This is a genomic window from Sporolactobacillus terrae DSM 11697, from assembly GCF_000648615.1.
GTDB classification, from domain to species: domain Bacteria; phylum Bacillota; class Bacilli; order Bacillales; family Sporolactobacillaceae; genus Sporolactobacillus; species Sporolactobacillus terrae.
Genome location: NZ_JFZC01000015.1, coordinates 57,672 through 115,342, shown reverse-complemented (window position 1 = coordinate 115,342; position 57,671 = coordinate 57,672). Strand labels below are relative to the sequence as shown.

The 57,671-nt window shown below is 45.3% G+C and carries 59 protein-coding genes, 3 riboswitches and 1 other annotated feature (2 of these 63 cut by a window edge); of the genes, 40 read left to right on the top strand and 19 right to left on the bottom strand.

Annotated features, from left to right (window positions below; genetic code table 11):
• On the bottom strand, positions 1–117 hold the beginning of the coding sequence (locus AA84_RS0102665; RefSeq protein ID WP_201770038.1) for an ABC transporter permease. Its footprint begins 876 nt before the window's first position; 117 of the gene's 993 nt are visible here — the first part of the coding sequence; the start codon lies at positions 115–117; the stop codon falls past the left edge of the window.
• Between the two features lie 199 nt (positions 118–316).
• On the bottom strand, positions 317–1,354 hold the full coding sequence (locus tag AA84_RS0102660; protein WP_028975904.1) for an ABC transporter substrate-binding protein: 1,038 nt from the start codon (positions 1,352–1,354) through the stop codon (positions 317–319).
• A 684-nt stretch (positions 1,355–2,038) separates the two neighbouring features.
• Here AA84_RS0102660 and AA84_RS16950 point away from each other — a divergent pair.
• From AA84_RS16950 to AA84_RS18530, 9 genes are all read left to right on the top strand, one after another.
• Entirely contained in the window at positions 2,039–2,698 is a 660-nt protein-coding gene (locus tag AA84_RS16950; protein ID WP_201770037.1) for a hypothetical protein, read from the top strand.
• 159 nt (positions 2,699–2,857) lie between these two features.
• A riboswitch (SAM riboswitch) is annotated at positions 2,858–2,956 on the top strand.
• A 131-nt stretch (positions 2,957–3,087) separates the two neighbouring features.
• Positions 3,088–3,219 (top strand): hypothetical protein, encoded by a 132-nt coding sequence (locus AA84_RS19470; RefSeq protein ID WP_263282744.1) that lies wholly within the window; start codon positions 3,088–3,090, stop codon positions 3,217–3,219.
• Between the two features lie 52 nt (positions 3,220–3,271).
• Positions 3,272–4,429, top strand: coding sequence for a trans-sulfuration enzyme family protein (locus AA84_RS0102645; protein WP_028975903.1), 1,158 nt, complete (start codon positions 3,272–3,274; stop codon positions 4,427–4,429).
• Between the two features lie 7 nt (positions 4,430–4,436).
• Positions 4,437–4,853 carry a GNAT family N-acetyltransferase gene (locus AA84_RS0102640; RefSeq protein WP_028975902.1) on the top strand — a complete coding sequence of 139 codons (417 nt, stop codon included), beginning with the start codon at positions 4,437–4,439 and terminating at the stop codon, positions 4,851–4,853.
• An 11-nt stretch (positions 4,854–4,864) separates the two neighbouring features.
• Complete coding sequence (locus AA84_RS0102635) at positions 4,865–5,941, top strand: Ldh family oxidoreductase (protein WP_028975901.1); 1,077 nt, start codon at positions 4,865–4,867, stop codon at positions 5,939–5,941.
• A gap of 38 nt (positions 5,942–5,979) precedes the next feature.
• On the top strand, positions 5,980–7,290 hold the full coding sequence (locus tag AA84_RS0102630; protein WP_028975900.1) for an O-acetylhomoserine aminocarboxypropyltransferase/cysteine synthase family protein: 1,311 nt from the start codon (positions 5,980–5,982) through the stop codon (positions 7,288–7,290).
• A gap of 26 nt (positions 7,291–7,316) precedes the next feature.
• Positions 7,317–8,423: an iron-containing alcohol dehydrogenase family protein gene (locus AA84_RS0102625; protein ID WP_028975899.1), complete on the top strand. Its 1,107-nt coding sequence runs from the start codon at positions 7,317–7,319 to the stop codon at positions 8,421–8,423.
• An 18-nt stretch (positions 8,424–8,441) separates the two neighbouring features.
• Positions 8,442–9,620, top strand: a complete 1,179-nt coding sequence (locus tag AA84_RS0102620; RefSeq protein WP_028975898.1) for an amidohydrolase — start codon at positions 8,442–8,444, stop codon at positions 9,618–9,620.
• 66 nt (positions 9,621–9,686) lie between these two features.
• Positions 9,687–9,794: riboswitch (SAM riboswitch) on the top strand.
• An 88-nt stretch (positions 9,795–9,882) separates the two neighbouring features.
• Complete coding sequence (locus AA84_RS18530; protein ID WP_081788005.1) at positions 9,883–10,041, top strand: Fur-regulated basic protein FbpA; 159 nt, start codon at positions 9,883–9,885, stop codon at positions 10,039–10,041.
• A 39-nt stretch (positions 10,042–10,080) separates the two neighbouring features.
• Here the strand turns inward: AA84_RS18530 and AA84_RS18270 are convergent, their stop codons facing one another.
• On the bottom strand, positions 10,081–12,642 hold the full coding sequence (locus AA84_RS18270) for an EAL domain-containing protein (RefSeq protein ID WP_051577783.1): 2,562 nt from the start codon (positions 12,640–12,642) through the stop codon (positions 10,081–10,083).
• Positions 12,643–12,983: 341 nt separating this feature from the next.
• Between AA84_RS18270 and AA84_RS0102605 the strand changes: the two genes are divergently transcribed.
• The gene (locus AA84_RS0102605; protein WP_028975897.1) at positions 12,984–13,397 is read left to right on the top strand and encodes a CBS domain-containing protein; all 414 of its coding nucleotides are present in this window, start codon (positions 12,984–12,986) and stop codon (positions 13,395–13,397) included.
• Between the two features lie 82 nt (positions 13,398–13,479).
• Here AA84_RS0102605 and AA84_RS0102600 read toward each other — a convergent pair whose 3' ends face one another.
• From AA84_RS0102600 to AA84_RS0102590, 3 genes are read right to left on the bottom strand one after another with little or no spacing between them, the layout of a single operon-like run.
• The gene (locus AA84_RS0102600) at positions 13,480–14,397 is read right to left on the bottom strand and encodes a lysylphosphatidylglycerol synthase domain-containing protein (RefSeq protein WP_028975896.1); all 918 of its coding nucleotides are present in this window, start codon (positions 14,395–14,397) and stop codon (positions 13,480–13,482) included.
• A gap of 40 nt (positions 14,398–14,437) precedes the next feature.
• The gene (locus AA84_RS0102595) at positions 14,438–15,574 is read right to left on the bottom strand and encodes an MGDG synthase family glycosyltransferase (protein WP_028975895.1); all 1,137 of its coding nucleotides are present in this window, start codon (positions 15,572–15,574) and stop codon (positions 14,438–14,440) included.
• A gap of 14 nt (positions 15,575–15,588) precedes the next feature.
• Positions 15,589–16,107 carry a glycosyl-4,4'-diaponeurosporenoate acyltransferase CrtO family protein gene (locus AA84_RS0102590; protein WP_037562745.1) on the bottom strand — a complete coding sequence of 173 codons (519 nt, stop codon included), beginning with the start codon at positions 16,105–16,107 and terminating at the stop codon, positions 15,589–15,591.
• Between the two features lie 450 nt (positions 16,108–16,557).
• Between AA84_RS0102590 and AA84_RS18905 the strand changes: the two genes are divergently transcribed.
• On the top strand, positions 16,558–16,716 hold the full coding sequence (locus tag AA84_RS18905; protein WP_160168686.1) for an NUDIX hydrolase: 159 nt from the start codon (positions 16,558–16,560) through the stop codon (positions 16,714–16,716).
• 99 nt (positions 16,717–16,815) lie between these two features.
• Here AA84_RS18905 and AA84_RS0102580 read toward each other — a convergent pair whose 3' ends face one another.
• Entirely contained in the window at positions 16,816–17,754 is a 939-nt protein-coding gene (locus AA84_RS0102580) for an aldo/keto reductase (RefSeq protein WP_028975893.1), read from the bottom strand.
• 223 nt (positions 17,755–17,977) lie between these two features.
• On the opposite strand from AA84_RS0102580, the gene AA84_RS0102575 reads away from it, so the two are divergent.
• The 14 genes from AA84_RS0102575 to AA84_RS0102510 all read left to right on the top strand — a co-directional run bounded on the left by AA84_RS0102575 (position 17,978) and on the right by AA84_RS0102510 (position 31,160).
• Positions 17,978–18,442, top strand: a complete 465-nt coding sequence (locus AA84_RS0102575) for an ASCH domain-containing protein (RefSeq protein ID WP_010024934.1) — start codon at positions 17,978–17,980, stop codon at positions 18,440–18,442.
• A gap of 55 nt (positions 18,443–18,497) precedes the next feature.
• Positions 18,498–19,010: a GNAT family N-acetyltransferase gene (locus tag AA84_RS0102570; RefSeq protein ID WP_028975892.1), complete on the top strand. Its 513-nt coding sequence runs from the start codon at positions 18,498–18,500 to the stop codon at positions 19,008–19,010.
• 315 nt (positions 19,011–19,325) lie between these two features.
• Positions 19,326–19,778, top strand: coding sequence for an HIT family protein (locus AA84_RS0102565; protein ID WP_010024932.1), 453 nt, complete (start codon positions 19,326–19,328; stop codon positions 19,776–19,778).
• A 677-nt stretch (positions 19,779–20,455) separates the two neighbouring features.
• On the top strand, positions 20,456–20,932 hold the full coding sequence (locus AA84_RS0102560) for a PTS sugar transporter subunit IIB (RefSeq protein WP_028975891.1): 477 nt from the start codon (positions 20,456–20,458) through the stop codon (positions 20,930–20,932).
• A 65-nt stretch (positions 20,933–20,997) separates the two neighbouring features.
• Entirely contained in the window at positions 20,998–21,801 is an 804-nt protein-coding gene (locus tag AA84_RS0102555; protein ID WP_028975890.1) for a PTS mannose/fructose/sorbose/N-acetylgalactosamine transporter subunit IIC, read from the top strand.
• Positions 21,794–22,609, top strand: a complete 816-nt coding sequence (locus tag AA84_RS0102550; protein WP_028975889.1) for a PTS system mannose/fructose/sorbose family transporter subunit IID — start codon at positions 21,794–21,796, stop codon at positions 22,607–22,609. Before AA84_RS0102555 ends, AA84_RS0102550 begins: the two co-directional genes overlap by 8 nt.
• A gap of 48 nt (positions 22,610–22,657) precedes the next feature.
• A complete protein-coding gene (locus AA84_RS0102545) occupies positions 22,658–23,080 on the top strand; it encodes a PTS sugar transporter subunit IIA (protein ID WP_028975888.1) in 423 nt (140 codons plus the stop codon).
• A complete protein-coding gene (locus AA84_RS0102540) occupies positions 23,073–24,770 on the top strand; it encodes a glycoside hydrolase family 13 protein (protein ID WP_037562740.1) in 1,698 nt (565 codons plus the stop codon). Before AA84_RS0102545 ends, AA84_RS0102540 begins: the two co-directional genes overlap by 8 nt.
• Before the next feature lie 128 nt (positions 24,771–24,898).
• Positions 24,899–25,657 (top strand): MurR/RpiR family transcriptional regulator, encoded by a 759-nt coding sequence (locus tag AA84_RS0102535; protein ID WP_028975886.1) that lies wholly within the window; start codon positions 24,899–24,901, stop codon positions 25,655–25,657.
• Between the two features lie 25 nt (positions 25,658–25,682).
• The gene (locus AA84_RS0102530; protein WP_328286222.1) at positions 25,683–26,135 is read left to right on the top strand and encodes a GNAT family N-acetyltransferase; all 453 of its coding nucleotides are present in this window, start codon (positions 25,683–25,685) and stop codon (positions 26,133–26,135) included.
• 207 nt (positions 26,136–26,342) lie between these two features.
• Positions 26,343–26,584 (top strand) — a binding site (T-box leader).
• A gap of 55 nt (positions 26,585–26,639) precedes the next feature.
• Positions 26,640–28,814, top strand: a complete 2,175-nt coding sequence (locus AA84_RS0102525; protein ID WP_236628055.1) for an anthranilate synthase component I — start codon at positions 26,640–26,642, stop codon at positions 28,812–28,814.
• 189 nt (positions 28,815–29,003) lie between these two features.
• Positions 29,004–29,939 carry an L-lactate dehydrogenase gene (locus tag AA84_RS0102520; protein WP_028975883.1) on the top strand — a complete coding sequence of 312 codons (936 nt, stop codon included), beginning with the start codon at positions 29,004–29,006 and terminating at the stop codon, positions 29,937–29,939.
• A 168-nt stretch (positions 29,940–30,107) separates the two neighbouring features.
• Positions 30,108–30,668: a maltose acetyltransferase domain-containing protein gene (locus AA84_RS0102515; protein ID WP_028975882.1), complete on the top strand. Its 561-nt coding sequence runs from the start codon at positions 30,108–30,110 to the stop codon at positions 30,666–30,668.
• A 243-nt stretch (positions 30,669–30,911) separates the two neighbouring features.
• Positions 30,912–31,160 (top strand): hypothetical protein, encoded by a 249-nt coding sequence (locus AA84_RS0102510; protein ID WP_028975881.1) that lies wholly within the window; start codon positions 30,912–30,914, stop codon positions 31,158–31,160.
• 144 nt (positions 31,161–31,304) lie between these two features.
• Here AA84_RS0102510 and AA84_RS0102505 read toward each other — a convergent pair whose 3' ends face one another.
• The 4 genes from AA84_RS0102505 to AA84_RS0102490 are packed head-to-tail and all read right to left on the bottom strand — an operon-like array spanning position 31,305 to position 35,176.
• Positions 31,305–32,360 (bottom strand): sulfate/molybdate ABC transporter ATP-binding protein, encoded by a 1,056-nt coding sequence (locus AA84_RS0102505; RefSeq protein ID WP_028975880.1) that lies wholly within the window; start codon positions 32,358–32,360, stop codon positions 31,305–31,307.
• Positions 32,361–32,398: 38 nt separating this feature from the next.
• Positions 32,399–33,265, bottom strand: a complete 867-nt coding sequence (cysW, locus tag AA84_RS0102500; protein WP_028975879.1) for a sulfate ABC transporter permease subunit CysW — start codon at positions 33,263–33,265, stop codon at positions 32,399–32,401.
• Positions 33,266–33,288: 23 nt separating this feature from the next.
• Positions 33,289–34,122 (bottom strand): sulfate ABC transporter permease subunit CysT, encoded by an 834-nt coding sequence (cysT, locus tag AA84_RS0102495; protein ID WP_028975878.1) that lies wholly within the window; start codon positions 34,120–34,122, stop codon positions 33,289–33,291.
• A 49-nt stretch (positions 34,123–34,171) separates the two neighbouring features.
• Complete coding sequence (locus AA84_RS0102490; protein ID WP_420542172.1) at positions 34,172–35,176, bottom strand: sulfate ABC transporter substrate-binding protein; 1,005 nt, start codon at positions 35,174–35,176, stop codon at positions 34,172–34,174.
• Between the two features lie 642 nt (positions 35,177–35,818).
• A riboswitch (SAM riboswitch) is annotated at positions 35,819–35,935 on the top strand.
• A gap of 228 nt (positions 35,936–36,163) precedes the next feature.
• Here AA84_RS0102490 and AA84_RS0102480 point away from each other — a divergent pair.
• From AA84_RS0102480 to AA84_RS0102445, 8 genes are all read left to right on the top strand, one after another.
• Complete coding sequence (locus tag AA84_RS0102480; protein WP_010025471.1) at positions 36,164–36,901, top strand: phosphoadenylyl-sulfate reductase; 738 nt, start codon at positions 36,164–36,166, stop codon at positions 36,899–36,901.
• 89 nt (positions 36,902–36,990) lie between these two features.
• A complete protein-coding gene (sat, locus tag AA84_RS0102475; protein ID WP_176557804.1) occupies positions 36,991–38,145 on the top strand; it encodes a sulfate adenylyltransferase in 1,155 nt (384 codons plus the stop codon).
• A gap of 16 nt (positions 38,146–38,161) precedes the next feature.
• On the top strand, positions 38,162–38,770 hold the full coding sequence (gene cysC / locus AA84_RS0102470) for an adenylyl-sulfate kinase (RefSeq protein WP_028975875.1): 609 nt from the start codon (positions 38,162–38,164) through the stop codon (positions 38,768–38,770).
• A 25-nt stretch (positions 38,771–38,795) separates the two neighbouring features.
• A complete protein-coding gene (locus AA84_RS0102465; protein WP_028975874.1) occupies positions 38,796–40,424 on the top strand; it encodes a nitrite/sulfite reductase in 1,629 nt (542 codons plus the stop codon).
• Between the two features lie 6 nt (positions 40,425–40,430).
• Positions 40,431–40,649, top strand: a complete 219-nt coding sequence (locus AA84_RS0102460) for a DUF3906 family protein (protein ID WP_010023396.1) — start codon at positions 40,431–40,433, stop codon at positions 40,647–40,649.
• A gap of 14 nt (positions 40,650–40,663) precedes the next feature.
• Complete coding sequence (gene cobA / locus AA84_RS0102455) at positions 40,664–41,440, top strand: uroporphyrinogen-III C-methyltransferase (protein ID WP_010023394.1); 777 nt, start codon at positions 40,664–40,666, stop codon at positions 41,438–41,440.
• Position 41,441: 1 nt separating this feature from the next.
• Positions 41,442–42,191: a sirohydrochlorin chelatase gene (locus AA84_RS0102450; protein WP_028975873.1), complete on the top strand. Its 750-nt coding sequence runs from the start codon at positions 41,442–41,444 to the stop codon at positions 42,189–42,191.
• Complete coding sequence (locus tag AA84_RS0102445) at positions 42,169–42,795, top strand: precorrin-2 dehydrogenase/sirohydrochlorin ferrochelatase family protein (RefSeq protein ID WP_028975872.1); 627 nt, start codon at positions 42,169–42,171, stop codon at positions 42,793–42,795. The genes AA84_RS0102450 and AA84_RS0102445 overlap by 23 nt, the downstream gene beginning before the upstream one ends.
• A gap of 221 nt (positions 42,796–43,016) precedes the next feature.
• On the opposite strand, the gene AA84_RS0102440 is transcribed toward AA84_RS0102445, so the two are convergent.
• On the bottom strand, positions 43,017–44,528 hold the full coding sequence (locus AA84_RS0102440; RefSeq protein ID WP_028975871.1) for an AMP-binding protein: 1,512 nt from the start codon (positions 44,526–44,528) through the stop codon (positions 43,017–43,019).
• Positions 44,529–44,962: 434 nt separating this feature from the next.
• Here AA84_RS0102440 and AA84_RS0102435 point away from each other — a divergent pair, with 434 nt between their 5' ends.
• On the top strand, positions 44,963–45,154 hold the full coding sequence (locus tag AA84_RS0102435; protein ID WP_028975870.1) for a hypothetical protein: 192 nt from the start codon (positions 44,963–44,965) through the stop codon (positions 45,152–45,154).
• Between the two features lie 99 nt (positions 45,155–45,253).
• Positions 45,254–45,847, top strand: a complete 594-nt coding sequence (locus AA84_RS0102430; RefSeq protein WP_028975869.1) for a C39 family peptidase — start codon at positions 45,254–45,256, stop codon at positions 45,845–45,847.
• 207 nt (positions 45,848–46,054) lie between these two features.
• Here the strand turns inward: AA84_RS0102430 and AA84_RS0102425 are convergent, their stop codons facing one another.
• The 6 genes from AA84_RS0102425 to AA84_RS0102405 all read right to left on the bottom strand — a co-directional run bounded on the left by AA84_RS0102425 (position 46,055) and on the right by AA84_RS0102405 (position 50,396).
• A complete protein-coding gene (locus AA84_RS0102425) occupies positions 46,055–46,909 on the bottom strand; it encodes a Cof-type HAD-IIB family hydrolase (protein WP_028975868.1) in 855 nt (284 codons plus the stop codon).
• Between the two features lie 42 nt (positions 46,910–46,951).
• A complete protein-coding gene (locus AA84_RS0102420; RefSeq protein ID WP_010023382.1) occupies positions 46,952–47,455 on the bottom strand; it encodes a PTS sugar transporter subunit IIA in 504 nt (167 codons plus the stop codon).
• Positions 47,456–47,564: 109 nt separating this feature from the next.
• Complete coding sequence (locus tag AA84_RS0102415; protein WP_028975867.1) at positions 47,565–48,062, bottom strand: hypothetical protein; 498 nt, start codon at positions 48,060–48,062, stop codon at positions 47,565–47,567.
• Positions 48,059–48,475 (bottom strand): SIS domain-containing protein, encoded by a 417-nt coding sequence (locus AA84_RS18265; protein ID WP_128166966.1) that lies wholly within the window; start codon positions 48,473–48,475, stop codon positions 48,059–48,061. Before AA84_RS18265 ends, AA84_RS0102415 begins: the two co-directional genes overlap by 4 nt.
• Entirely contained in the window at positions 48,430–48,843 is a 414-nt protein-coding gene (locus AA84_RS18260; RefSeq protein WP_051577780.1) for a MurR/RpiR family transcriptional regulator, read from the bottom strand. The genes AA84_RS18265 and AA84_RS18260 overlap by 46 nt, the downstream gene beginning before the upstream one ends.
• Positions 48,844–49,034: 191 nt before the next feature.
• A complete protein-coding gene (locus AA84_RS0102405) occupies positions 49,035–50,396 on the bottom strand; it encodes a 6-phospho-alpha-glucosidase (RefSeq protein WP_206612236.1) in 1,362 nt (453 codons plus the stop codon).
• Between the two features lie 495 nt (positions 50,397–50,891).
• Between AA84_RS0102405 and AA84_RS0102400 the strand changes: the two genes are divergently transcribed.
• Together AA84_RS0102400 and AA84_RS0102395 are read left to right on the top strand one after the other, a co-directional pair.
• Complete coding sequence (locus AA84_RS0102400) at positions 50,892–52,484, top strand: alpha-glucoside-specific PTS transporter subunit IIBC (RefSeq protein WP_028975865.1); 1,593 nt, start codon at positions 50,892–50,894, stop codon at positions 52,482–52,484.
• A 539-nt stretch (positions 52,485–53,023) separates the two neighbouring features.
• Positions 53,024–53,383 (top strand): DUF805 domain-containing protein, encoded by a 360-nt coding sequence (locus tag AA84_RS0102395; RefSeq protein WP_028975864.1) that lies wholly within the window; start codon positions 53,024–53,026, stop codon positions 53,381–53,383.
• 465 nt (positions 53,384–53,848) lie between these two features.
• Here the strand turns inward: AA84_RS0102395 and AA84_RS0102390 are convergent, their stop codons facing one another.
• Positions 53,849–54,424 (bottom strand): hypothetical protein, encoded by a 576-nt coding sequence (locus tag AA84_RS0102390; protein ID WP_028975863.1) that lies wholly within the window; start codon positions 54,422–54,424, stop codon positions 53,849–53,851.
• A 669-nt stretch (positions 54,425–55,093) separates the two neighbouring features.
• On the opposite strand from AA84_RS0102390, the gene ilvB reads away from it, so the two are divergent.
• The 3 genes in view from ilvB to ilvC are tightly spaced (at most 49 nt apart) and all read left to right on the top strand, a layout consistent with a single transcriptional unit that may run on beyond the window.
• Positions 55,094–56,800 carry a biosynthetic-type acetolactate synthase large subunit gene (gene ilvB / locus AA84_RS0102380; protein ID WP_028975862.1) on the top strand — a complete coding sequence of 569 codons (1,707 nt, stop codon included), beginning with the start codon at positions 55,094–55,096 and terminating at the stop codon, positions 56,798–56,800.
• Between the two features lie 4 nt (positions 56,801–56,804).
• A complete protein-coding gene (locus AA84_RS0102375; protein ID WP_028975861.1) occupies positions 56,805–57,065 on the top strand; it encodes an ACT domain-containing protein in 261 nt (86 codons plus the stop codon).
• A gap of 49 nt (positions 57,066–57,114) precedes the next feature.
• A protein-coding gene (gene ilvC, locus AA84_RS0102370; protein ID WP_028975860.1) for a ketol-acid reductoisomerase crosses the window boundary here: on the top strand, positions 57,115–57,671 show its 5' portion. The gene runs 478 nt beyond the window's last position; 557 of the gene's 1,035 nt are visible here — the first part of the coding sequence; it begins with the start codon at positions 57,115–57,117; its stop codon lies beyond the right edge, outside the window.

Below are 57,671 nucleotides of genomic sequence, written 5' to 3'. Positions count from 1 at the left end.
AATCACGATTTGAGCAATAAGCGTGATTGCAATGGCAATGCTTGCAAAGTACGCACGACCGATGTGGCGATCTTTTATTCGGGTTATTTTTTTGACGTAAATCGTATCCTTTTCCAAAAAAACTCCCCCTTTGTTTCAAGTACAGAAAGCATAGGGTTTTACCCCGTCTTCAAATGGATAGACCCGTGTCTTGGCCAAGCATCAGATGCCTGCCTGTCTGAGGAGGCTCGCGGTACGCCCGCGGCAAGCGAGCCGCTGAAGTGCCCGTCAGGCAAAAGATCGATGGCAAGGGACCTAGTTTTTCTCACAAATAGATTTAGTGTACACCTTTAATTTTCAAGAATGAGTGATCGGTAAGTGCTTGGGTATCAACATCTTTAGAGATGATGCCAATGTCCTGCAAACTATCGGCAGTTTGTTTGAATGCCTTCTTTGCACCGTCATAGGAGGGTTCCCATTGGTACGTTTCCAAAGCGGACAGATTCGTTTTTTCTTCACCGGCAATATATTTTTTCTCTGTTTGAATATGGACCGAATTCGATTGATTCTTTGCGATCCATTGTGCTGCTTCTTGTAACGCTAAAGTGAATTTACGTGCGATTTCCGGATGTTCTTTGGCAAGCTTGTTAGAAACGTAAGCAACGCAGCAATATTCATCCTTGAATGGTTCTGTGGTTGCAGAACTAGCCAGAGATTTGAAACCATAGTTTTTGATCGCAATTTGTGTATCCGGATCGCCGACGGCAATGGCATCGACCTGTCCTTTATTGAGGACGATTGGCAAGCTGGCAGAATCATAAGCGATAAACTGAACATCTGAGTTTTTCGTTTCAACATGCAATCCGTTGTAGGAAAGCACCCGTTTTGCAAAGGTAGCAGCACTGCCTGCCACGGTTCCGACACCAATTTTTTTACCTTTAAGATCCTTCACGGACTTAATCTTAGAATTCTTTCCCACTAAGATTTGCAGGCAGCCGGTATGCAGTCCAGTGGTGATTTTTAATTCGGCTCCATTTGTCAACGGTTGTACGATACTGGCGAGCAGCGAGTTCGTCGCATCGACTTTTCCTGCAGTCAGTGCTTCTGTACCGGATAGATCGCCAATTTTGACATTTTTATACTTGATGCCGTATTTCTTAAAGATCCCTTTTTCAATGGCGATTTGCTGTGGTGCTTCGCATAAGCCGGATGAATCTGCCAGTTTCAAAACATAATTGTCATCTTTTTTCGTAGCCGCACTTTTCTTATTTGTGATATGGCTAACCGAAAATACAGCGGCAATCAGCACAATAACGGCCACGCCAACGTAAAGCAGCCACTTTGTCAAGCGATTCGTTTTACTTTTCTTTGTCATGTTTTGTTTAGCCTCCCCTTAAAAAAATCACAGGTTGTGTCAAATTGCAGTGCAGCAGCTAAAGGAAATGCGGAGGAGTGTTTTTATAAAACTAAACATCCCTATATACTTGGAATTTACTTAAAAAGACGCTAATCATGTTGGAAACGAGGGGGCTGCCAACATGGTCGGACTTGCTGAGCGGATGTGGCGTTAATGAAGGCAATCAATAGTCTGCACTGCAACTGCGAACACGTTCTTCCGTTCCAATAGCTTCCCCATTCATGTAACATGCGCATAATCCATTCATTTTTTATTTGTAGTATACCAACCTCTTTTCTTGGAATAAAGGATAAAAAAATAGATAAGCAGTGATCAATTCGCAATGGACGTTGAAAGCGAACAGCAAGCAAGTCATCCTCCGACTTTTCCATCCGGCAACATGAGTGAAGTGCATTGACTCATTCTTTTCAACGTGTTGATGAGCATCCGATGATGATCGTGCTTAGTTGACGCCTAATTTAAACCATTAAAATTCACTTGTCAACCCCCACAAAAAATGAATTATCCTCCAGTCTCGTGGAAAAATGCTTGGCAACCGCCGAAAACTATGTTTTTATTTGGGTAATTGCAAAATTCCGGTTGCCCGTTGATCGCACCGGTATTTTATGCGATGACTCTGAATGCGAGGTGAACCTTATGCGTATGAAGCGACCACTTTATTATCAACTGTCGGAGTATGACTGCGGCATGGTGACGCTCCTGAATGCCATAAGCTATCTTTTTTCTCGGGAAGCGGTTCCGCCTGATGTCATTAAAGCCATTACAACGTATTCGCTTGATGCTTACAATACGGATGGCGAAGTGGGCAAACATGGAACGTCAAAGGCGGCAATGCGGTTTATTGCGGACTGGTTGAATCGTAACGGACCGATTAAGGGGCTGCCCATTTACGGTAACTATTATGTCGGTTCGCATGTACGTGTGAAAAAAGACAGTCCACTCATTGATGCGGTGCAGCAGGGTGGCGCAGTTATTTTAAGATTAAATTATGGTGGGGAACATTATGTGCTGGCAACGAAGGCAGATACGCAGCAAGACTATTTGTATCTGTTTGATCCTTATCTGGATGAAGCCTTAAAGGATACGAAGGGGATTGTCTTCGTAGACGACGCCCCCTTTGCCTATAATCGCAAGGTCCCTTTTAACTTTTTTGAAGCAAATGACGCGCATCATGTCTATGCCCTCGGTCCAGTGGAGAAACGGGAGGCGATTGTTTATTTTAACCGTGAACAGGGTTCAATCGCTCCGGTTTCATTCAACGATCGGCAAAACGTATCGAAGAAAGATGGCTGCGTCTGGTGAATGGTGTGACGCGGATAGAGAATCTGAAAAAAAACATTGACACATCATCGATTTTGAATTATATTACCCAGTAAACAGATGCGAATTATTTGCACGTGCTTTTTTGATATATGCATCGCAAAAGTCTGTTGCCTTTCCATTGAAAAGTGAATAGCAAACTTCTTATCAAGAGTGGCGGAGGGACTGGCCCAATGAAACCCGACAACCAGCACATGGTGTATGGTGTTAATTCCAGCAGTTTAGACTGAGAGATAAGAGAACCCGACGACGAATGTTTTCTTATCTTTCACTAAGGAAACATTTTTTTATTGCCTTTTAGGCGGTTCATCGTTGATTGGTTCATGCAGAAATCCACAGGCTCAAATCCGTGCTAGAGGAGGAATGTGATCATGGGTAGCGTGAGAAAGCAGTTCTTTTTTTTGATTCAGTCACTCATTTGGGATCCGGTTTATCTGCCATGGGAGTCCGAAGCGTTCTGCGGCGCCGTTGCAAGCAAGGATGAATGCCGAAAAAAGGTCTGATCATTTTATGATGTAGACGGCGCAAGATAATGCATCAAGGAGGAAGAGCAGGATGAAAATAGATTCATTGATTGTAAAGGGGATTGACGCCAAAGACAATCCAGACCACGCGGTTGTACCGCCAATCTATCTCGCAACCACTTATGTACAGGAGGATCTGCATAACTTTCAGTCCTATGCCTATGCCAGAGGCGGGAATCCGACACGGAATAATCTTGAACACTTGTTTTCAAAAATAGAACAAGCGGATTATGCCTATGCGTTTGCATCGGGCATGGCGGCCGTGTCGGCTGTGTTCAGTCTGCTTCATTCCGGTGACAAGGTGTTGCTGAACAATAATGTCTATGGTGGAACCTATCGCTATGCGAGCAACCTTTTCAAGGATCGGGGGATTAATTATGAACTGGTTCATGATTTTAACGATCTTACGGCAGCGGATTTGGATGATGATGTGGCAGCGCTCTATGTTGAGACACCGTCAAATCCATTGCTTCGCGTTGCAGATATTCAGCGTCTCGCAGCAGTCGCGCATCAGAAAGGCAAACTGCTTATTGTCGATAATACATTTCTAACCGCTTATTATCAGAATCCACTTGCTTTGGGCGCAGACGTCGTGCTCTATTCAGCCACAAAATACTTGAGTGGTCATGCGGACGTGCTTGCCGGACTGGTTGCGACTAATCAGGAATCCATTGCCGTGAAGCTGAAATTTTTACAAAATACGCTCGGCGGAATTCTGAGTCCGACCGATTCCTATGCGCTGATTCGCGGAATCAAGACGTTAAGCGTTCGTCTCGATCGTCAGGAAGAGAACACCGATCGGATCATCAAGTTTTTCAGCACTCATCCAGGTATTGAACACTTGTATTATCCAGGATCCTTTTCGCGTGAAGAAAAGGCCATTCAGGAGCGGCAAGCTTCGGGGCACGGATCGGTGATTTCCATTCGTCTTACTCCCGGGTATGATCAGGATCGGTTTGTTGACGCTTTATCGTTATTTGATCTAGCTGTCAGTTTAGGCGGTGTAGAGAGTTTGATTTGCCAGCCGGCGACGATGACGCATGAATCCTTTGATGCGGCTCTTCAGCAAAAAATAGGCATCACAAAGGGATTGCTTCGCCTAGCGATCGGCATTGAAAATGGCGAAGACCTGCTTGAGGATCTGACTCAGGCACTGGATAAAGCCAAGCAAAAAAAACATTTGGAGTGAGACATGGATGGAAATTCGCAAAATGATCCCTGACGATTATGAAAGGGCTTATGATCTATGGACGCGGGTTCAAGGGATGAACTTGGCGTCTCTGGACAACAGCTACGCAGGAATTGCCCGGATGATTCAAAGAAATCCGGAGACCTGTTTTGTTGCCGCCGATCACGACCGGATTATTGGTACGATTCTTGGCGGTACCGATGGAAGAAAAGGTTTTATCTACCACACGGCAGTTGATCCTAAAGAACAAGGTCAAGGCATCGGTACGGCCTTGATTGACCGAGTCTGTGCACAGTTTAAACGAGATGAGATTACAAAAATAGGTTTGTTTGTCGTCATTAATAATGAGGAGGGAAAACAATTTTGGAGACAAAAAGGTTGGAACTTCAGAGACGATATTGTATATCTTGATCGGGATCTGTGAGGGAACTGAAGATGAGTAAACGGTACGATTATCGCGGGATCCAGCAATGGGTAAAACGCATTTTTGAAGCTTATCAGTTTTCAGAACAAAGCAGCGCGGCCATTGCCCAATCCATCGTAGCAACTGATCTGTTCGGCATTGAATCACACGGCGTGCAGCGTCTGGCCATGTACGATCGGAAAATCCGTGCCGGTGACATCCGTGTCGGTGCAGTTGCGGAGGTTATTCGTGAATCACCGGTCAGCGCGGTGATTGATGGGCATGAGGGAATGGGGCAGCTTGTTGCCATTAAGGCCATGGAGCTGGCGATTAAGAAAGCGGAGCAGCGCGGCATCGGCATTGTCTCCGTTCGCCATTCCAATCATTATGGCATGGCCGGTTACTATGCCAAGCTGGCCAGTAAGAAAAAGATGTTCGGTATCTCGGCAACCAATTCGAATCCTTTTTTAATTCCGACCTATGCCATGCGTCCATTTCTCGGCAGTAATCCCATTGCTTTTGCACTGCCGGCTGCGCCGCATGATTTTCTTTATGATGCGGCGACAACGGTCGTATCGCTCGGAAAAATCGAGATTTACGCCAAACAGAAAAAAAGCATTCCTGGAGCATGGGCGGTCGACAACAAGAACCGAATCAGCCGCGATGCGCGTACGTTGCAGCGAAACTTATCGCATGTTCCTAAAATCGGCGGCATGCTTCCTGTGGGTGGGCAAGGAGAAGAAAACGGCGGGTACAAAGGCTTTGGTAATGCTTTGCTCGTAGAAATTTTGACGTCCATTCTTTCACAAGGCAATCTTTCCGCCGATCTCGGCGACGGAAGGACGAAAGGGATCAGCCATTTTTTTGCCGCAATTAATCTTCACTTGTTCGGGGATGCCAACAAGATTACAGACGCTTTATCGCAAATGCTTGAACGCATACGCAGACTGCCCCCTGAGCCGGGAAAGAAAATCTACATACATGGTGACAAAGAGGCTGACGCACTTGAAGATCGTGTGAAAAATGGTATTCCAATTGATCTTAAAACGCTCAATGAAATGACGGCTCTCTCAGATCGGTTGCATATTCCCTATCAGCAATACCTTTGAGCATGTGCAGGTGTTGAATTAGAAATGGAGGAAGATCAATGATGGAAGAATCAAGGCATCGTTTTGACACATTAAAAATACATGCAGGCTATGACCGCACGCAGCATAACAATGCATCGCAAGTTCCGATTTATCAAACGGTCGCCTTCGGATTTGGTGACACAGAACGTGCAGAACAGCTAGTTAATCTTAAAGAAAAAGGCTTCAGTTATTCGCGAATCGGTAATCCAACGACTGCTGTGTTGGAAAAAAGAATTGCCGAATTGGATGGTGGAAAAGAAGCGGTGGCAGTTGCATCAGGAATGGCTGCCGTTTCTTATGCGTTGCTTAATTTGGCTGAAGGCGGCGGCAGAATCATTACCGCTGCGAATATCTACGGATCGAGCTTTGACGAATTTCGCACGCTATTTCCTAAATTCGGCATTCAGTTTGACTTTATCGATGACATCAACGATTTGGCACAAGTAGAAGCGGCAATCAAAGCAGATACCAAGGCGATTTTTGCAGAAAGTGTCACAAATCCTGATACAATGGTAACAAACGTTAAAGCACTTGCGGAACGGGCACATCAGCATGGACTTCCGCTGGTCATCGACAATACTTTTCCGACCCCTTATCTATTTAACCCAATTCGTCACGGTGCCGATCTTGTCGTCTATTCTTCAACAAAAGGAATCAGCGGGCATGGTGAGGTGGTTTCGGGACTCATTGTTGATGCAGAGCAGTTTGATTACGGCAATGGGCGTTTCAAACAATTTGAAGAGAAGGATTATGTCCTGGGAGATGAAGAGGAACAGGTTGAACGAAGTTTTGTCGAAACATTCGGAGCGAAAGCATTCACAGCACGAATTCGTGTGAAGTACCTTCGGCTGCTTGGGGCAGCCTTGAGTCCGTTTGATGCCTACCTTGTGCTTTTAGGTATTGAAACGTTGTCGGAACGTCTCGCAAAACAAGTTGCCAGTACGGAGAAAATTGCTCGGCACCTGTCTAATCATCCACACGTGAAAGCGGTGCATTACTCAGGATTGCCGAATCATCCGCAGCATGAACTTGTTGCCCGTGATTTTCCCCGAGGCGTCGGTGCGATTTTCGCATTTGAAGTTGATGGCAGCGAAACCGAAGCAAAGAAAATTTTAAATGCGGTCAAGATCTTTAGTTATTTGCCCAATGTCGGCGACGCACGCTCGTTGATTGTGAATCCAGGCCGAACCACTCACCGTGAAATTCCCATAGCTGCTCGAGAAAAAAGCGGCCTGACTAACACATGGATTCGTCTGTCAATTGGTCTAGAAGATGCAGACGATCTCATTGCTGATCTGGATCAAGCATTGGCCAAAGCGTTTGACTAAGTCATCATTGAAGGAGAGAAAAATCCATGGATTTAGGTAAGATTGTCCGAGGCGGTCCGAGTCAATATCTCTGTTCAGAGGATGCGATCTGTCATCTCGATGAATTGACGGTTCCGTTTGCATCCGTTCATATTATTACAGGAAAAAAGTCGTTTACTGCTTTTCAAACGGTTTATCAGAAAGAGATTAAGTGGCCGGTCCATCATTACGATGGCACATCAAGCCATGAAGATATGGATCGGCTGACTCGTGAAATCGGGCAGGCAGATCTGATCATCGCAATCGGCGGTGGTCGCGTTCTAGATACTGCAAAAGGCGTCAATCACCGGCTGCGCGCGCAGTACATCTGCATTCCGACCGTTCTGGGTACGTGTTCCGCCTATACACCACTGGCCATCATCTACAATCAAAAGCATGAGCATGTCGGCCGCGATCATTTTCAAGAAACCGCCTATGCCGTGCTCGTCGATTTATCCTTACTCATTGATTCACCAAAGGATTATTATATTGCCGGGATTGGCGATACATTAGCCAAGTGGTATGAAGCAGAGGCGATTCGGAAAGATGAGAGTCAGCAAAACGATCCCTTTGTTTCACTTGGACTAAGTGCAGCTCTGCAGACAAAAAAGTTGCTGCTTCAGTATTCCGAAGAAGCGGTAACAAGCATGGAACGCCACCAAATCAGTCCGGCCTTCCGAATTATCTCTGATGTTATTGTCGGAATTTCCGGAACGGTCGGCAGTTTCGCCCGCGATTATGGGCGCGCTTCCGGTGCCCATGCGATTCATAATGCGATGATCAAGATCCAAGGCATGAGCCGCTACCAGCATGGCATCAAGGTCGCATATGGGTTGCTTGTCCTGCTTGCCACATTGGGACAGCATGCGGAAGTGCGCAAGCTGCTGCCTTTTTATAGGCGAGTTGGTCTCATTGACGCATTGGAGCAGTTCAGACTGAAGAATGTCAATGAGGCGAAGCAAATTCTGGCCAAAGAATGCGTGGAGACGGAGATTGGTTTCCGTTTTGTCTTCAAAACATTTGATGAAGCGTTTATTCTGAATGCATTAAATCAGGTGGAGACGCTTGCAAACGAAAGCAGCGATGCAACGCTTACGCCGCAGTCTCGATCATAAGGCAGATGAATAGAAAAGATGAGCCAAATTTTAGATGAAGAAACAACATATCTCACGCTTTTTAAAACATTGCATCAGCACCCGGAACGATCGCTGCACGAGCATGAAACAACCAATCTGATTAAAAAAAGGCTTCAGGACCTTTCCATTTCGCTAAGGGAGAGCCATCTTGAAACGGGAGTTTTCGCCGATATCTCAGGTGATCCGGACGGTCCGGCTATCGGACTTCGCGCGGATATTGATGCCTTGCCGATCCTTGAACAAACCGATCTGCCTTATAAGTCGCAAAATGACGGTGTCATGCATGCCTGTGGCCATGATTTTCATACAACCGCTTTGCTTTGGGCTGCCGATCTGTTAAAGCAAAATCAGCCGAAACTCCCGGGTACGGTTCGGTTGATTTTCCAGCCTGCTGAAGAAGCGGGACACGGAGGGCTTAAGGTGGTTAATGACGGTCAGCTCAAAGGACTTCGTGCGGTGATCGGCGTGCATAATAAACCGGATCTGCCGGTAGGAACGATTGGCATCAAATCCGGTCCGTTAATGGCTGCTTGCGATAAGTTTAAAGTTACATTTCATGGCATTGGCGGACATGCAGCGATTCCTGAACGCACGCGAGATGCGATCGTTGCTGCCTCATCGTTCATTCAAACGGTGCAATCGATTGTCAGCCGCAACATCACTCCGAAGCATGAAGCAGTGGTGAGTGTCACAAGTATTCACGGCGGCGATGTCTGGAATGTGCTGCCTGAAGCAGTTGAACTGTTGGGTACGGTACGCACTTTTTATGATGAGGACCGCGTGTTAATCATTGACCGATTTGAAGCAATTGCTGCTGGACTTCAACATGCGTACAATGTGCAGGTTCAGGTTGAGTGGGGGCAAGGCACGCCTTCAGTATTTAATAATGAAACAATAGCGAAGATCATTTACGATGCAAACAAAGCGGAGACTAACGTGGTTACCCCAGACTTATCGGTGGCCGGCGATGACTTCTCATGTTTCCAGCGTGAAGTTCCGGGCGTATTTGCCTTTATTGGTTCGAATGGACCGGAGGACTGGCATCATCCTGCGTTCCGTGTTGATCCTGCCGGAATTCAAACAGCAGCCACCTTCTACTACCGATCGGCTATCGCTGTTCTGCAAGCATTAAAAGATGAAGAAAGACCCGAACCGTCGCTGCCTGATGAACGTTAGCAAAGCATGCACATTGTAAACGACAGATCTGTGATCACCACCAAAAGAATAGCCATGATTCAGTCATGCTTATCCAGAGAGGCGGAGGGATTGGCCCTGCGAAGCCTCAGCAACCGACCCACACGTGGCACGGTGCTAATTCCACAAGCAGAATACGTTGCTTGAAGATAAGTCGAGGACACGATCGAATAAAAACCTGCTTCCTCCTCTTAGACGTGAAGGGAAAGCAGGTTTTAATTTTTTGTAAGGAGTGGTCAGCATCATGAATAGTGCGCTTCGAAAGACCGTTGAAAACAGGCGTGAACAATTAATTGAACGGTTGATTGCCCATCATGTCTACAAGAAAAATGGAAAGCATCTCTTTGAATTATCCTTATCAGAACTCGAACATGAATATAAACAGGTGCAGAAGCGCGCTTAAATTCATGGATTCACGCACCATGGCATGGTCGGCTTTTTCTTACCGTGAATCCTTTACGTTTGAGAAAAAGTCGAACTTGTCCGTCGTTACGAAATCAGGATTGGGAGTAGGCGAAGCGGTTTTGAGCATATGTGCCAAACGATTGAGCTGCTGCGAGAGGAGTGTCCGCTCCTTCTCACTCATGTTAAATACGAACCCGTACTGGAAAATCTCTGTTTTGAGTTCCTTCGCCCAAACGACTGAACCATAGAATGTAGCTGCCTTCCCAAGAATCGTTGTTTCTATTTTTAAGATCATTGAGGAATCAATCCCGAACCGTAAATCCGATAAGAAGCGCAATCCGCCCAGCCCGATATTTTCAATTAAAATACGCGATTGCCCGAGACGAACCGTTTGACCATGGAAATGATCTAATGTGACGGACGCTTTTAACGGCGATTTAAGGGCGACTCTAAAGAACTTACGCCTATTTTTATGAGGCTTTCTTTGAGCATGTCGGCTTATGTCGGCGGAACGGCCACGTTGTTTGCGCACAAATTTGGCAAACTGGTCGGCCGGTATGGGTCTAGAAAATAAATAACCTTGTACGACATCACATTTGATTTCTTTCAGCAACTGCAGCTGTTCTTGCGTTTCGACTCCTTCTGCGACTACGCGCATGTTCAAATGGTGAGCGAGATCGATGATTGATTGCGTAATAAACCGAGAGCTGTTATCGCCAGTTGCATTCAAGTCATCAATAAACGATTTATCAATTTTCAGCGTATCGATCTTGCCTTTGAATCGTTTCAGATAAGAAAGCGATGAGTAGCCGGTGCCGAAGTCGTCAAGATGAATGCCAATTCCGTTTGCTCTGAGGCCATCTAAAATCGAAAGAACCGTTGCTTCATTTTCAAGAAGCGAGGTCTCCACAATCTCAACTTCCAAATTGTGCGGGTCCAGTTTTGTTTGATTTAAAATTTCCAGAATACGTGTAACGAGGTCGTTTTCTAGAAAACGATACGCCGTTAAATTGACGGAAATTGGGAGTTCGGGTAGTCCAGCTTCCTGCCAAGCCTTATTTTGGCGACATGCCGTCTCCTCGATCCAGCGGTCGATTTGACGCATAACGCCGATTTCTTCTGCAAGCGGGATGAATTCCGTTGGTGATACAAGCCCCCATTTTGGGTGATTCCAGCGGATCAGTGCCTCAGCGCCCACAATTTGATTGGTAAAGAGATCGACCTTGGGCTGATAATATAAGTCGAATTGATGCAAATCGAGTGAATTTCTCAAGTCTGACTCTAAGGTGAACCGCTTGTAGCCAGTGATATCCATCGTGGATGTGAAGATCCGGTAACGGTTATGTTTGTCTTTCTGTGCCCAATGAAGTGCAGCGTCGGCATGTTTCATTAAAGTTGTGCCATCATCGCCATCATCAGGAAAGATACTGATCCCAAGATTGAGTGAAACCGGGATCCGGTAATCGTTAATGAGGAACGGTTCGTCAAATGCGCTGACCATGGTTTCTGCGAGATTGACGACCGTTGGATAGAAGACATTTGGACAGAGAATGAGAAACTCATCGGCACTGATTCGGGCGATAAAATGACGCACATCAAGTAAAGCTCTCAGTTTTTTCGCAAACTGTTTTAGCAATTCATCACCGGTCGGATGGCCTAATGTATCATTGATGTATTTAAAACGCTCCAGATCCAAATACATTACAGCCAGATTCTGGTGCAGCGAGTTGCTGACAATCAATTCCTGTTCCAGTTTTTTGCGGAAAAATCTGCTGTTAGGCAGATCGGTTAATTCGTCATGATTAATCAGGTATTTGGTTAACGCTTCTGCTTCTTTGCGTTTGGTTACGTCTTGAATACTGCCGATAAACGTTGCTTTGTCGCGATAGATAATTTTCTTAATCGAGCAATCAAAGTGATGCATCTCACCATCTCTGATCTTTCGAAATGAAAAATCGATGCCTTTCTCTCCAGCGACTAATTGATCGGTAATGGATCGAACGTTCGATTGATCATCCGGATGCAGCACATCAAGAATGCATGCATCTCCTGCGAGCTCTGGTTCAAGAAATGCATAGAGTTGCGGATTCCCATAAATGAGTTTTTTTCCTTGAAAAATAAAGATCGCAAAAGAAGCACTGTCTGTGATGCTTTTGAAGAGTATTTCCGATTCGATAAGCGATTGCTTCAAACGATTGGTTTGCGTCACATCGGTTGCAACCGCAAACATGCCAATCACTTTATTCTCAGACGTAGTCGGGAGCATCGTTAAATGGACATCGAAACGCCTGCCGTTCTTGTGCACGAAAACGGAATTTAGGTACTGCTTCTCACCAAGCAGCACCCTCTGATAAGCAGTGGTGAATGAGGGAATTTGTTCATCTGCCAGAAACTGATCCATTTTCTTTAAGATGATCTCATTGACCGGATAGCCAATAAACTTAGAAAAGCGTTTGTTTGGTAAAGCGATGACTCCATTCACATCCATATAGAAAATGAGATCAGGGCTGTTGTCAAATAATGAACGATAAAATAAATCAGGATACTGGGCGGTATCCCCATTCTGATGATCTGCACACTGCTTTTGATCGTTATGCATGGTCGCGGGCCTCCGTAATTCGCATGAATGTCACTCGGTTTCATGATTCATTATTTTTTTTTGTGATATAAAGATAATAGTATAAATGGCTTATTTTGACTATCGAAGAATGTTGAAATAGAAATTTTTTATCAGTAAAAGCAGTGCCGTGATGAACCACTGGTGCTGCACAGGTAACAAGCGCGTCTTTTTCTATAGAAGAATCACGTGCGGATGATCCCTATTGATCCGGCGAATACGGAACAAATTGCCTCCCCTTTCGATACGATAGCCACAATGTATACGGTTTCATCGAATGGTTAGGTGGACGATGAAACAAAGTGATGGAGAGTGAGTCGAGCATGAACGCTGCATTTCTGATTACTCCGAAAAACGAAGTGGAATTTGTTTATGAGGATTGGACCATCAGGCAGGCACTTGAAAAGATGGAGCATTATCGTTATACCGCAATTCCGGTGCTAAATCGAAGTGGGAGGTATGTGGGGACCCTAACCGAAGGCGACATGCTTTGGAACTTGAAGAACCATGCATCGCTCGATTTTAAAGATACAGAACATCTGCCATTGAGTCATGTGCCGCGCCATCGGGATAGTTCGGCGATGTCGATTAATGTCGCCATTGAAGATATGATCGAAACGTCGTTGACACAAAATTTTGTTCCAATCGTGGACGACAGCGGCGTCTTTATCGGCATTATTCGACGAAAGGAGATCATCAGCTATTTGTTAGCGCAACAAACAAAAGTCCGATGCTGATCAGGAAGGGACAATCAAAGGCAATGAAAGCTGCAACCAATGATCATTGGTTGTTCCTACAGGAAGATGTGCACTGCAAGGGTTATAACTTCTGATGCAGTGCCCTTTTGACTGTTTTTCCATAGTTTCCGCGTAGCGCCAGAATAAAAAGGACAAGACCCAATGGAAGCAATGCCGCGTATTGGATGACGTGGAGCAAGAGGCCGGCCGACAATGCGGCATTCTGCTGTATGCCTAGTCCGGCGAGAGCAACGATGACACCGTATTCGAAAAGACCGACGGCACCGGGCGAGGCGGGGATAAAACCGACGAAATTCGTTGTAGCAAAAACCGCCAGCGATAAGCGAAGCGATTGGTGCCAGCTATAACCGAATGCGGCCAGTCCCGCCCAGGTGGCCACAAGCAGGAGAACATAGGAGAAAAGCACCCAAAGCATCATGTTCAACATGCTGATGGTCAGATAACGACGAATGAAGCGGCGCAGCCGCGGCACAAAACAGAAACCGGCGAGAAGCAACACGATCAGCGCGATACAGGCAAAGAAAAGCATCCAGAGTAGGTGAACAATCACCGGGTCGGTAAATCTGGAAAATGGAACCGCAAGCAGTGAGATCAGGATAATCGCAATCGAATCCGCAACCGCTGGGATCATGACGAGTTTTGTTCGCCGCAGCGCGCTGTAGCCATCCGGGAAGAACGCGAAACGTAAACCATCCCCAATATGGAGCGGAAGGATCATGTTTGCCGCATGTCCGATGCCGACGATCTGCAGGGCGGTCAGCCGATCAATCGCCGAATCGATGCCCAATGTATAGCCAAGTCCGCGAACATAGTTTGAATAGAGGGTGAGCACAACGGAAACGAAGACCAGAAATCCATTAATGTTCGCATGGAACAGCGGACTAAGGTCTAAACGACCAAGTGTTTTGAATGAATAATAGATCACAAGCATTGTAATGATAATACCGACTATAAGTTTGAGTTTTGTTTTTTTGGTCATATACCTGCACCCTGGAATCGGTTTTGAACGGCGCAATCGATTAAGCGATCGGCCGATCTTGGGACGAGTTTTTCGCTTTGGCGATCTGAATGATCCGCTCAGTGATCACGCGAGCAGACTCAGGCTTCCTGAAATGGTACTGGTTCTCAGCGATTTGCCGCAACTTTTCACCGCTATGCGCCGATAATTCTGCGATCATCTCTGGCAAATCCTGCACATCTCTGCAATAAAGTCCTAATTTATGAGTGACAACAAACTGGGGATTCTTCGCCTCTTGTCCGCGCAGCGCACCGGTTACGATGACGGGTTTGCAAAGGTTGACTGCTTCCATTAAGACATTAGGACTTGCCCGCATGATCAGAAGATCCGCCTCCATCATCCGCGCCTTCACTTCCGAAGTAAACCCGTAAATGGTCACTTGATTGCCAATGTAGGGAGCTAGGGTTTGTTCGAGTGTTTTCTTTAAAACTGTATTGTGTCCGGCAATAATGGTTAGGCGGATCATTTTATTGTGAACCAATGTTCGAGCGATTTTCAGCACCTGAGCCGATCCCTGACTCCCGCTCATTAATAAAATTGAAATGAAATGCTTGTTTGCAAGGCAAAGTTCGGGACGTTGTAATGTGCAGAACGCGCTGCGTACCGGGAAGCCGGTCTTCACTAATTGCTCCGGTGCCATGCCGGCCTTCAGCATCTGCCGCCGCGTCTCTTCAGACGGACAGATCACATTGGCTGCCCGTTTGTCCGCCCACAAGTTTGTGACATTGTCTAAATCTGCAATCAACGAAACGACCGGGATATCCAGATGTGCTTGGTTTAAGACGCTGATCACCGAACCAACAAAGAGGTTATGCACGGACACAATGACGTCCGGACGAAAGGCGCGAACCTTTTTTAACAGCGGTTTCCGAATGCTGTGCGCAATAAATGTATTAATGAAACCCTTAAATGGATTACTCAACTGATAGAAGAGTCCCCATAATAAGGGACGTTTTACCGCAAACGAGTCATAATTGCGGCTTGATGAACGAAGAAGCCGATTGCCGAGTTCAAATCCATCAATCACTATGTAATGACTATCCGGTGAAAGAAGCGTTAGCTGCTCGCTCAAGGCCTCGGTAATGCTTTTATGCCCGCAGCCTGTATGTTCCGAAGAAAGAAACAGGATTCTAGCCACAGAATAATTCCCCTTTAGATGTCTTTATGAAGTAGTTCTAGCTCTTTGATACTATTTTCGCTAAGTCCATTCCTTTTATTGACCAAAATGTTTAAAATTCTAGGCCGGTTATAGCGTTGGATGATGATGTAGGGAAGATTGCATAGAACCGCAATGAAAAACATCAGTGCGGACATGCCCGTATGCGTCCATTGCATATACAGAAGCATACTGATAATGATGCACCAATGGACAAGCTCGGCACGACAAGTCTCTTGGGCAAAGCGATATAAATAATCAGAACCGGAATGCTCCATTTGCTTTTTGGAAAAAAGGAAGGACAGAAAATCGCTGAGCTCCGGCAAGAGGCTCTTCCATCTTCTCACGCCAAACCATTGCTGATAGAAAGCGCCGTCTTTTTCCCAGCGTCTTGTTCGGAACAGCCAACCATCGATATGAAAGATGGTTGGCGGAAGCTTGATCGAAATCAGCGTATTCATTAACGAGAGGATTATAAAAATAAATAAATTATTAATCAGTACAAGTAATCTCACAATTGTCCATCTCTTTTCTAGGCCGAGGAACCTCCGTACATAATCTATGCAAAAATGACCGCTTGATGAAAATCAGCGGATAAATAATCAAAGGGACACTTATTATAACTATAGATTAAAAGATCGGCAGAATCAATATAAGCGGTTTGGGACAAGGGACAGGCAGAAGAGCATCGTCACCATTGCTCGGGAAATTAAACTTTTGAAAGTGACTGATAAAATGTAAAAATGGTCGATAAACTTTTGAAAGTGACTGATAAAAATGCAAAAGTGGTCGATAAACTTTTGAAAGTGACTGATAAAAGCACAAAAGTGGTCGATAGCCATAGCTGTCTTGTATTTTTCTGTCCACGCGAAAAAAACTATTGAGGTGGTAAAAACCACTGACATCTTCAGTACTTGGGACAACTTGGGCCATTCAGCATTCATTCAGGACCACAGTATGATAAAATGTTTGCAACTGGCGACCAAGTTTCACTTGTTCTCATTTCGTTTACCTGTCACGACTTTGAAGGTGAGCTAAGTGAATCCAATGAAGAATCGATGAATAATCAATTTTTTGCATTGGATGATATACCTAATCATCTGTTTGTCGATCATCAAATGTGATCAATACGCCTTTATCAAAACGCTCGAGTCCGAGTATTGACTAAGTGGCAGGTCAGCAAAACAAAAAAAGCGCCGTACAGCGCTTCTTTTTGATCGTGTTCATCGGTTTGTGAAGGTTCGGTCGATGAGATCATACTCTTCTTTTGAGAGCTTTACATCAAGCGCGTGGACAATGCCTGGAATTTGACCGGCATTACGCGCACCTGGAATCACTGCAGTCAGATCGGGATTTGCCAAGTACCATGCCAGTACGACTTGAAGGACGTCAACATGATGATTCTGTGCAATTGAGCGAATGGCGTCTAAGTTCTGGATTGTTTTTTGGAACGCTTCGCCATTGAACTTCGCATCTTTACTGCGCGGATCGCTTTCTGCAAAGGTCGTATCCTTGTTAAACTTGCCTGTGAGCAATCCGGATTCAAGCGGGAAGTACGGAACAAAAGAAATACCCGCATCACGCAAGTAAGGAAATAGTTTCTCTTCCTCATCACGGTGAATCAAGCTGTAGTAATTTTCAATGACATCAACATAGCCATCCTGATTGGCTTCCTGTGTCTGTTCAAATGAAAAGTTGGAAATCCCGATGGCACGAATTTTACCCGCTTCTCGTAATTCTTGAAGTGCGCCGACTGCTTCACTTTTTGGCGTCTCTTTGTCAGGGAAGTGTATATAAAAAATATCGATATAATCGGTCTTCAGTCGTTTCAGTGCGTCATCCACCGATTGTTTCAGAAACTGGGGATTATTATTCAGCACCATCTCACCGCTTGAGAAGTCATGGGCGGCTTTATCGGCAATGATCACTTGCTCTCTTGGAAAATTAGCAATGACTTCACCAATCAGTTCTTCAGAGCGTCCTTTTCCATAGATAAAAGCTGTATCAAGCAATTGAATCCCCGATTTAAGCGCAGCATGAACGGTTTCCAGACCATCCGATTCTGATAAATTGGAAAACAAGTTATGACCTCCGACCTTGTTTGTACCCAGACCAAGAGGAACCGTTTCAACCTGACTTTTTCCAATTTTCACTTTGCTCATCAAGATACCTCCTTTTATTATAGGAAAGCTAACGTTGTCACTAATGTATCATAACGCTTGATCAAAATCCGTTTTCATGCTCAATGATCGATACGTTAACCGCCCCCAACATCTATTGGTCGCGCTCCTCCTTGGATTTTTATTTGCCGTCATTGTACAATCAATTTAATAGGTGGCAGCGGATATTAAATTCAGAAATCAAGTCGATAAAAGGAGTACGTCAATGGCAAACGATGAAGCGATTATAAAGTTCTGGAACGAGTATAAAACAAAGCAAGGCCTAACGCATGACAACTACCAGGCTTGGGCGTTCGGCAATACCCCTGAAATGGCTGATGATTTGGCAGAGTTGGTTGTTCGGGGAATCAAAACGGCGACAACCTCCGCCTATGAACTCTATGAAAAAGAGGAACCGCTTCCGCAAGTCGGAGAGTACAACATTATTCTTAATGGTAATGGTGAGCCGGAAGCGATTACCAAGACCGTTGTCACGGAAATTGTTCCCTATAACTTGGTCACATGGGAACACGCTTATCACGAAGGCGAAGGAGACCGTTCCCTTACTTATTGGCGACGCGTCCACGAGGCCTTTTTTAAGCAGGAATATGCAGAAGCAGGGCGGTCATTTCACAACGAGATTCCGTGCTTTTGCGAAGTTTTTGAGGTGGTTTATCGCAAGCAAGTTTGAGCGATTTGCGGCTAACCGCAGATTCTGCATCAAAGTCTACCATTGAGGTGATCGTATGGTTCAATTAGTAGAGCTGACTCCGGAACTAGAAGATGCGTTTAACGACTATTTGTCGGGATGGGTAGCTTCCGGGGAAGAAATCATTCCGAGTGCTTCCGCGAAAGGAGCGATCAGCTACCAACAATTTTTAGCGGAGCTTGAGGAAGGAAAAACCGCTGCGGTGCGCAAGCGTGGCTGGGTTCCGGCAACCTTGTATTTTTTAGCGGACGCGAACGGACGTCTGTACGGGGCGGTGCATTTGCGCCATGAATTGAACGAAGCTTTACTCGATCTTGGCGGTCACATTGGGTATGGTGTTCGGCCTTCGGAACGTTGCAAGGGCTTTGCGACTAAGATGCTGGCGCTTGCACTCGATAAGGCGCGGGCGCTTCATCTGAAACGCGTGCTCCTCACATGTGACAAGAACAATAGAGGTTCCGCAAAAACAATCATTCATAATGGCGGTATTCTTGAAAATGAGCTGCGGCATGGGGACCGAATCACGCAGCGGTACTGGATTGAGCTATAGAGCGCACTCCTTCCCGTTTTTTGGAAAACGAAAAAGACAGGTTCCCCTGTCACTGATCCTTTTTATCTAGCTTTTGGGCAATCGCTTTGAGCACATCGTTTCATTCTTTATGTATTTTTAAAAATTGAAGCATGTATCAGATGATGAAGACAGGAATTGCGATGTAAATCAAAATAAAAATGGGTAAGACAGCTGTTGCGGTTTGCATCATGTGAATTCTCTTTTTTCCTCATTATAGCAAAAGGGATACGTTATTCGATCCTTTTTGACCGGAATATCGTGGTGCAACAAGAAAAAAAGGAGGTGTTACGCATCATGAACTGGAAGGAAAACAGAATCGAATCAGCGAAAAACGGAACCAATCCGATGGTTCTTGCAGAATTGAAAAGCGGCTACGCGGTAATTGGTGATACACAATTTTTGCCGGGCTATTGCGTTCTGCTTCCGAAAAGAGAAGTGTTTAGCCTTAATGACTTAGCCGTTCCGGAACGTTCACAGTTTTTAACTGATATGAGTTTAATTGGTGACGCAATCCTCAAGGTTTGTCACCCGCTCCGCGTTAATTACGACCTATTGGGCAATGCTGATGCGTTCTTACACGCACACATTTTTCCCCGCTACGAGTGGGAAAGCGAAGAACGACGAAAAAAGCCGGTGTGGCTCTATGATTCGTCGAACTGGTTTGATGATGACAAGCAATTTAGTGAAGAAAAGCATGGAAAAATGAAAAAAGAACTCGCTAGTTATCTGTCTGATTGTACATTTTAACAGGGATGAACAACGTTCATGTTTCATTGCATCCCTGGTTATCCGAAGCGTATTTTGACTTAGAAAAAAGAGTAGCGTTCTAAGTTTTACTTTTGTAGAGAAGGATCAAGCGCAACGTATCATAGGTTAATACCTCTGCCGCTTAACGGCATTCCATACCTTGATTTTATTTTTGTTAAATTTCGTAACCTTGGTATAAATCGTTTGCATTTCAGGCCGATACCCCGATACCCAGGTAATCAAAACTCGATTTATACAGCATGACGATGATATAAATAGGAAAGCCAATAGTGCCTTTCTGCTAAATTAGCGAAAAGCAACTCTATGCATGAACATAGAAATAAATTTTTATAAAATTTTAGCTACAATAATTACGAAAGATGCCTCGGAAAAACGGATCTTCTCACTCTCCATCGTTTTAGTGATTTTTCGTTCTCTTCCTCTATACGTTTCATCTCATTCTGAAGCTTTTGAATGATTCCTCATTATTGGCTGATCGTTAACCATTATCTAGTTGAATCAATAAAGTTTCGGGAAATTTCCCTATGATTGGACACCTTTTCTCGATGTTCCTATCCATTTCCCGCCTTGTTTAAAATCTATTGTTTACGTTTTCATAGGGTGTTATGCTCTACCCGTAGTTAAAAAGAAAACGCATTCAATAGGGGGTCTGTACGATGGGACTGGTACTTGCACGAATTGATCAACGTTTAATTCACGGAATTGTAGTGACCCAATGGGCAGCGCATACAAAGGCAAAGCGATTGATGGTCGTCGATGACAAAGTGAGCAAAGATGAAACCCAAAAAGTAGCGATGCGCATGAGTAAGCCTGCAGGAACAGGGATGTCAATCATTGATACGGAAACGGCAATTACCAACTTTAATAAGGGAAAGTATGACAACCATAATGTTTTATTAGTTGTTCGTGAGCCGGAAACATTATTAAAACTTGCTGAGGGCGGCGTTCACATTCCGAAGGTGAACGTAGGAATCATTTTTGACGGTGAGGGAAAAAAGACAGTGAAGAAAATGGTTTCTGTCGATGAAAAGGAAGTTGCTGATTTAAAAGCTCTAAAAGAAAAAGGAATTCCCGTTACGTTTCACTTTGTGCCTGGGGAAGTAGAAGAGCCACTAGAAACTTATATTAACTAAGCAATCGAACGTTGACGTTGCACATGATGTCCGCAATGACTCATGACTAGGAAGAGGAGAAAAAAATGGAGATTATTCAAGGAGTACTTATCATTGCCTTGGCCTTCTGGATGGTGCTTGACCAACAGGGATTTGTCATTACCACATGGTACCCGGCGATTATTGGGATGATTGCAGGCATTATTATGGGCGATGTGACTACAGCAATGATTATAGCCGGAACCTTTCAATTAATGGCTTTGGGAGTAGCCAACATTGGCGGTTCATCGGTACCAAACTATGGTCTTGCAACCCTTGTCGGTGTTTATGTGGCGCTTCGAACAACTCATGATGTCGAAAATGCGAAAGCCATCGCTCTGGCAGTCGGTGTCCCAGTTGGAATGTTGGGTATTCAATTGGATGTTCTAGGCAAATTGTTGAATTCGTATGTTTCACATGCCGCTCAAAACGCGTTAAATCAAGGGAAATTCAAGAAAATGGAACGCATTTTCTGGATAGGACCACTCATCTTTGGCTTAACGACAGCTCTTCCTACAGCGCTGTGTGTGTTGTTTGGTGATCGGCTTGTGCGTTTGATTCTAGAATTTGTTCCAAAATGGTTTACAGATGGACTGTCCATTGCCGGGTCAATGCTTCCGGTAGTCGGTATTGCACTATTACTTCAATTTATGCCGGTCAAAAAATATTTAACCATGCTTTTAATCGGATTTGTCATTTCAGCGTATCTTAAATTACCAATTCTGGGCATTGCACTCTTAGGTTTTGCCTTTGCTTATTACTACTTCACGCAAAACATGAAAAAAACGCCGGTAACGGCTGGTGCTGGAGAAGCGGGTAACGCTGGCGAGGGAGATGACTTTGATGAATAACACGGAGAAGACCGATGCTGTCACGAAAAAAGATATTCGAAAAGCAGCTATTCGCTATATGTTTATGGCCTGTAATACATTTAATTATGAAAATCAGCAAGCGCCTGCCGTTGTGTACGGGCTTAGTAAAGTGTTGCGGAAAATTCATAAAAAGGATGATGATTATAAGGCCTCGTTAAATAATCATTTTAATTATTTCAATACAACAACATGGATGGCAAATTTGCTCCTCGGTGCTTCTGTGGCAATGGAAGAAAAGGACGGAATTAAATCAAAAGATGCTGTTCAAGCATTCAAAACGGGGATGATGGGACCATTAGCCGGTGTTGGCGACACGTTGGTTTGGGTTCTTTATCCAACGATTATGGGATCAATTGCTGGCTATATGGGACTGCAAGGCAATCCGACAGGTGCCATCATTTGGGTGTTATTAAATATTTTCTTCTTCTTTTTTCGTGTGAAATTATTCGAAATGGGACATAGCTCTGGATTGAAATTAATCACTGCTCTTGGCGATCGGCTGAACATTTTTACCGAGTCCGCTTCAATCATGGGATTAACTGTCGTTGGTGCATTAATTCCTTCCGTTGTGAAAATGAACATTCCACTTGAATTTAAAACAGGGAAAGTGACCTTGCCTATTCAAACAGAAATCTTAGATAAGATCATGCCGGCGTTACTTCCGGCAGTGTTAACTTATGTCGTCTACAAATTAATTGCTTCAAAAAAGCTGAGCATCACCCAAATTATTTTTCTAGTGATCGGATTGGCGTTAGTTTGTTCATTCTTTGGAATATTAGGCGTTTAAAGTGAGGAAAATCGCCGTGTTTCATTTAAAGAAAGGAAAAGAAATACAATGCGAAAAATCATCATTGCGAGCCATCACAAAATGGCACAAGGGATACAAGACACGTTGAACTACATTACGGGTGAACGCAACAACGTTTCTGCACTCTCGGCATATTTGACGAATACACCGATTCAAGAAGAAATTGACGCCTTGTTAAAAGGGGTGGATCAAGAAGATGAAGTTGTCGTTTTCACAGACTTATTAGGAGGATCGGTCAATCAATCCTTTGCCAAATATACTGCACGTCCGCATTTCCATGTGATTACCGGAATCAATCTACCCATTGTCTTGGCCATAGCATTGAAACCAGAGGGCACGTATCTAACAGCGGAACAAATTCGCTTGTCGCTAAATGAAGCGAAGGAACAATTGGTTTATGTGAATGACTTTATATCAAATAGGCCTGAAGAAGATGAAGACGATGAGTAAGGAGAAAATGATGGAAAAAGACTGGTGGAAAAAAAGCGTCGTTTATCAAGTCTATCCACAAAGCTTTAAAGATACAACAGGGAGCGGAGTAGGCGACTTAAATGGAATTCATGAAAAACTGCCTTATTTGGCTGAATTAGGTATTGATGTGATTTGGTTGAATCCGATTTATCAATCGCCGATGGTCGATAATGGCTATGACATTTCCGATTACTTCGAAATTAATCCTAAGTATGGAACTATGGCTGATTTCAAACGCCTTTTAAATAAAGCGCATTCTTTCGGTATCAAAATTATCATGGACTTGGTCGTGAATCATACAAGCGATCAGCATGAATGGTTTCGAAAATCATGCGAATCGCGTGATAATGAGTATTCCGATTTTTATATTTGGAAAGATCCGAAAGCTGATGGAAGTCCGCCAACGAATTGGGGCTCCACTTTTGGTGGCCCGGCTTGGGAGTATGTGGAAAGTCGCGGGCAATACTATCTCCATTTATTTGCGAAAGAACAGCCGGATTTAAACTGGGAAAATCCAAAAGTTCGTGAAAAAATTTATGCCATGATGAAATTTTGGTTTGAACTTGGAATTGATGGATTCCGAATGGATGTCATTAGTTTAATTAGCAAACGTCAGGACTGGCCGGATGCCCCAGATGATGCTGATTATAGTAAATCCTATTATATTGGCGCGTCGAATGGTCCGCGTGTCCATGAATTTCTCCATGAGATGAATCAAGAAGTATTAAGTAATTACAAGATCATGACCGTTGGCGAAACAGCCAATACGACGAGTGATCAAGCAATCCTATACACGGATCCTGATCGCAACGAATTAAATATGGTCTTTCATTTTGACCACATGCATTTGGACTACGGACCCTATGGTAAATTTTCAGATGTGCGTTTTAAGATGAGTGATTTGCGAGATGTTTTGAGCGAATGGCAACGCAAGCTGGAAGGTCATGGGTGGAATTCGCTTTATTGGAGTAACCATGACCAGCCACGCGCGGTGACTCGTTTTGGGAATGATAGGGACTATCGGGTGGAGTCTGCGAAAATGCTTGGCACCCTTCTCCATATGATGAAAGGGACGCCCTATATTTATCAAGGAGAAGAGTTGGGCATGCGCAATGTTCGCTTTGCTTCGCTAGATCACTATAAGGATATTGAAACCATAGGGGTGAAGAAGGACTTTGAAGCGCGGGGGCTTTCGCAAGCGTATATCAAAAAATCCATTTTTTTGAAATCTCGGGATAACGCGCGTACACCGATGCCTTGGAACGGAAAAGAAAAATTTGGATTTACTACTGGGACACCATGGATTGATTTTAGTCCGGATAATGCACGCATTAATGTGGCGCAATGTCTGAAAGATAAAGACTCGGTCTATTATCATTATAGGGCGCTCATTCGCCTCCGCAAAACGTTGCCGGTTGTGGTTGACGGGACCTATGAATTGATTAATCCAACCGATTCCGACGTCTATGGCTACATGCGTATTCTTCAAAAGCAAAAGTTAGTGGTCATTTGTTCCTTCTCAGAAAAAAAGGTGAACTATCGTTTACCTGAAGAATTAAAGCATGCTTCTGGAAAATTGTTACTCTCAAATTACCATGATAGCAAAGAAGTATTGGCGGATTTAGAACTCCGTCCCTATGAAGCGGTTATCTATCTTATTCAAGAATAAACGATACATGTGGCGAGTAAGAAACGGTCTCTTACTCGCCTTTATTGCTGTATACTGAGAAGGAACAGAGTAAGAAGTATCGGTAATAAATAGTACTTGAGACGATCGATTTTATAAGGTGGAAGCATATGGATTTCGAATTAAGTATAAAGATGCATTATGATCAACTGACCGATTCAGAAAAGGAAATGGCAAAGTTCATGATGAGGCGACCGCAGGATGTGGTTAATATGAGTATTGTTGAACTGGGAGCAGCAATGCTCAGTTCAAAAAGCTCCGTACTTCGCTTTGCAAAAAAATTGGGGTATCGCGGATTTTCAGAATTAAAATATGTCATTCGTGAGTCCATGAAGGTCCCCGCGTTTGAACCCTCTGACTTGACTCAGTTATTAAAACAGGACTTGGATTGGATCATGCGCTATGTAAAACAAACCAATTTCCAGCCTTTTTTGCAGAAATTGAAAGATGCACGCATGGTTTTCTTATATGCTACCGGCTTTTCGCAGAATAACTTCACCAAAGAATTCTCTAAGGACTTGATGCTCGCAAAACGTGCCAATATGCTGATCTCCGGAGAGTCCAATTTGTTGATGAGCAGTTCGATTATAAGGAAAGATGATTTGATTATTTTTACTTCATTGAGTGGAGAGACGCCTGGTATAAAAGACGCAGTGCGAATGTTGAAAATGAGGAATATACCGATTGCCACGTTTACTAAGTTTGGTAGTAATTATTTGAGTGAAAATGCCAATTATTCCTTTTTCTTTGAAGCGACGCCGCTGCCGGATCATCAGTACAAGCAACAAATTCATTCACTGATTGGTTTAGAATTAATCCTTGATGTGGTTTCTCGAAAATATCGCGAGTTTATTCTCTTTGATGAGTGACAGAGAAAATGGAGAGGTATAAATCGTGATTGTGAAATTAGAACGAAATGACCAAGTACCCATGGATCTCTTGTTGCTTGCTGATCCTTCCCAGAAAATGATTGAACGTTACCTGGATCGATCGACATGCTTGGCGATGGTTAAAGAAAACGAAATAGTCGGCGTTTGCGTGTTGATTGAGACGCGTCCGCTTACAATGGAGATTGTCAATATCGCCGTGCGTGAGAAAGAACAGGGCAAAGGAAATGGCAAAAAGCTGATTGAGCATGCAACAGACTACGCAAAGACAAAAGGCTTTCGCAGATTGGAAGTTTGCACTGGAAATTCAAGCATTGCACAGCTTGGTTTCTACCAGAAATGCGACTTTTCGATGACCGGTATTGATAAAGATTATTTTATTGCCCATTATGCCCAGCCTATTTTTGAAAATGGCATCCAGTGCCGCGATAGGATTCGTTTTGCTAAACGCTTGTCGTGAGCGTCGACAGAGTTAGGAAAGGTTGACCTGTCTGGGGAAAGAGATGCGTGAAAAAAGTAGGTTATACCTTTGTTTAAGAATGATGATTACATAACAATCGTGTTAGAAAAATGCAACATTGAGTGACGCTCACGAGCACGCAACGGCTGATTTTTTAGTTGACATTTATGCGTGTTCGCAATAGAATGAAAAGCAATCAAATTGATGATTTATGCGATGATGAAGAGGAGTAGGCAGAGCGAACGCTTCAGAGAGCTGATGGTAGGTGTGAATCAGTGCGGACGTTCTGGGTGAATGGGCTTTTGAGCATCCGGGCTGAACACAGAGTAGGTTTCGGCGGAAACTCTTACCGATAAAAGAGAGAATGTATCGAGCGGTGATCCGCTTTCCGTACATGAGCGCGTTTTTTAACGAACAAAGGTGGCACCACGGGGTCTCTCGTCCTTATTAGGATGAGCGGCCTCTTTTATTTTTTAGAAGAGTGCAGATGAGAACAGTAGAGGAGTGACGAGATTGAGTATTTTATCTCATTTTGAAGCGAAGACGGAGGACATGACGTATACGACGAAAGCAGGTGTGAAAATCACCCGCCATGCGCGAGCGCTTGATGAAGCACGCGCAATGGATGATTTACTTCAGAACCTTGATCATCAAAAAGGTGCGGTTTTCTCAAGCAGCTATGAATATCCGGGCAGATATACACGCTGGGATATTGGCTTTGTGAATCCGGGAATCGAAATTCGCTCCTATCCCAATGAATTTGTTGTCTCTGCCCTGAACCAAAGAGGCAGACTGCTGCTTGCAGCCATTGATGAGCAGTTAACCAAGAACAGCCAAATTGTGATGATCGAGCAATCCGCTGAATCAATCATCGGTACGATCAAATCGGATCATGAACTGTTCCGTGAAGAAGAACGAACGCGGCAGCCTTCGATTTTTACAGTTTTACGAGCCATTCAGGAACTTTTTGCATCGTCTGAAGATCATTTTCTCGGTCTGTATGGTGCCTTTGGTTACGATCTTGTTTTTCGATTGGAACCGATGACGCTGCATCAGAAACGTGATGAACGGAAACCGGACTTGGTACTCTATATTCCTGACGAGATCAGTATTGTTGATCATCAGCGTGAATGTGCGTACTGCCTGTCCTACGATTTTGAGATTGCAGGGCAGTCGACCGCGGGACTGCCAAGAGATGGCGCGTTCTATGCGTACCGCAAACGTGAAGACATTCCTGAGGATAAGAAGTACAAAAAAGGCAGATATGCCAAACTGGTTGCGCAAGCGATCCGTTCATTCAAACGTGGCGATTTATTTGAAGTTGTTCCTTCACATACCTTTTATGAACCATGCTCGGGCAGTCCTTCGGAAATCTTTCAAAGCTTGCGTACGATTAATCCAAGTCCCTATGGATTTATGATCAATTTAGGAACCGAACACCTTGTTGGCTGTTCACCGGAAATGTATGTCCGTGTTGACGGCCATCGGGTCGAAACATGTCCCATATCTGGAACGATCAGGCGCGGAAAAAATGCGATTGAAGATGCAGATCGTATTCGGCAACTGCTGAACTCGGAAAAGGACGAAGCGGAATTGACGATGTGCACGGATGTGGACCGTAACGACAAGTCAAGAATTTGCCTGCCGGGCACGGTTAAAGTGATTGGCCGCCGCCAGCTGGAAACGTATTCACATCTGATTCACACGGTCGATCATGTGGTGGGCAGCCTCAAGCCCGAACGTGATGCTCTTGATGCGTTCATCACGCATATGTGGGCGGTCACGATTACCGGTGCGCCGAAACGCAATGCGATTAAATGGATTGAACAGCACGAAGCGTCGCCGCGCGGCTGGTACGGCGGTGCCGTCGGTTATCTGACCTTTGACGGCAATCTGAATACCGGGCTGACCTTGCGTACAATGAAAATGAAAGCAGGCATCGCTGAAATCCGTGCTGGTGCTACGCTGCTGATTGACTCCGTACCGCAGGATGAAGAGGATGAGACGTTAACAAAAGCAGCAGCTTTGAGGCAAGCGGTCGAAGGTACAAAAGCAGTATCGCGCAATCCGCATCATAAAAAGGACGCGGTCGGTCGCGGGAAGAAGATTTTGATTGTCGATCACGAAGATTCATTCGTCCACACACTGGGCAACTATTTTAAACAAACCGGCGCCTGCGTCGTTACTGCCAGAACGGCATTAGCAAAACAACTGCTCAATGATTCAGCGGATTTTGATCTCGTTGTCCTGTCGCCAGGACCCGGGACGCCGAACGATTTTGCCATCCACGAGACGATTGACCGTTGCATCGAAAAAGAACTGCCGCTTTTCGGCGTTTGCCTCGGTCTGCAGGGCATCGTCGAATACTTTGGCGGGAAATTAGGTTACGCAAAAGAGCCAATGCATGGCAAAGCATCCACGATCACAGTTACCGAGCACGGCAAGCTCTTCAATGAAATCACGGATTGCTTTACCGCTAGTCGCTATCATTCCCTCTATGCGGAGCAAGTGCCCGACTGTTTGACCGTTACTGCCCGATCTGAGGATGGCATGGTCATGGCCTTGGAACATAAAAAATTACCGATTGTCGCGGTACAATTTCACCCGGAATCGATTCTGACCGCACGGCATAATATCGGACTGAAGATCATTGAAAATGTAATAGAGAGCATCAGCTGAACTAAGACCTTTCACACCGAATCGATACATTACCGAGCCTATTTTTCTTATTAAACTTAAATTGAGGCAGCTTCTTTTTCGAGTTTTCTAGAATGACTAAAAAAACAGCAAATCTTCGGGTTCAGAAAACTCAATCTATGTTATGATAATGATAGGATGTTAAATTTTACTATAAAGAAGGCTAGAGAAATGAGAAAGTATGCGATTATTGGTCTTGGACATGTGGGCGCAGCAGTTGCATTCCAGCTTGTATCGAGGGGGATTGCCGATGAGCTGATCCTCATTGATACGAACGAAGGACTGGCGCGCGCGGAACAACTTGATTTGCAGGATATGCAGGGACGGATCGACACGCGAACGATCATTAAAATCAATGATTACAGCGAACTTGCCGATACGGACATTCTGTTCATTACTGCCGGCAATATTCTTGCATACAAAGAGAAGCAAGCACAAGGAAACCGCTGGGCAGAATTCGAGTATACGAAGGACATCGTGCAAGCTATTGCGCCAAAAGTTAAGGCGTCCGGTTTCCATGGTGTAGCCATCGATACGATGAACCCCTGTGATGCGATTACGCAGTATTTCCAGGAAAATACCGGACTCAGCCGTCAGCAGGTTTTTGCAACCGGAACGTTCCTTGACACGGCGCGGATGCAAAAAGTGGTTTCCGATCAATTCGATTGTGATCCGAAAAACGTTTCCGGCTATGTATATGGCGAACATGGCGAATCGCAATTCACCGCGTGGTCAACGGTTCGCGTGAATGGATTGGACATTACGGAACTTGCGAAAGAACGGAACCTAAACCTAGATGATTTGGAAGAAGCAGCACGTCGCGGCGGTTGGGAAGTCTATAAAGGCAAGGGCTATACAAGCTGGGCCATTTCAACCTGCGCCGTTAAACTCAGTCAGGCTGTGCTTTCTGATGCTCGCTCCGCGTACATTTGCTCCTGCTACAGTGAAAAGTATGGCACTTATATTGGTCAGCCGGCGATCATTGGTAAAAAGGGTGTCGAAGAAGTTACCGAACTGCCACTGACTGTTGAAGAAGAAGCTAAATTTAAACACTCTGCAGATACAATTAAAGAGAAATTCCAAACGTTTGAAAAACAAACCAACTGATCAGCGAAAAAGCGAACGATCATTTGCTCGGCGATTTGAGTTCGGTACACCCGGACTCGGATCACCGAGTTTTTTAATGTTCTAAACGGTGCGGCATGCCATTTGCATGTTGTTCCTATAGAATAGAAGAAGACGGTCAAGAAAAAACGTCAAAAAAGGAGCGGACCCATGACATCTGAAAAACAAAAAATGATTGCCGGAGCGCTTTACAACGCAATGGATCAAGAATTAAAAACGGATCGCTTAAATGCTAGAAGATTAACACGTCTATTTAATCGCACGATCGAAACCGACCAAGACGAGAGAACGTCTTTATTAAAACAGCTGTTTGGTTCAACAGGAGAAAGGTTATATCTAGAGCCAACGTTTCATTGCGATTATGGGTACAACATTCATGTCGGTGAACATTTTTACGCCAATTTTGATTGTGTGTTCTTAGACATTTGTCCCATTCATATCGGCGACAACTGCATGTTCGGCCCGGGCGTGCATATTTATACGGCGGCACATCCGCTTAATACGGCACTGCGCATTTCTGGTGCAGAATTTGGGAAGCCGGTGACGATTGGCAATAATGTTTGGATTGGCGGACGAGCGGTGATCAATCCTGGTGTCACGATTGGCAGCAATGTTGTGGTCGGTTCAGGTTCGGTTGTCACCAAAGATGTGCCGGACAATGTCGTTGTCGGCGGCAATCCGGCAAGAATCATCAAGACGATTGAGGAATAGGAAGGCCGTTCCAGTAGCTTCTGGTTATTCGGCACGCGGAACCCGCCGATGATCCGGTGATCCCGCGCCGGTTTATCGTTGGATAGGGAAGATCGCGGCGGACGGTTGGAGAGGGGGATACACCAAGCGAAAGCTGCCACAAATCAGCCCAGCTGATCCTCTCATCCCCTAATTGCTAGTCTCAGAAGTGGAGGCTGGTGTTATGCGCGCATTCGGTGGCATATAGTTATATACCGAAGTGAGATGAGCCGTCAATCAAATATTTGTAAGCGATTTCCTTGTATCGGCTATCATAAATTCAATAGTAAACTTTATGTATCAATTAAGAAGAAGCAGGGCGGTTATCCGAACGGCTATGACTCGTTTAAACTCATTTTGAATAACATCAAGGCAGTATCGGTGACCGGAAGCGGGAAAAAGCTGCTGCTTGAGATCCATGATGATCAAACGGTGTTGATTACAGGCGAAGGCAAACTGGATATCGCGTTGTAATCGACCATCAGAGTGCAGGAGTTTCGTATCATTGCTTTAATCAGATACGCTGAGTCAAACAGTAAATCAATGACTCAGCGTTATTTTGGCTTCCAGAAAAAAAGACCTGGACGGCTTTCCTTCCAGGTCTCTCGATCTTGAATCTTATACAGCAAATATTTGCACTTTTTTTGGCTTGATATGGATGGTTTGATCTTTTTTCAAGTTTAACAGGGAAAACTCTTCCCAGTTAACTTCGATATTAAGCACGTGGTGGCTGTCTGAGCGTTCGACTTCGAGATGAACGGTCGGTCCAACGGCATGGATATGTTTGATCTGCACGGGAATGGAATATTTTCCGGAACGATCTTTTTCAATGATGAAATGGTAAGGTCGGACAAATCCAAGTCCGGCGGATTCGATGTTGGGATCAATCGGCGCTTCGGTTTCAAAGGAGCCATCGATAAAGGTACCGTTAATGATCTTTCCCTCGAACTTGTTGGCACTACCGATAAAGTCATAGACAAAGGGATTAGCAGGGTGATTGTAGACCTGTTCTGGTGTTCCAATCTGCTCGATTTTCCCGTTCTGAATGATGACAACACGATCGGCAACTTCAAAGGCTTCTTCTTGGTCGTGGGTTACAAAAATACTTGTAACTTTGACTGATTCGTGAAGTTCCCTGAGCCAGTACCTCAGTTCTTTTCTCACTTTGGCATCCAGTGCGCCGAAAGGTTCATCAAGCAACAGAATCTTTGGCTCAATAGCCAAAGCACGGGCAAGCGCAACCCGCTGCCGTTGCCCACCGGACAACTGAGACGGATAGCGTTTGCCAAAGGGCTCGAGGCGAACTAAACGGAGTAACTTATCAACCTTTGCCTTGATTTCTGTTCGGGAAGGTCTGATTTTTCTCGGCCGCACCCTAAGGCCATAGGCAATGTTGTCAAACACCGTCATGTTCTGAAAAAGCGCATAATGCTGGAAAACAAATCCGACTTGACGCTCTTTAATATGAGCATTGGTCAGATCCTGTCCGTGAAAAACGATTTGCCCATTATCCGGCTGTTCCAGTCCGGCGACAATGCGAAGCAATGAGGTTTTTCCTGATCCTGATGGCCCTAGTAAAGCCACGAGTTCGCCGGTCGGTATCGTTAAGTTGATATCGTTAAGAATTTGAAAGGAGTCAAATGCTTTGGATACGTGATTAATTTCAATACTCAACATGAATACCTCCTGAAAAAAGTAGACCATTCAAGTCTTCACAGGGTCTGCTTTTTAATGAAATTTTCAAGTATCACTTTAATGACCATGGTCAGAATAGCCAAGAGCGACATAATCGATGCAATGGCGAAGGCAGCGACAAATTGGTATTCATTATACAGGTTTTCAATTTGCAGAGGCATTGTATTCGTCATTCCACGGATGTGACCGGAAACAACAGAGACGGCACCAAATTCGCCGATGGAGCGCGCATTACATAAAATAATCCCATAGAAAAGTGCCCATTTGATATTCGGCAAAGTCACATGAATAAACGTTTGCCAGGCGCTGGCGCCGAGCATGATCGACGCTTCCTCTGAAACGGTTCCTTGGCTCTGCATTAATGGGATCAGTTCCCTGGAGATAAAGGGAAAGGTCACGAACAGGGTGGCCAGAACGATCCCAGGGACGTTAAAAACAATGTTGATATTATGGCTGATCAGCCACTGACCAAGTGAACTGTGCTGTCCAAATAAAAGAATGAAAATCAAACCGCCAATCACAGGTGAAACAGAAAAAGGAAGATCGATCAGCGTAATAAGAAAATTTTTGCCTCTAAAAGAATATTTTGTGATTACCCAAGCAAAAAGGATTCCGAAAACCGCATTGATTGGGACGACGATCAGTGTGACGAAGAGTGTCAGCCGGATTGCAGATAAAGCATCCGCTTCAACAATCGATGACAAATAGACCCTGACCCCTTGCCTAAACGCTTCAAAAAAAATCGAAACAAGCGGGATGATCAGAAAACTGAAGAAAAAGAGCAGGACAATGGTAATGAGCGACCAGCGTACAATGTCCCCTTTCAGTGAATGACGGGCAGTAAACGCTTGACCAGGTAGATTCGGTTGAACCGTGCTTTCCATAAAACAGCAACTCCTCTTCCGAGTTAATGGCTCGCATAACGTATGCGCGACCACCACTGGATTAAATTAATCAGCAGGATCAGCGCGAACGAGATGACAAGCATCACAACGGCAATAGCTGTCGCAGCCGGGTAGTCGAACTGTTCCAGTTTTGTCATAATCATCAGCGGCGCGATTTCCGTTTTAAATGGCATATTTCCGGCAATGAAGACGACGGAACCGTATTCGCCAAGCGAACGTGCAAATGCAAGCGAAAACCCGGACAGTGCAGCAGGCAGCAATTGTGGGAAAATAACTCTTCTAAATGTCTGAAACGGTGTCGCGCCGAGAGAGGCCGAGGCTTCTTCGACTTCGTGTTCAAAATTCTGCAGAACCGGCTGAACCATTCGCACGACAAACGGCAGTCCGACAAAGATAAGTGCGAGCGTAATGCCAATTGGCGTAAACGAAACATCAAACGGCAGCCATTTGCCGATCCATCCCTTCTCAGAATAGAGCGTTGTGAGGGTAATACCGGCTACCGCAGTTGGAAGAGCGAACGGTAAATCAACAAGACCATCGACGATCCGCTTCAATGGGAAGGTATACCGGCTGAGCACCCAAGCAAACAGGAGCCCGAATACCAGATTCACGAGGGCAGCTGAAAATGCAGTTAGAAAACTCAACTTGTATGAAGCGACCACTCTTGGGTCGGTAACGTCATTCCAAAAAGCTGTCCAGCCGAGCCGAGCTGAATAAATAAAGACAAGTGAAAGCGGGATCAGCACGAGCAGAGACAGGTAGAGCGTCGACAGACCCATCGTCAAGCCAAAACCGGGAATGGATTGTTTCTTTTTTGAATGCTGAATACGTGACAAATTTCTCAACTCCATTGCGCACGGATTAACAGAAGCGAATGTACAGTGATTATTTAGAATAAATTTGGTCGAATGTACCGCCATCAGCAAAATGCGTTTTCTGAGCTTTTGTCCAACCGCCGAAGTGATCTTCAACCGTTACAAGATTAAGTTTTGGAAATTGATCACTATATTTAGCCAGAATTTTCTGGTTCCTTGGTCGATAATAATTCTTCGCAATAATATTCTGAGCTTCATCGCTGTAGAGGTATTTCAAGTATTCAGTAGCGACCTTTGTTGTTCCATTGCTTTTCGCGTTCTTGTCGACAACTGCAACGGGTGGTTCTGCAAGAATACTTAGTGACGGCGTAACGATATCAAACTTGTCCTTGCCGAGTTCATCGATGCTCAAAAACGCTTCGTTTTCCCAGGCGATCAGCACATCACCGACACCGCGCTCCGTGAACGTTGTGGTTGCGCCGCGTGCACCGGAGTCAAGCACTTTTACGTTGGAGTAGAGTTTTTTGACGAATGCCTTGCTTTTCGCTTGGTCGTTATTATATTTCTTGTCCGCATAAGCCCAGGCCGCTAGATAGTTCCAGCGTGCGCCGCCGGAGGTTTTAGGATTCGGGGTGACAATAGAAACGCCTTTTCGTGTCAGGTCATCCCAATCTTTGATGTGTTTCGGATTGCCTTTGCGCACAAGAAAGACAATGGTTGAGGTATAGGGGGTGGAGTTATCAGGCAGTCGTTTTTGCCAGTTTTTATTCAGGTTGTCCGTGCTATCGGCGATTGCGTCAATGTCACCAGAAAGGGCCAGTGTGACGACATCTGCTTTTAAACCGTCAATAACCGAGCGGGCCTGTTTGCCTGAACCGCCATGGGATTGCTGAATGGTTACATTCTGATTTGTTTTCTTCTTCCAGTACTTGGCAAATGCAGCATTATAGTGTTCGTAAAGTTCTCGAGTTGGATCATAGGAAACATTAAGCAATTTGATCGACTTTTTCGTATTGTCGCCGGATCCTTGTGAAGCATTGCTTGATCCGCAGGCGCTGAGCACACTGATAATCATCAATGCAGCAAGAAGCAACAAGCTGTGTTTTTTCATTTTAACTTCCCCCTTAAATAGCATTGCATTTTTCTTTTTAAGTGATGGTGTCACGAAAGCAAACAATCAGCAACAAAGGAAACGGGTTTGAAAAAAGCTGCAATTAAGGACACTTATCAACGCTCAGGCAGAAGAATCGGTAGGGTCTGCGGCAGCCATCGGGCAGTCGATAAGGATTCGCCTCAATTCTTTCTCCATAATTTTCACGAAAAATCCCCATTCTCTGAAAACGGTGTGAAGAGGATTACATACGTACCAAGAATCCGGAGATCCCTAGTCTATTAGGGAGAACCTGTTCGATTTAGCGCCTTTACGTATTCTTACAAAAAATGGTTTCCGGGTAGCTACGGGATCTCCGCTGTTCACGATAAGCGTCACTTAAATTGGATTAATCCTATCACTATAGTTGGTATTAGACAAGGGATAAATTTACTAAAATCAGAATTTGTTACATTTTGCAATTCTATCAACCGGTCTTGCGTTTCTATCATTCAGCAACTCCGTTTATCCGATGAATCAATAAAGAATTTTAATTAATTTGTAAACTATGAATAAAGGATCATTGACATCCCTTGCGATTCATTCTAAAATCAAACACAATTAAATGATCTATCCAGAGTGATGGAGGGACTGGCCCGATGACATCCGGCAACCTGCACAGATTCGTTTTCTCTGTAAGGTGCTAATTCCAGCAAAATGGTCAACCATTTTGAAAGATAGGAAAAACGACGCAACCTTTTTTCCTACAAAATGGAAGAAGGGTTATTTTTTTAGGAGGAGGTTAAAACGAGTGGCATTTGTCATTACATCGGCTGGTATTGGTGAAAAAGTAGGGAAATACCCAGACGCCTGCCCTGTGAAAACAATGCTGGAGGATGCGATGCCGGATGGCGAGTGCAAATGGTGACTATTTAATCGGTATTTTTTTCCTAAACGTAGGCTGCGAAATTGATGAAAGAGGTGAGTGCAACGTCGAATACAGTAACTTACAGTCAATGGGGCAATGCGAAACTCCCTGAATTCAGTGATCGAATAGCGTTGCTTGAGTCCAGAAAAGTACTCGGGTGGGCCTTCCAGGAGTATGGGGATAAAGTCGTTTATTCCTGCAGTTTCGGTGTTGAAGGAATGGTGCTGATTGATCTGATTTACTCAATGAACAAAACGGCTTCGGTTATTTTTCTCGACACTGATTTTCACTTCAAGGAAACCTATGAGCTGATCGATCGCGTGGAAAAGCGTTATCCGCAACTGAAGATCATCAAAGAAAAACCTGCGCTTACTCCTGAACAACAAGCTGAAGAATATGGCGCGGAGCTTTGGAAGCGGCGACCCGATCTCTGTTGCCGGATCCGCAAAATCGATCCGCTTGCGGGGCGATTAAAACACTATAACGCATGGATTTCCGGGCTAAGGCATGAGCAGTCGCCACTAAGACGATCCGTTTCATTTGTAAACAAAGATGAACGCTTTCAATCGGTGAAAATTTGTCCGCTTATCCATTGGAAATGGACGGAAATATGGGATTATGTGCGCAAACATGATTTACCGTATAATCCGCTGCATGATCAAAACTATCCTAGTATCGGCTGCGCCTATTGTACGCGACCGGTGAAAGCCGGCGAAGATCAGCGCGCTGGCAGGTGGAGCGCGTTTGATAAAACGGAATGCGGGCTTCATTTAAAAGACTAAAATTCCGAGTATAATCAGATGAATAATACGATTAATGCCATTTGAAAACTTGAAAGAGATGCAATTTTAGAAACGGAAATGAGGGGAAAATCATGACAAGCATACCGCATGGCGGCACACTGGTGAATCGGCAAAACTTTGGGGGAGCCGTTGATGAACTGGATAAAGAACTTCAGATTGACCAAGTCGCATTGAGTGATCTGGAATTGATTGCAAGTGGCATTTACAGCCCGCTCACCGGTTTTCTTAATGAGGAGAACTATCGTTCAGTCGTCGAAACGATGCGGCTGACAACTGGGCTTGCTTGGACAATTCCGGTGACATTGCCGGTAACCGAGGACGCAGCTGAACGGGTAAGCATTGGCGAAAAAGTTAAACTGACCTACCAAGGTGAGGTATACGGTACGATTGAGATCACCGAAAAATATCATCCGGATAAGGAAAATGAAGCAAGAAAGGTGTACTTAACCAATGATACCGCACATCCGGGTGTGAAACGGTTGTATGAACGCGGCGACGTGTATCTGTCTGGTCCGATTGAACTGATTAAGCGCTCGAAACGACCTGCTGAGTTTGCGGACGATTTCTTGGATCCTGCAGAAACGCGGCGTTTGTTTGATCGAAAAGGCTGGAAGACCATTGTTGGCTTTCAGACGCGTAATCCGATCCATCGCGCTCACGAGCATATTCAAAAGACAGCGCTTGAGACGGTTGATGGGCTGTTTATCAATCCCTTGGTCGGCGAAACAAAAAAAGATGATATTCCTGCGGATATTCGTATGCGAAGCTACCATGCCTTGATCGACAACTATTACGTGAAGGAGCGAACGGCACTCGCCGTATTCCCGGCTGCGATGCGCTATGCAGGGCCGCGTGAAGCTGTTTTCCATGCGATTTGCCGGAAAAATTTCGGGTGTACGCATTTTATTGTCGGCAGAGATCATGCCGGGGTTAAGGATTATTATGGACCCTATGACGCGCAGAAGATTTTTTCTAACTTTTCGCGTGATGAACTGGATATTCAAACCCTTTTCTTTGAAAACAGCTATTTTTGCAAAAAGTGCGGAAGCATGGCGTCAAATAAAACCTGCCCGCATGATCCGTCGAACCATGTCTCCCTTTCCGGAACGAAAGTAAGAGCTTTGCTTAGGGAGGGAATCCGTCCGCCTGAAACGTTCAGCAGGCCGGAAGTCGCTCGGGTTTTGATTGATGGATTAAGAGAAAAGGCAGATCTTGCGAAGTAAGGGGGATGTAGGGCACATGGCGGATGCAGAGCATATCATTTGGCATCAAACGACCGTAACGAAAGCGGACAGAGAAAGAAGAAGCGGACACAGGGGCGCCGTTGTTTGGTTTACCGGCTTGTCCGGCTCAGGAAAATCGACGCTTGCCAATCGTGTTGAACATGAACTTTTTAAGCGCGGAATCCATACCTATCTCCTTGACGGAGACAATATCCGAACCGGGTTGAACAGCGATCTGGGCTTCTCCGCAGCGGATCGAAAAGAAAATATTCGCAGAATCAGTGAAGTAGCCGGCTTGTTTGTCGACAGCAATGCGATTGTGCTGACTGCCTTTATCTCGCCTTTTCAGGCAGATCGCGAAGCGGCACGACAGCGCGTCGCGGATGATGAATTTTTTGAGATCTATGTAAAGTGCCCACTTGAGGTATGCGAAAAGCGTGATCCGAAAGGTTTGTACAAGAAAGCGCTCGCCGGTCAAATTACAGCATTTACCGGTATCACATCGCCCTATGAAGAACCTCCGGCGCCTGATCTGATTATTGATACATCGGAACAGCGTTTGGAGGAGAGCACGCAGAGGGTCATGGATCTATTAGAAAAAAACCGGGTGATCGGCAACAAATGATCCGGTAATGAGGAGGAAGACGCCGATGGCTTATGAAAAGGTTTGGGCGAATAATGAGAAACTCAACAAAAATGAAATCAATAAGTTAAAGAAAGACGGGCTGTCAATCTTTGATGATATTCCGAAGTATGCGAAAGAAGGATTCGCATCCATTCCGAAAGATCAGTACATGTATTTTAAATATGCTGGGTTGACGGTACAGAAACCCCAGGATAAAGGATTGTTCATGCTTCGGGTGAAAGTGCCGACGGGAATTATGAACAATAATCAGGCAGTCGTTCTATCAGAAATTGGCAACGCATTCGGGCGCGGTTTTTTGGACCTCACCACGCGTCAGGCAATCCAATATCATTGGGTTCCTCTTGAGAAGCTCCCGGAAGTTTTTGATCGTCTGCATGCAGTCGGTCTGACAACAAGTGAAGCAGAAGGCGATGCACCGCGCAACATTGTCGGTAATCCGCTTGCCGGTATCGATGCAGACGAATTGTTTGACACACGTCCGGTCGTAAAAGACCTCTTTGACTTTTTCCAGGATAATCCGGATTATTCCAATCTGCCGCGTAAGTACAAAATATCAGTGAACACAAATATTTATAACGCGGGGCACGCCCAAATCAATGACCTTGCTTTTATTCCGGCGACCAAAGTGATCGATGGTCAATTGGTTAAGGGGTTTCATGTGCTGGTTGGCGGGGGTCTTGCGGCGAAGCCTTATCTTGCCCGGCAGCTGAATGTGTTTGTTCGTCCGCAAGAAGTGGTGAAGATCGCTGCAGCGGTTACTAATCTGTATCGCGACTATGGTTATCGAAAAAGTCGCGCACGCGCACGGCTTAAATATTTGATTGCCGACTGGGGCATTGAGACGTTCGAGAAGAAAGTTTTGGAGCAGACCGGACCATTTGAAACGACTGGTCATGATGAATTTAAAGGATGGAATGCAGGTTTCTTCTACGGCGTGCATCCGCAGAAGCAAAAAGGATTCAGCTATGTCGGTGTCAGTGTACCGGTTGGACGTATCGCAGCGAATGATTTTTATGCGTTTGCTCAGCTTGCAAAAACCTATGGCAGCGGCGAATTGAGAACCGCTAATTCTCAGAATCTGATTATCCCCAATATTCCGGATAACCAAGTTGAAAGCTTGCTCGCAAACGTTATTTTCAAACGTTTTCCGATTCGACCGTCACATTTTATCGGATACGCAGTTGCCTGCACCGGCAATGAATTTTGCAATCTGGCCCTGACGAACACGAAAGATCGCATGAGAGAAATCGCAGAATTTCTTGATCGGGAGATTGATATTGATGTTCCGGTTCGTATTCATATGGTTGGCTGTACGAATTCTTGCGCGCAGCGTCAAATCGCCGAAATCGGTTTGCAAGGACTGAAGCTGCGCACGAAGGATAAAAAGCTGATTGATGCCTATGAACTGTTTGTCGGTGGGACACTTGAAGGTGAGGGCAAATTTAACGAACGGTTAAAAGGGAGAATTCCTAACGATCTATTACCGGATGTTTTGAAAGACTTCCTGATTTATTTCCGAGACAACAAGGAGCTTGGTGAGAGCTTCTATGCATTCAGCAACCGTGTCGGTATACCGTTTCTGCAAGAATTACTTGATAAAATTCTAAAATCGCGCACACAGGAAGTCGGGTGAAGGGCCATGGAGTTGTTTCGCTTTATTGTGACGGCCGGTACATCGGAGATTCCAGTCGTCGCTGTAGCAGAAAATGAAGAGGCAGCCTTCCGAGTTGTCGACCGGGAATTGGATCATACCCTTTTAAAATTACCGCAGATCGATCATATTGCTCTGATGCAAAAAAAGAGTATTTCAAAAAAAGGGTCAGGCTTTGCGATTCTGCCAAGGGAACGATTTGAGTAAGGGAGGAAGAACGGATGGGAAAAGTATATTTAGTCGGTGCCGGTCCGGGTGATCCGGATTTGATCACTGTCAAAGGTCTTCGGCTTATTCAAACTGCTGATGTGATTGTCTATGACCGACTGGTGAATGACGTTTTGGTCAATGAAGCAAAACCGACTGCCAAACGCATTTATTGCGGAAAAATGCCGCATTCGCATCCACTAAAACAAGGAGCAATCAACCATATCTTAGTCAACCAGGCTAAGAAAAATAAGCGCGTTGTTCGATTGAAAGGCGGCGATCCGTTTGTTTTCGGACGAGGCGGTGAAGAAGCGGTATTTCTTGCAAAAGAAGGGATTGCTTTTGAAGTGGTGCCGGGTATTACCGCAGGAATTGCTGCACCGGCTTATGCAGGCATTCCAGCAACCCATCGCGACTACTCCAGTTCACTGGCCTTTGTAACCGGGCATGCGAAAGCGGGTGGACAGGAAAAAATCGACTGGGCAAAGCTGGCTACCGGCGTCGATACGCTGGCAATCTACATGGGTGTCGGCAATATCGCCCATATTACGAATGAACTAATTATAAACGGACGGCATCCGTCAACACCGGTCGCATTGATTGAATGGGGAACAACAGAACACCAGCGTACCGTCACGAGTACATTGAGCCATGCCGCTGATGAAGCAGCGAAACAAAAAATACAGAGCCCATCAATGATCCTTGTTGGCGAAGTGGTCAGGCTCAGGGATCAATTAAAAGGGTTCGAAGCAATGGAGCCGTCCGCAGATCCCGTCAAGGAGGCTTTATAAGATGCTTGCCGTGCTGTACGTTAGCCATGGAACACGCATTCATGAAGGCGTAAAGCAGGCGAATCAGTTTCTTTCGTCATGCATGAAACAAGTCGATGCACCGATTCAACGGGTCTGCTATCTCGAGATTGTTCAGCCCGGGATTTTGGACGGCATCCGCCAATGCATCGCAGCCGGCGCAGAAGTGGTTCTGGTTCAGCCGCTCTTGTTATTGACGGCAGGTCACGCTAAGCGAGATATTCCCAGAGTCATCAAACAAGCAGAGCGCCTTTATCCCGATGTGCGATTTATCTATGGCCGGCCATTCGGTGTCGATGAACGGATCGTGTCGCTCTTAATTGAACGGCTGCATGAGCAGCAAAACCCTCTGCCTCAGGGTTCGGGAATTCTGCTTGTCGGCAGGGGCTCCAGTGATCCCGATACAAAACGCAATTTTGCCCAGATTCGTCATCTGCTGCATCAGAAAGGCATGGAGTCGGTGACGGTCTGTTATATGGCCGCTGCCAAACCAACCTTTGAAGAAGGACTCGACCAAGTCATTCGTGAGCAGTGGCGGCATGTCTATGTCATTCCTTATCTGCTTTTCAGCGGTGTTTTAATGAAAACGATCCATCGGTCAATTGATGTGAAAAACAAGGCAGGTGCATCGATCACTCTGTGTCGGCCGCTTGGTTACCACCCGCATTTAATCCAATTAATGAAAAAAAGGGTTGAGGAGTCGCTTCACCATGTATTATCCGATTATGCTTGACATTAGGGGAAGAAAAGCAGTTGTGGCGGGAGGCGGTCAGGTCGCCTGCCGAAAAATTAAAGCCTTGATCGCTGCGGGCGCTGCGGTTACGGTTGTCAGCGTTCATGGATCCGAGCAGTTGAAAAAGTGGTCGGAAACAGGTCAAATTCATTGGTTGAGGCGCGCCTGGAAAATAGATGATGCCGAAACAGCCTTTTTAGTCTTTGCAGCAACCGATGATCGTGAAGCGAACAAGCAAATTGCTGAACAGGCCCAATCAAATCAGCTCGTCAGCATCATCGATCGGTATGAAGAAGGAAATTTTGTACTTCCAGCAGTATGTCACAGAGGAAGGTTGACACTTGCGGTATCAACAGGCGGAGCGAGTCCGCTGCTCGCTCGACGGATTCGAGATGAAGCGGCTGCGCGGCTGGATGATCAAACCGAAGACTATCTCGAGTTTTTGTTTCAGATGCGTCAGGAAATTAAACGAAAGGTTACCCGTCCGGCCGATAAGACCCTCTGTCTGCGCAACCTGCTTGACCGCAAATATAGAGAGAAGCAAATCCAGGAACAAACCTTGCATCATATTGATGCATTTATCACCGAAAGCCTATGCCAATAAAAAGTGGCGCAAAGCAATACGAAAACATGTCCTATACCGCATAATCCGTACAGAGACTCGGTGACGATGCTCTGTTTTTTATAGGAAGAAAGTATAGGATCGGTTTGACTGGCTTCAAACGTTAACTTGCTTAAAATGAAAATCAATGCCTTAAAACCAAAAAAAGAGCCCTGACTTGCAAGAATGATTGTCTTGTAAGTGAGGACCGGTCTGTCGATCGTTTAGTTGTTTTGTTTTGCCCAATTTTCCATCTTCCAGTAGTTGGCTTTTCCACTGCCGAGGAGCGGGATTTCATCAACGGTTTCAATGCTCGACGGCATGTAGAGCATCGACATCTTCTTGCTTTTGATGAATTTTTTGAACTCGCGTGTAGAGACCTTGGCCTTGGTGGTAAACAGAATGATTTGTTCGCCTTTTCGTTTATCCGGGATACTGACGGCGTAAAAGTCGGAACTTCCGTAGCATCCCATTGCCAGTTCCTCCACCTTATTAAGTGAAATCATCTCGCCGGCAATTTTTGCAAAGCGCTTCAGGCGGGCAATGATGTGGATAAATCCATCTTCATCAATCTGCGCAATATCGCCGGTATTGTACCATTCGCCGCATGGCACGAAACCTTTGCCGTGAATCAGGTAGCCTTTCATCACGTTCGGCCCTTTCAGCATTAGGTTGCCGCCTTCCTCAACACCTTCTACTTTTGCAATTCTTGCTTCCATGAGCGGAACCAGTGTGCCCACTGTGCCTTCTTTGACATGTTTCGGTGTGTTGAGCGAGATAATCGGCGATGTTTCAGTTGCTCCATAGCCCTCCAGAATCGTGATGCCAAACTTTTTCTTATACGTTTCGCGGACGTCTTCCTTCAGCTTTTCTGCACCGGCAACAACGATACGCAGCGTTTTAAACTGTTTCTTGCTCGCAAATTTAGCGTAATTGGCGAAGAACGTGTTGGTCGCAACAAATAAGGTGCTCTTATCTTTGTAGATCGCCTTTGGAATGTCGCGAAAATTCAGTGGTGACGGATAGAGGAACGCTTTCATATTAAGAATAAACGGTAGAACCGCGCCGACCGTCATGCCGAACGAGTGAAACAGCGGCAGCGGGTTGAAAATCCGATCATCCTCACTGAGTTCAATATGTTCCTTGACTTGCATAATGTTTGCATAAATATTGCGATGGGTCAGGATGACGCCCTTTGGTTTTGATTCGGTGCCTGAGGTAAACAGGATGACCTCCGACATCTCTCGTTTCTTCAGTCCGGCAACGCGGGCCTCGACCAAACCGGAGATTTTATGCATTGTCGAAATCCCGGCCTTCAAATCCTCAAGATAGATAATCTTAACTTCTTTTTCCATCTCTTCAAGGACATAACCGAGATCAGCCTTTTTAATGAATTCGCGTGAAGTGATCACGGTTTTCAAGGAAGCCGTTTGAATGCAGTCAATAATGTTCTGCGCGCCCATTGTAAAATTCAACAGGCACGGCTGCTGCTCATTTTTGAAGAGCGCGAACAGGACAATTGCCTGTGGCACAACATTTGGAAGAAAAAGACCGATGCGTTTCTCATCATCAACGACTTCACGAATCTTCTTGCTCATAATGTTGGCGGCAATCAGAAACTTCTTATAGGTGAATTTATTTTGCGTATCCTCAATGATCACTTTCTTCGGATGCAGCTTCGCTTGCTTTACCATCTCATCAAACAGGTTCACATCATCAGGTATTTGCAACGTCAAAAACAGTCACTCCCAGAGTACTAACAATTTAGCCTTCATTCGTCTATTCCCTTTTTCACAACGATTGAAGCAGGAACGCTTAGGTCTCGCATGCGTCTTAGAAACGATGAATAACACAAAATGAATAAACTATGGCTCATTCTTTTTTATAGCGTGATTCCAATCAAAAAGCAAGAACGAAAACCGCTACCATTTTACTACGTCTAGTGTTTACAAATAGTTTCAAAGATAAACCATCACCCGTTGCCTGAGGGAGGATCGTCCTCGGCGTGTCTAGTGTATGGTATCATGAATAAAAAGTGTTTCGCTGAAAGGGTGAGGGGATGGATACACGGATTCATCTACGGCAAAGTCTTCCCATTAGATGCGCTTTAAATTGAATCATGTCATCTTTTAATTGAATCATGAAAAACGAACACGAGGGGACAAGTATTTTGGACACAGTAAAAACGGTACTGAAAGCACTTATTTTTTATTTGATTCTACTCACAATCGGGGATATTCTGTTTGGTTTTCGCACGCATGTTGCCTATTACAATCTATTTAGGCCGGTGAATTGGCTTTTATTTGTCGCACTGCTCTATTTCTTTTTATTTCCAGTGAAAGGAAAAGATTCTAAAGAATAATTTAGCAATACGAACCGTTTCGATCAATTACGCGATGGGTAGATTATTTCAACACGGTTCGTCGAAGAATCAATAGGTACAGATGAGGAAGTGACAACTATGCATCGATTGGATATACCCTTAATCAAGCAAAGACCGGAACTGCCGACCGGTTGCGAGGCGGTTGCTTTAACCATGGCACTGCACTACTACGGCATTAACGTGGATAAAGAAAAAATTGTAGCACAAATGCCGCGGGATGCGACCCCATTAACGCGAGATGAGAAGGGAACGATCAAGACTTGGGGCGATCCGGAAGCTGGTTTTGTCGGCGATCCGTACGGTGATGGCATAACCATCAATCCGAATCCTTTGAAGCAGGTGCTCGACCAATACCGGAGCGGTGGGGTGGCACTCTATGGAAAAGCATTCAGTGTCATTGAAAACTATGTTGCAAAGGGCAAGCCGGTGCTCGTTTGGTTTACGATTTCACACGAAATGCCGATTCTCAGATATTGGCACACACCTGCAGGCAAAAGCATCTTTGCGCCGCGACCGCTGCATTGCATTGTGATGACCGGCATCGATGAACACGGTGTTTCTTTCAATGACTGTGAATCCACAGAACGGAGCGGCAAAGATGTTACCGTGGAACGAAAGAAGTTTATTAAAATATATGATGCTATGGGTCGCAGAGCACTTGTAGTGAACTAAAGCAGTTTAACCATGTGTTTTTGAAAGTGATCCAATTATTACACGAACCGGTCTGAATGTGGTAATGGGCTTTATTAACAGAGCTGCAAAATTCGATAGCTGTGCCAAATCGGGTCTGTGTTAAATTCTTAGGTCATTGAAAAATTCAATTAATAAAATGGAAAACGACCATTCACTAAATTCGCGAGTGGTCGTTTTCTTATTGGCTTAATACAATGCCAGTTGATTTTTCAGACTATAGGCGACACCGTGGTGATTGCAATCGAGCGTGACAAAGGAGCTGATTTCTTTGATCGAGGCAATGGCATTGCCCATGGCAACTCGTGTTGCAGCCGCATGAAACATGGGCAGATCGTTATCACTGTCTCCAATGACAATGGTATCTTTCTGATTGATCCCATAATGCCCGGCTAACTGGCGAATGCCCTTACCCTTATCGCATTTACTCGAGTTGAACTCTAACGTGTAACCGAGTGAGTAGGTGCACGACAAATCTGTTTGGTTAGCAAACTGTTCCCTGAGCTCAGTAAGAACCTGCTTATTAAAGGAAAAAAAGAGTAATTTATAAACCGCGTGACCGCTGCGGATGAGCGAACGTATCTCTGAACGTGGCTGCCAGCCTGCCTGAGCAAATTGGACCTCCGCTCGTGCCCATGCCTTTTGCGCGCTTTCCTTTGACAGCCGCTTATCGCTCACGTCCAGTTCCTCGCGGATAATCTGCTTTCCATCGAAAGGAATTAGCAAATGATGGGCGGTTGTCGCTTCATAGTAGAGGCGATGGTTTTCCGCGTACGCAATCAATTGTTCGGCAGTTTCTTGGGATAGGGGCGTCTCGCTTAGCAATTGGCCGCTGTGATCAAAAATGGTTGCCCCATTTGATGCAATCACCGGCAGGCTTACGCGTCCGCCAAGCATTGCCTGAACATCCATGACTGCCCGCCCGGTTGCAATCGCAACAAGATGATGTTCGGACGCCGCGGAAAGTGCATTCATGTTTTCGTCACTGATTCGATGATCTTTGTTCAGTAGCGTTCCGTCCAGATCAATCGCGACTAGCTTCACAGTAACACTCCTCATTATTTTTCTGATGCATGGCTGAGCTTTTTACTTAAGTGTCGATGTAAAGAGTACGGATTCCCCGGCTTTGACCTGGGTTAATTCCGACCATTCAAAGGAAAATTTATCTTCAGCCGTATTCGTAATCACAATCGGAACAACGATCCCTTTTCCTTGCTTGCTGATGAAATCAAAATCGACTTTCATCACCGGTTGGCCGACCTTGACTTTATCGCCAACCTTGACCAGATTTTCAAAGCCCTCACCATTGAGTTCGACCGTATCTAGTCCGATATGCACAAGAATTTCTTCACCCAACTTCGAGCGAATGCCAAATGCGTGTTTGGTTGACGCAAGTTGAATGACTTCGCCGTCAATCGGTGCGACGACGGTATGTGTACGAATATCCGGCGTAACCGCCATCCCTTCACCCATCATTTTTTCAGAGAAAACCGGATCCGGAACATCCGTGACCATCTGTGACTGACCCGAAATGGGTGCATAAACCTTTTCTTCTTTAACCGTTTGCTTTTGAAATAATTTACCAAACATATCAATCACTCCTTATAAAATAAAAAATGTATCTAATTTTTAACAGAAACAAAAGGGTTGTGAATCCAACGCATAACCGCCCGAGTGAGCAGCTGAAGTAAGACCGGGACTAAGCAAAGAAGGTCAGTCGAATCAAGGCGAAACTGCAAAACAGAGAAAGAAGGATCAGCCCTGCTGCTGCTGCTGAATAAAGGCGGTAGTGCAACAGATTGTGAAGTTTAAATCCATCGCTTAGACGTGCCTCTGAATGCAGCATGACAAAGGCGGACATGATAGCGATTACAATATTGCCAACTAGAAGTTGACTAATTGAAAAGAGAACCAAGAGCGCATACGTATAGTTTCTGCCCTCCACATGGCTAAATTCTTGTGTCAGCCGGAACAGAAGATATCCCCACAGCAGGTTCAGCATAACCGCAAGAAACATTATTGAATAGAGCGGATGGGTGAGCAAGAGGGTTTGAAAATCGGTCTTGCTTCGTACCATCGTCAAAAGAAGATAGGCAATGTAAAGGAAAGGGAGAACCAAGGTAAAAGCAGTCAGATAACCATACAACTTTTTAAACGACAGGTGAATCATCAGCAAGCTCCGGATTCTCTGCTTCATTTCATATCACCATCCTTAGTTGAGATTTGTTTGACGTAATCAAAAAAGAATGCTTCACAAAGGACTGATAATGCAGCTAAAGACGTCGGATCCTCTGAGACATGCATCGTCTTATGAATTGGGTATTCGGCTGCAAGAAAATATAGATTGTATGGCACAAGATTTGCTAATTCATTACGATCAAACCGTGTATTGGTAATGGAGAGTATCGGTACACGCTTTAAACTGAGAAAGCGAACAATTTCGATAATATCTGAAATGTCGCCGCTCAGTGAAATAATAATTAAAAGGTCCTCTTCACTGAGATAGGGAACAATCATTTCCAATTCACGCTTGGCTGCCAGATTGTGGATCATTTTCCCGCTGTTTAGAAAATTACGTTCCAGTTCACCGATTGCATTGCGCTGCGCCACCCGGTTCCATAAGCGAAGATGTTTTTTGCTGATTGTATTTTTTTATAAATGGGCACTAAATCGGTTTTCTTGAATAGGTCCATGGTCTTGTCGATGTTTGTGAGCGTCTGCTCAATATAATCCATGGCATGCGTCATGTCAGGCTCCAAATCATTTTTTAAGGAATACTTAAATTCACTGAAACCGGAGAAACCGAGTTTTTGAGCTGTACGCAGAATAGAAGATTTTGAGATTTTACAGCTTTTCGCCAACTCTGTAATGCTCTGTGCTGCACATTCTTTTTTATGATCAATGATGTAATGCAGTGTGGACAGATCCGTTTCGTTCAATTGATCGTAATTCTTGTTGATCAGCATCTCAAGTTTCATGGTCGTGATCCTTGTCTCCTTGGAACCATCGCTGTTGCCTGTTAAGTTCCTTTAATGAGCGGGGATCGAAAGGGGTGTTAGACGTTAAGCGTTTTCAATAGAAGGAAAACGTTTAACCTCCAGCCCTGATACGCGAATACCCTGCTAATTAGAATCATAGCAGGGTATTCGAAAATTGGCAATGATCAGGTTTAATTTAAACTAAGCTCGAGTTCTTTTACCTTCGCATCTTTTTTCAACTCCGGCCAGAAGCCCTTATTTGCTTCAACGAGGTCATCAAGGATCTTCTTTGCAACGGCTGCATCGGGAACCGTGTGTGACAGTGTGAGTGCCTGCCACAGTTTCAGATAGGAATGTTCCACCCAAGCGTCTACAGCGAGTTTTTCAACGGCAACTTGCTGTTCCAGTAGTCCCTTTTGGAAACGTGGAATGTCGCCCATGGCCAAGCGTTCCGGACCATTTGCACCAACGATACAAGGCACTTCAACCATTGCCGTTGGTTCAAAATTGGCGACGGCACCGTTATTTTCAACAATGACCAACATCCGTTCATGCGTGTTGTAAGCAATCGCCCGTGACAAATCAACAATATAATTTGAGTGATCGTCCGGTTCAAACTTCAATCCTTCGATGGACTGCGACTTAGCAATTCTGCGGCATTCACTGAAGACAAATTTTTCACGACCTTCTCGCACTTCATCGGTACGTGTATGGTTCGGGTCCATGTGTTCCGCTTCAAATTTTGTGTACAGATAATATTGAAGGTATGTGTTCGGGAAACGGTCCGGATCAAGGGCAAAGGTGTTTTTTGCCATGCCGAATGTTGCCTTCCAGCTGGGTTCTTCGTTCATCCCCGGAAGCAAGTAGCCGTGTTCGGCAATATAGTCGCGGATCTTCGGCATGAGATCATTGCCTTGTTTGTCACGCACCGCGGTCCACCAGCCAAAGTGGTTCAAGCCGAAATAGCGAACTTCCAAATCATTATAATAGTTGAGACCGGCAAGTTTCGCCATCCGTTCCTGAATACCGACTGGCATATCGCAAATGTTCAGGATTTTCGAATTTGGTTTCAGGCGGCGCGTTGCTTCGGCAACAATTGAAGCCGGATTCGAGTAGTTGAGCATCCAAGCGTTCGGTGAATACTTTTCCATGTAATTGGCGATTTCCAGCACGCCGCCAATGGAGCGAAGGCCATAAGCAATTCCGCCGGGGCCGCAGGTTTCTTGACCAATCACACCGTATTTTAATGGGATTTTTTCATCTTTATCGCGCATCGCGTATTTGCCGACACGGATTTGCGCCATAACGAAATCGACATCGGTAAAACCTTCTTCCGGATCGGTCGTAGCGACAAAGTTGATGTCCGGAGCCTTTTCGCGAAGAATGACTTCACATGCATCGGCAATCACTTTTTGACGTGCACCGTCGTTGTCGTAAAGTTTTAACTGACGGATTGGGAAACGATCCAAATGTTTCAGCAGAGTCATAACAATTCCAGGGGTATAGGTACTTCCTCCGCCAGCAATGACGATTGAAAACTTTTTCATGGTAATCCCTCCATTGTAATGTTTCTTATTGGGTTTCTATTTCTGATTCTCTTTCGTTTACACCCCTCATGTTACACGTTTTTGAAGCGGTTACAATACGTTTTGCATGATTAGGGAAAGCGCTTTTCTTTCTGGATAAAGTTACGTCAACTGGGAATTTTCTCACCGGTGACAACCGGTCATGTTACGTTTCGTTTATTCTCATGTATAGGTAAGACCTGAAGCACATGTTTTATCTCATTAAACACAGTGTGAAAATCATTGATGAATAAAAGTGCTCCTGTGGCTCCCATTCATACACTGGGCTTTAGACGGTTATGCATGCTGCGCAGAAGTTTGTGACAATTCCCAACTCTTGGACCCTTTCTCTTTAACAATGATCTGTTCCCCATTTAACGAAACATTATTGAAAACGTTTACATTTATATTATGATTAAAGGGTTCAGAATTTTATTGATTATCGCTGTGTGGAATTCATAACCTTATTAGGAGGCGGTTCAAATGATGCAAAAAATTCAACGTTTTGGCGGGGCGATGTTTACACCCGTGTTGTTGTTTGCTTTTTCAGGATTAATCCTGGCACTATCAATCATGCTGACCAATCCAATGATCGTTGGCGGTATTGCGGATACAAGTACGTTTTGGTATAAATTTTGGACGATTATTCAAAATGGTGGCTGGACAGTCTTCAATCAAATGGAACTATTGTTTGTTGTCGGACTTCCGATCGGTCTAGCAAAACAAGCCAACGGCCGGGCGGCAATGGAGTCCTTAATTGTTTATTTGACGTTCAATTATTTTGTCAGTACAATCCTTGGTTTTTGGGGGAAGACGTTTGGCATCAATTTTAATGTTGATCCGACTCAGGTACAAGGGACCGGCTTGAAACTGATTGCCGGGATCAAGACATTGGATACAAGTGTGCTTGGCGCTATTGTCCTTTCGGCAATCGTTGTCTGGCTGCACAATCGCTACTTTGATGTGAAGCTTCCGGAATGGCTCGGCGTTTTCCAAGGGTCGACATTTGTTACGATGCTTGGTTTTTTCGTGATGCTTCCCGTTTCTTTCTTAGCTTGTTGGCTGTGGCCAATCGTACAGCATGGCATTTCATCGCTGCAAGTATTCATGGCTTCATCTGGCGTAATTGGTGTATTCATTTATAGTTTCCTTGAACGTGTACTGATTCCAACCGGACTGCATCACTTTATCTATCTTCCATTCATGTTTGGCCCAGCCGTGACGCCGGATGGTATTGTTAAGGCCTGGCTTGCCAATATGCAAAGTTTCGCTGAATCAACGAAACCGTTAAAAGAGTTGTTCCCAGCCGGCGGGTTCGCGCTGTTTGGGAATGATAAAGTTTGGCCGCCGATTGGCATCGCCGCTGCATTCTATGTCACTGCGAAACCGGAGAAAAGAAAAAAAGTGCTCGCTCTGCTTATTCCTGCGGTGCTGACGGCGATTATGGCAGGAATTACTGAACCGTTTGAATTTACGTTCTTGTTTGCGGCTCCGGTGCTGTTCATCGTTCACGCATTGCTGTGCGGATTCATGGATGCGGCGATGTATTTCTTCGGTGTAGTTGGCAGCATGGACAGTGGTCTCATTGATATGGCAACAAAGAACTGGATTCCGTTGTTTGCCAATCACTGGATGACTTATGTGACCCAATGGATCATTGGCTTGATCTTCATCGTCATCTACTTTTTCTTGTTCCGCTTCCTTATTGTTAAGTTCAATTTTGCGACACCGGGTCGTGAGGCCGATGATGAGGAAACGCAGCTTTACACCAAAGCGGATTATAAGAATAAAAAAGCAGGCGACAAAGCAGCAGGTACAAATCGATACATGGAATCCGCTGCCGTCTATCTTGACGCGCTTGGCGGTTTCGACAACATTCAAGACGTCACGAACTGTGCAACGCGCCTTCGTGTAACCGTTAAAGATGAGGCCCTCGTTCAGCCGGATGCGGCATTCAAAGCGGGTGGCGCGCACGGTGTTGTTCGACATGGAAAAGCGTTCCAAGTTATTGTTGGCCTTTCTGTGCCACAGGTTCGCGAGGAATTTGAGAAGCTGCTGAAAAAAGGCATTCAATGATCAATCAATGAGTGGGCTAAAGCCGTTCATTCTTGTGCAACATCTTGTCGCAACAATAGCGGCAAGATGTTTTTCTTTTATAATTGGAGAAGGATTCGTTAAAGGAGGCGCAAGCGATGGGGTTTGAAAATGAAAAGGTAATGTGCGTGCGCCTCTTGGTCACAGGTCGCGTTCAGGGTGTCGGATTTCGCTAAGTGGTTTGGCATGGGAGATGCCTTGTATCAGAAGTTGGATTTTCAGCCATCACAAGAGTTTATAAAGAACTATAAGCATCAGTAAAGCCAGAAAACGCAAAAAAGATGGTCAAATGACCATCTTTTTCACAGTCATAATGCACAGTGATTGCGACAGCTTTCGTGTGCTCGACATTAGCTGACCGACAATCGATGCGGGAGCGCGCATGACCACGTATGGTCGCCCGCATAAACTATGCGGGATCACGCATGATTTGTGCGGTTTTTTAAGTGGGATCATAAGTTATAATTACATCATTATTAATCAATAGTCTTTTAACCAAATTTGGTGAAAGTGGTGGTTCGATGCATTGGTATGTTGATGTAATTAAGAATTATGTTGGTTTTAGTGGCCGGGCGACGCGAACGGAATTTTGGATGTTTGTATTAGTTAACTTTTTTATTGCCATTTTTGTAGAACTGATTGATAAATTCATTCTAAACGGTTTGCGGGTTTTTTCCACTTTGTATAATTTAGCTGTTTTGATTCCCGCTTTAGCAGTTGGCGCTCGACGTCTTCATGATATTGGAAAAACGGGTTGGTGGCAGCTGATCGGAATTATACCTGTATTAGGATGGATTGTTTTGATCGTTTATTTCTGCACAGATACTCAGGATAAGGAAAACAGTTATGGGGCGAATCCAAAAGAATCCCTACAGGAATAGGAACAATACGAACTATAAAAAATGGTTGATCTCTAACAGGGGCGGCCATTTTTTATTTTTTATCCGTTTCGAAAATACATGGGGGAAAGGATAGGGACTTCTGTCAATGACTACGCTTTATTTTGTTCGTCACGCGGAATCAGATTCGGATTCATGATGACCGACTGCAGCTTTTCCTGAGAAATAAGAGATCGACCAGTATCTTCGTGCACTGTTAAACGTATGAGTGTTACGAGAAAATTGTCTGCTCAAAAAAAGAATCTTCCTATATAATATTGAAGAATTCCGTGAACAGAAAGTAGTCGGATGGATCAAGAATTTTCACGCTTTTGTCAAGCAGCGGGGAAACGACTTTTCGTTTAAGCTGGGCGGCGGCGAGAATCTGCGCAAGGTCCAAAGTCGCATAATTGTGCGCTGAATCAGATCTTCAATTGAACAGGACAGTCGCATTCTGGTGTTGGGTAGCTAGGGCAGAGCGCGCAGCACACGCGTTAACGCGTTCGATGGTTGCAGCATGTAATGGCGTGGATCGTGAACGTGACATTCGTGCCTACAACCTGCACGCGGATCGAAACGGTTGATCTTTTTCAGAATCCGCGTGATGAGCAATTCCTTGTCAGCATTAATCATGGTGAGCTTCTGTACCGGGTTTTGATGCCATGCGCTGCCGTTTCTCATGATGGGTTGACGCCATTGAATCAGGCGATCAATAGCCGGGCGGGTAGCAGCCCGGTTTTTAACTGCTGATTTTGCATGGTGTGGTTCGCTCGCGGAGAACAATGACATGTCTTCGAAAGCTGCCGCTTTGCGGCGAGTCAGGAAGAATGAACGCAACATCTGTTGGCTCAGTAAAACGTGTACTGCTGCACGCAGTTGCAGAAATGCTGCCTGCAAGAACCGAACAGGCGCATCTAATCTTTGAACGTTGCGCATCGCATTTTCTCGAGCACACGGACGGACAAGCATACTGCAGAACAAACGGAATAATAACCATCGGACATGCATTTGTACGTTTGGTTTCCTACCGTAGGAACGGTTCATCGAAAACTGCCTCCTTGTTTCTAATAAGCATAATAAAAAGCCGCCCATTCGTTTGAATGGGCGGCTTTGCCTGAACCCATTCAACGCGAATCGGGGTCCAAGCATTCGTTAGTTGTCAACGGATGCCGGGACCCTAGCTAATAATAAGAATAGCTTTAACCATGCGTTGTAATGGACGATTCATAGCAAATGGCTCCTAACCGGAATTGTCAAAATTTTAGTATTGTCACTATAGCACGCTTGAAAATTTGTGTCAACAGAAAATAATCAAAAAATTGCCGTTATTTTTAATCGACGTGGCGGAGCCCGTTAAGAAAGCTCATACACAGGTTTGAGTCACACGGGCCAGTCGTTTACAGGCGCTCATGCTGTGCTGGTATTGCTCTGCTCGAATCATTGTTAGACAAGTGTTTTTGATCGCACAAGAAAATTCCGAAAAAAATTTAAGCTGTTTTTCTTCCATAAGAGCACCCAAAAACCTATGGAAAAAATGGATAAGAGGGGGTTGACTGATTTTTCTTAAGTGATTAACATGTGTGCCAACCCCAAAAATTTCCGCTTCGGTTTTCGAAACCAAACCGGAAAGTGGGGCAATTGAGGCCAAACACAGAGAAGGATGAAGAGCCTCAGAAACAAAAAGGCAATCAGAAAAAGAGAGGAGGAACCTAAATGACTGAAAAAACAGAACGGCGTACCGAAACGGGCGCTGATCTGCTGCTCCGATTAATCAAGCGGTCGGGGACAGAGGTGCTGTTCGGCTATCCGGGCGGTGCGGTACTGCCAATTTACGATGCGGTTTATCGACAGCGCATGCGTCATGTGCTGACGCGGCACGAGCAAGGTGCCGTACATGCAGCTGAAGGCTATGCCCGGGTTTCCGGGAAACCGGGAGTCGTGCTGGCAACGAGCGGGCCTGGTGCGACGAATTTGGTCACCGGATTGATGGATGCGCTGATCGACTCGCTGCCGCTGGTTGTGTTTACCGGTCAGGTAACACGCCGGGCAATTAACAGCGACGCGTTTCAGGAAGCCGATGTCGTCAGCATGACTGCGGCGGCGACCAAGCATAATTTTCGCGTCCGTAGTGTCAGTGAATTACCGCGAGTGGTTGCCGAAGCCTTTTATTTGGCGGCGAGCGGCCGGCCGGGACCGGTTCTGGTCGATCTGCCCAAGGACATTTGTGCCGGGAGTTCGGAAAAAGTAGCGGAGCCGCCCGGTACGGTTCAGCTTCCGGGTTATCATGTGCCCAAGCAAGCGGATGGCCGCGTGGTGTTGCAGCTAGCAGACGCATTGGTGAAAGCAGATCGTCCGCTACTACTGGCCGGCGCCGGTGTGCTTCATTCTGGAGCATCCGAGCAACTTCGCCATTTCGCCGAACATTGCCATTTGCCGGTGGTGACCACCTTTCTTGGCCTCGGCAGCTTCCCAGCATCGCATTCGCTTTCTCTTGGTATGGGCGGGATGCACGGAACGTTTGCCGCCAACATGGCACTTTCCGAATGCGATCTGCTGCTTAATGTCGGCGCGCGCTTCGATGACCGATTGACTGGAAATCTTGAAAAATTTGCGCCGAATGCTCAAGTCGCCCATGTCGATATTGATCCATCGGAAATTGGTAAAGTGGTCAAAACGGATTTTGGTCTTGTCGGCGATGCCGGCACGGTACTCGTTCAGTTGAAACAAGTCTTGGCTGTGCCCTTGCCCAGTCATCGCGATTGGCTGAATCATTTGCACGGTTATGCCGATGCGCATCCGCTGCAATATGATCCTGTGAAGGCAAGCCATCAATTGCTGCCACAATTTGTTATTGAGCAGATTTGCCGTTTTGCTGGCCCGGACGCCATCATTGCAACGGATGTTGGACAGCATCAAATGTGGTCGGCCCAATATTACCGTTTCGAAAGGCCTGGGAAATTTGTCAGTTCAGGTGGTTTGGGCACGATGGGATTCGGTCTCCCGGCGGCCATTGGTGCACAGGTTGCCTGCCCACAGACGAAGGTGGCGGCGATTCTCGGCGACGGCGGTTTTCAGATGACGCTTCAAGAGTTGGCAGTCATTGCCGAACAGAGACTGCCTGTGAAAATTTTTATTCTAAACAATCATACGCTCGGAATGGTTCGGCAATGGCAGGAATCCTTTTATGGCAAACGTTATGCGGAATCGATTCCGGAAATGCAGCCTGATTTTGTCCGGCTCGCGGAAAGCTACGGGATCCGCGCGCGGCGTTTGACCGATCCGGCTCAGGTTGCCGAAACCGTTGAAGCGGTGTTTGCAACGGATGCTTCGGCATTGGTTGATTGCAGGGTGAAGCAGATGGAAAATGTGACGCCCATGGTTCCTCCTGGCAAAGGATTGATGGAAATGACGGGAGGGTGAACAGATGGAGCAGACAGTACGGGTTGAAACGGCAACGAACCCTGATGTTCTGGCGCGGGTCACGATGTTGCTTGGACGTGGCAATTTGTCGATTGTCAACATGAACGCGGAACGTCAGGGCAAGCATTTTTACATGCACCTGACGCTGACAGCAGAAAGCGCAACCCAGCTGAAGCGGTTTGTCAGCCAGGCAGCAAAGCTGATTGATGTGTATGACGTTGCGCCATGCAGCGAAAAGAATGGATCGCTGGACGCGTCTAACTAAAACAATTTAACTATTGGCAATAGACAAAAAAGAAAAGGGGTATACGAAAATGACGGCAAAGGTTTACTATGACAAAGATATCAATGAAAATGTACTGCGTGGGAAAAAAGTAGCGATCATGGGCTATGGCTCGCAAGGACACTCACAGGCTCAGAACTTGCGTGACAGCGGCTTCTCCGTGACGATCGGCGTAAGGCCAGGAAAATCTTGGGAAAAAGCGGAACGCGATGGATTTCCGGTAAAAACGGTACGGGAAGCAGCGGCAGAAGCAGACGTTGTCATGCTGCTGCTGCCGGACGAACGTCAGCCTGAGGTTTATTACAAGGAAGTTGAGGAAGGACTTGAACCGGGCAATGCACTTGCATTCTCGCATGGCTTCAATATCCACTTCACTCAAATCGTGCCACCGAAGGATGTTGATGTATTCATGGTTGCGCCTAAAGGTCCAGGCCATTTCTGCCGCCGTGAATATCTGAATGGTGGCGGCGTACCGGCATTCTACGCTGTGCAGCAAAATCCATCCGGTCAAGCGGAAGAACTCGCGCTCGCATGGGCGAAAGGGCTTGGCGCAGCGCGTGCCGGTGTGCTGAAGACCACATTCAAGGA

Bases quoted from the DNA above. Each gene is read 5' to 3' on its own strand.
- AA84_RS0102660 (WP_028975904.1), bottom strand. From the start codon at position 1,354: ATGACAAAGAAAAGTAAAACGAATCGCTTGACAAAGTGGCTGCTTTAC.
- AA84_RS16950 (WP_201770037.1), top strand. From the start codon at position 2,039: ATGAAGCGACCACTTTATTATCAACTGTCGGAGTATGACTGCGGCATG.
- AA84_RS19470 (WP_263282744.1), top strand. From the start codon at position 3,088: ATGGGTAGCGTGAGAAAGCAGTTCTTTTTTTTGATTCAGTCACTCATT.
- AA84_RS0102645 (WP_028975903.1), top strand. From the start codon at position 3,272: ATGAAAATAGATTCATTGATTGTAAAGGGGATTGACGCCAAAGACAAT.
- AA84_RS0102640 (WP_028975902.1), top strand. From the start codon at position 4,437: ATGGAAATTCGCAAAATGATCCCTGACGATTATGAAAGGGCTTATGAT.
- AA84_RS0102635 (WP_028975901.1), top strand. From the start codon at position 4,865: ATGAGTAAACGGTACGATTATCGCGGGATCCAGCAATGGGTAAAACGC.
- AA84_RS0102630 (WP_028975900.1), top strand. From the start codon at position 5,980: ATGATGGAAGAATCAAGGCATCGTTTTGACACATTAAAAATACATGCA.
- AA84_RS0102625 (WP_028975899.1), top strand. From the start codon at position 7,317: ATGGATTTAGGTAAGATTGTCCGAGGCGGTCCGAGTCAATATCTCTGT.
- AA84_RS0102620 (WP_028975898.1), top strand. From the start codon at position 8,442: ATGAGCCAAATTTTAGATGAAGAAACAACATATCTCACGCTTTTTAAA.
- AA84_RS18530 (WP_081788005.1), top strand. From the start codon at position 9,883: ATGAATAGTGCGCTTCGAAAGACCGTTGAAAACAGGCGTGAACAATTA.
- AA84_RS18270 (WP_051577783.1), bottom strand. From the start codon at position 12,642: ATGCATAACGATCAAAAGCAGTGTGCAGATCATCAGAATGGGGATACC.
- AA84_RS0102605 (WP_028975897.1), top strand. From the start codon at position 12,984: ATGAACGCTGCATTTCTGATTACTCCGAAAAACGAAGTGGAATTTGTT.
- AA84_RS0102600 (WP_028975896.1), bottom strand. From the start codon at position 14,397: ATGACCAAAAAAACAAAACTCAAACTTATAGTCGGTATTATCATTACA.
- AA84_RS18905 (WP_160168686.1), top strand. From the start codon at position 16,558: ATGTTTGCAACTGGCGACCAAGTTTCACTTGTTCTCATTTCGTTTACC.
- AA84_RS0102580 (WP_028975893.1), bottom strand. From the start codon at position 17,754: ATGAGCAAAGTGAAAATTGGAAAAAGTCAGGTTGAAACGGTTCCTCTT.
- AA84_RS0102575 (WP_010024934.1), top strand. From the start codon at position 17,978: ATGGCAAACGATGAAGCGATTATAAAGTTCTGGAACGAGTATAAAACA.
- AA84_RS0102570 (WP_028975892.1), top strand. From the start codon at position 18,498: ATGGTTCAATTAGTAGAGCTGACTCCGGAACTAGAAGATGCGTTTAAC.
- AA84_RS0102565 (WP_010024932.1), top strand. From the start codon at position 19,326: ATGAACTGGAAGGAAAACAGAATCGAATCAGCGAAAAACGGAACCAAT.
- AA84_RS0102560 (WP_028975891.1), top strand. From the start codon at position 20,456: ATGGGACTGGTACTTGCACGAATTGATCAACGTTTAATTCACGGAATT.
- AA84_RS0102555 (WP_028975890.1), top strand. From the start codon at position 20,998: ATGGAGATTATTCAAGGAGTACTTATCATTGCCTTGGCCTTCTGGATG.
- AA84_RS0102550 (WP_028975889.1), top strand. From the start codon at position 21,794: ATGAATAACACGGAGAAGACCGATGCTGTCACGAAAAAAGATATTCGA.
- AA84_RS0102545 (WP_028975888.1), top strand. From the start codon at position 22,658: ATGCGAAAAATCATCATTGCGAGCCATCACAAAATGGCACAAGGGATA.
- AA84_RS0102540 (WP_037562740.1), top strand. From the start codon at position 23,073: ATGAGTAAGGAGAAAATGATGGAAAAAGACTGGTGGAAAAAAAGCGTC.
- AA84_RS0102535 (WP_028975886.1), top strand. From the start codon at position 24,899: ATGGATTTCGAATTAAGTATAAAGATGCATTATGATCAACTGACCGAT.
- AA84_RS0102520 (WP_028975883.1), top strand. From the start codon at position 29,004: ATGAGAAAGTATGCGATTATTGGTCTTGGACATGTGGGCGCAGCAGTT.
- AA84_RS0102515 (WP_028975882.1), top strand. From the start codon at position 30,108: ATGACATCTGAAAAACAAAAAATGATTGCCGGAGCGCTTTACAACGCA.
- AA84_RS0102510 (WP_028975881.1), top strand. From the start codon at position 30,912: ATGAGCCGTCAATCAAATATTTGTAAGCGATTTCCTTGTATCGGCTAT.
- cysW (WP_028975879.1), bottom strand. From the start codon at position 33,265: ATGGAAAGCACGGTTCAACCGAATCTACCTGGTCAAGCGTTTACTGCC.
- AA84_RS0102490 (WP_420542172.1), bottom strand. From the start codon at position 35,176: ATGATTATCAGTGTGCTCAGCGCCTGCGGATCAAGCAATGCTTCACAA.
- AA84_RS0102480 (WP_010025471.1), top strand. From the start codon at position 36,164: ATGAAAGAGGTGAGTGCAACGTCGAATACAGTAACTTACAGTCAATGG.
- cysC (WP_028975875.1), top strand. From the start codon at position 38,162: ATGGCGGATGCAGAGCATATCATTTGGCATCAAACGACCGTAACGAAA.
- AA84_RS0102465 (WP_028975874.1), top strand. From the start codon at position 38,796: ATGGCTTATGAAAAGGTTTGGGCGAATAATGAGAAACTCAACAAAAAT.
- AA84_RS0102460 (WP_010023396.1), top strand. From the start codon at position 40,431: ATGGAGTTGTTTCGCTTTATTGTGACGGCCGGTACATCGGAGATTCCA.
- cobA (WP_010023394.1), top strand. From the start codon at position 40,664: ATGGGAAAAGTATATTTAGTCGGTGCCGGTCCGGGTGATCCGGATTTG.
- AA84_RS0102450 (WP_028975873.1), top strand. From the start codon at position 41,442: ATGCTTGCCGTGCTGTACGTTAGCCATGGAACACGCATTCATGAAGGC.
- AA84_RS0102445 (WP_028975872.1), top strand. From the start codon at position 42,169: ATGTATTATCCGATTATGCTTGACATTAGGGGAAGAAAAGCAGTTGTG.
- AA84_RS0102430 (WP_028975869.1), top strand. From the start codon at position 45,254: ATGCATCGATTGGATATACCCTTAATCAAGCAAAGACCGGAACTGCCG.
- AA84_RS0102420 (WP_010023382.1), bottom strand. From the start codon at position 47,455: ATGTTTGGTAAATTATTTCAAAAGCAAACGGTTAAAGAAGAAAAGGTT.
- AA84_RS0102415 (WP_028975867.1), bottom strand. From the start codon at position 48,062: ATGAAGCAGAGAATCCGGAGCTTGCTGATGATTCACCTGTCGTTTAAA.
- AA84_RS18260 (WP_051577780.1), bottom strand. From the start codon at position 48,843: ATGAAACTTGAGATGCTGATCAACAAGAATTACGATCAATTGAACGAA.
- AA84_RS0102400 (WP_028975865.1), top strand. From the start codon at position 50,892: ATGATGCAAAAAATTCAACGTTTTGGCGGGGCGATGTTTACACCCGTG.
- AA84_RS0102395 (WP_028975864.1), top strand. From the start codon at position 53,024: ATGCATTGGTATGTTGATGTAATTAAGAATTATGTTGGTTTTAGTGGC.
- AA84_RS0102390 (WP_028975863.1), bottom strand. From the start codon at position 54,424: ATGAACCGTTCCTACGGTAGGAAACCAAACGTACAAATGCATGTCCGA.
- ilvB (WP_028975862.1), top strand. From the start codon at position 55,094: ATGACTGAAAAAACAGAACGGCGTACCGAAACGGGCGCTGATCTGCTG.
- AA84_RS0102375 (WP_028975861.1), top strand. From the start codon at position 56,805: ATGGAGCAGACAGTACGGGTTGAAACGGCAACGAACCCTGATGTTCTG.